The following is a 57,671-nucleotide window of genomic DNA, read 5'->3' as shown; positions in this document are numbered from 1 at the left end:
GCCAGATGCATCGATTTGACCAGCCAATCGGAAAGCAATACTCATATGGACACGGGCCTGAGTTTTCCACTAAAGACGAGCGACTAAATAATCAGCTAACCCATTTAAAAATGGAGAATGAAATTTTAAAAAAGTATTTGGCGATGAAAAAGGAGTGGATAAAAGAGTAGTAATTGAACTGGTTGAACTATTGGGTAAGAAATATACTGTTAAAGCAATTCTGGGCGTTTTAGGCGTTCCCCGTTCTACTTACTATCGCTGGCTTAAAGGTATAAGGGAACATAAAAATGAACATGAAGACCTCATCATTCAGATCTGCAAAGACACGAAATACAGAAATGGACACCGCAAAATAAAGGCCATCTTAAAACATGAACATAAGATTAATCTGAACCGGAATACAGTCCAAAGAATCATGCAGAAGCATCATCTATAATGCAAAGTGAAACCAAAGAGAAAGTGGAAGTCGCAGGGAGAAAGTGAAGTGATTGCCCCAAACCTTCTTAACAGGGATTTTTCCGCTTCGAAACCGAATGAAAAGTGGGTAACCGACATTACCTATATTCAGTATGGAAGCATCACTTTGTATCTCTCTACAATCTTGGATTTGTACAATAATGAGATTGTTACATATAAACTTTATAACCACCAACAGGCGCCCCTTGTGATCGATACATTAAAGGAAGCATTGAAGAAGCGCAACCAGCCAGAAGATGTCATTATTCACAGCGATCAAGGCAGTGTCTATACTTCCTATGCCTTTCAGAATCTCGTGAAAGAACGCAATCTGGTTAGCAGTATGTCTAGACGGGGAAACTGTTGGGATAATGCGGTGATTGAATCGTTTCATTCAAATTTAAAGAGTGAGGAATTTCAATACTGTAAATTTAATTCCTTGCCCAATATTGAAGTAGTAAAGAAAGTTGATAACTTTATAAAACATTATAACGAGGAAAGAATACAAGAAAAATTAGGCTACCTCACTCCCAAAGAGTATGGAAGAAAGGCAGCCTAAAGGGTGTTTTATGTGTGTCTCATTTAGCTAGGTAAGTTCAACCCTCTGGATTTATTTCAAGCTCCTCGTCAGATGATAGATCACTAAGACCGCTTTTAATCTTTTTATAATCTTTTATGTAATCAATATTGATCCACAAAAAAAATGAGGCCATAAACAATAATATAAATTTCTTCGTTCCCAAATAACAACTCACCCAATTACAAGCACCCCGTGTATTTTTTTCATTTCCACTTCATTGCCTTACTTTCTGACTGACAAGGTGCTATCTGCCGTTCTGCTTTATTTAGTTCCGGTGACCACCTTGTCTTTGCTCTCTTTGTATTCTTCCTTATCCCAACGAACGAAGGTTTCCAGTAATAAGGATAGTAAGACACCCATGATAAACCCATTCGAAAGAAGCGGCCGCACGATCACAGGAAAAACGTTAAAGAGCTCAGTGTCCAAATTCATGATGCTTAAACCCATCAATACAGGAGCTGCCAGTCGAAATATAGATCTGGAATCAAAGGTATATCCATTCAAGCTTTTTAGGGATGTTCCAAATAATTGAAGATAGGCAACAAAGAGCACAGCATTCCCTACTGTAATCGGTATAGTCGCCAGCAATGCCCCGAGAAACGGAACGATGCCAAGAATAACCATTAACCCCCCGCCAATCAGGAAAGGTTTCCGGTCAAAGATTCTGGTACTTTCCAAAAATCCCACCGACGAAGTGAACGGAGCATATGGGACAAGGCCAAAAAAAGCTGCTCCAATTGAATAGATCCCTGTCAAAAGATATGACCTATCCATTGGTGACTGGGAGACTTCTTGTCCGGTTAGTTTGGCAGCTGCCTGAACAGAAGCAATCGTGTTACTCAAATTGATAACACTTGCAATAAATGTGATGGCGATGATTCCATAATTCAGATTTGGTGCACCAAGTGGAAAGATAGAAAAATCAATTGAAGCTTGGCTTCCCATCACTTGTCCAGAAGAAAATAGAATCACATAAAAAATCCAACCAAACAGCATTCCGATTAAAATTGAAAAGTTGCCGATAGTGTCACTCCCTTTTATTTTCATCAAACTAACAAGGATGACCACCGCGAAAGAAAACAATGTAACCGGCAAATCAATTGTCCCATCCTCCGATACTTTTAACATCCCTTTAAAAAATATTAGGATCAGCTGAAATGTAAGGAGAAATAAATATACAGTCATAACCATTGGGGTAAATACTTTTTGAATATAAGAAACCAATCTGAAAACAGCAAGGACCACGGTGACAGTACCTGCAAGCAAAATCCCCGATGCAATTCCTCCCCCAACCTCTTGAAGACTCATGCCCATCGAAGAAGCTGCCAGACTCAAATTCAAAATTAACCCCCACATTAAACCCGAATGCCCTTCCATTAAAGGAAACCGATGCCCAACTATACCCTGGAGTACACCAGCCAGGCCTGTAAAAATCAGCGAGCTCCGCAACATGGCAGCAACTTCAGCACTGTCCAACCCAAAAGCAGTCCCAATCGAGACCGGCACAACTACTGTATTAGCAAAAATAAAAAACAACCATTGCAGAGAAGCAAAGATTGTTTTTAACGATGATGTATTCTTCATGCTCTCACCTTTCTGTCATCATGTTGAATGTCTATGAAACAATCGTTCCAATCATATCACTGATTTTAATAAGATATTCAGGATGTTAATAAGGTGATTGCCTCGGTGTTGGTACTTTCCTTATCCGTTATTCTGAATATTAGCCAAGAACTCACCCATATTTGCTCCCAGGTGATACGCCCCATACCAAATCCACAGTGTTAAGAATACGGTCGTAAGGACTGGATGCTTCTCCGTTATTCTTTTCAGCTCTTTAGTAATATAATCCACTCTATCACCCCTTTGCACTAAGTTAAAAATTTCCATTTTATTATCACATATAATATCTCTTTGCTCAATAATAATCTAAAAGCTAAATTAACTAGCCTGCTGAAAAAGGTGACAGACAGGAGATACCGCTTCGTCGCAAATTAAATAGAAGGACCCGTCTTAGTTCCCTGATGAAAAACCATTTTCCAATCACCTTCAACTTGTTTCCAGATGGAACTTCTTAAAGCATGCTGATTAGTCCGTTCATTAAAAGTTCGATAGGTGGCCAGCACTATATTATCAGATAAAGGATGGATATCAAAATCGCTTAGTTTAGCTTTAATGATCCCAATTCCACTCTCCATTTCATCATTCTTATAAAGTACTCTGCCCGAACTGCCAAACTCAAAAAACTCATCAGCTAATATTTTTTTTAGCTCAGTTCTGGAAGCTCGAACTTCAGCCGTTAGCAATTTCTCCTCTAATTGTCTTATATGTTCCTTTAATTCCATTGATAATGTCTCCTTTAAAATCTATAAAAAACTAATTCAACGAAAATGTTGAATATCCTTCTTGAATGATATTTTACAGTAGGTTGAAACCAATTCACAAAAGAATCGTATTAGGGAATATAGAGAAAGGGGATGAACTTAATGAAGAACATAGAATTAAAATGCTCTAGCTGTGGTGGAAACTCATTCGTCCAAGCGATGGAATATATTAATCTTCGACCAGTGGATAAAAAAATGACAATCGGGTCTGAAAAAGTCTATACAGTATGTTTGGATTGCGGAGAAGTAGTTTCGATTAAAGTTAAAAACCCAGAGAAGTTGGTGCAATAAATGAACTTAGATCACTTTGAGACCATGTTAGGAGGATTTCCTTTCTATTAAGATGGGCTAAGGGTTTTATTGACAGCTTTGGAGATTTTCTTTATTAATCTGTCATGATTACGGGATTTTCTTGACAGCTTCCGTGAGTCTCACCCTTAACCTGTCAAGATTACCGGAGTTTCTTGACAGGTTTGGTGAGTCTGAGCCTTCACCTCTCACGATCAAGAGCTCTTCTTGACAGCTTCCGTGAGTTCTAGCATTAACTTGTCACGATTACCAGTCTTTCTTGTCAGCTTTGGGAGTTTCGACCTTTAGCTGTCATTTATCATGACTCTTCTTGGAAGGTTAAAGCTAACTGTTGGACTCTAATCTTATGCCAGGTAGCTTTCCAGTTCTTTTTAATCAGCCGTTCCTCGTAAATGGCCGCACGTTCTTTATTTTCTGCAAAAAAATTCGTCGGTTTTACTATCATTTGTATGACATCCTCAATTCCACAAGGCGCGGTTAGGATGAACCTATTGTCCCTTCCCAGCTTTACGCCTAGTGCGGTGGCCGTTTCAGGGAATTTTGAGATTGCATCTTCACATGAGGTATAGGGTGGAATCTGATTGACTATATGCATTCTTGCCTGGTTTTTCACAGACCAGGGAATGTCAGGCATAAGAGTCTTCAACTCATTCTCTAGTGTTTTTTCGTGATCCTCATCAATATTTGTTGAATCAAAATAAATGACGTCAACATCCTGAGTCAATGTACGTTCCTCGAAGCAATGCAGGGTGTCCCATATTTTAGACCGGACAAAGCCAGCACAGATCCACCAGTCAGGCAAATCCAGAGTGTTGGCAGCATGTAAAATCTCCATCATTTTATCATCAGACTGGATTATTTTAATGACATCATCTTTGTTCTTTAACATATTTGCTTCCCCTTCCAACAAACGAACGTATATTCTAATGTTAACATAGTGGAAGGCGGAATAGTGAAGTTATAAAGGATGCTATTTTACAAAATTCCTGACGTTGCTTCCATCACTTAAAATTCAATCCAAATCATCCATTTCAATCATCCGATTCTTCAATGCCCCGGTATGATTGATTTCAACATCTACTTTCACTTGATTCAAAACCGAATGGGATAGTGAATGGTTTTTCTTCCAGAGCTTCGTGTTTTCGCGATATAGTACGTGTTCTATATTCAAGAAATCTGTATCTTCCTTTAATCCCAACTCAAATAGTTCATGGATTTCTTTTTTGATGACAGCCTCACACAACTGTTTCATTTTATTAAGTTCGAGATCCCTATTTTTATCGCGGTTAGCCAGATTCCCTTTAACTTGAATAATCATGTCAACAGTCGGTCCATTACTTATATACTTTACTTTTGGGTCCTCGAAAACGGTTAAAAAGGATGGTCCCTTGGCATCTGGAATTAGCACCTGAATTCTTTGCATATCAGAGATCGTCCACCTAAGGCCGTTTAATTCCTCACCAGGAAAAAAACCTTTATATTTATCATTTTCGATGAAAAAAGCTCCATTCATAAATAACTTAGGTTCGTTTTTTCCACTTTCCTTCCAATCGTTTTCATCGATAGATAGAGAAGGCAGATATGCTGTATAGGCCGGTTCGAATATCTGTCTTGATAGTTCAAAAAACTGTATCGGTTTTAGCTTGGAACTTTGCTGGAATATTGATTCGGGATGGTGGAGGATCGTGTTAAGTGATGTTTGTCCAAAAAAACCTTTTGCAGACAATATATCTTCTATTGGTTCTGTTGTACCATAAACCCAAGGAGTCAGTCGGAATTCGTGGTAACGGGTCAGTCCATCAAAGATTTCCTGAAACCCTTGCTTCAAAGCTGCTTCTGTCAGTACAATGGCAGTTACGTGTGCCCACACAAATCTTTCCTGTGCTGTTCTATATATATCAAAAAATGAGTCAATAAATATCTCTCCCTCAGATTCTGATACCCACATCTTGGCGGGAGAAGTATCTGCACCCTCTGTTTTTGCAACCTTCATAAGATCCACCAATTGGATATAGGTATGGTATTTCCCATCTCTATAATCCACACCTATGGCTGTTGCATAGTTTAAATCCTGAGTTTCTCTTATATCTGAACAGCCTGATTGCACTATAATTAGTAGACAACCCAATACTGCTATACTGAATCTCGACAGGTACCTCATCACTTTCTCCCTCTTTTAAGCATAGAAGCAGCAAAATTTCTTGTTTTATACGGGTTTATCAGCAATGCGGATAGAACTTCACTTGGTTTAAGAGAGACAAGCGGTTCCATATAATTTAATTTAAAAGATTCCAACTGACATAAGTAAATCAGGACAGCGAAAGAACTGATAAAGAGCCCGAAAATTCCTAAGAAAGAAGATATCATTAATATCGAGAACCTCAGAATCGTTACAGTGCCTGACAAGGATTGATTTACTAGAGTGTAGGTTGCTACAGCTGTTAAAGCAATGACCACAATGATGGTTGGGGATGCAAGGCCAGCTCTTATGGAAGCATCCCCTATGATCAAACCCCCAACAATTGTAATTGTTTGTCCCACAGCCGTAGGCATTCTCACTCCCGCCTCTCTTAATAATTCAAATAAAAGCAGGATAAAGGTGGCTTCCAATCCAATAGGCAGCGGCAATCCCTGTCTGGAGACAACTACTGTTGCCAAAAGGGGAAAAGGAAGTTGATCCACATTTACACCAGCAATGGCAATCCAAAAGCCAGGCAAAAAAATGGCAATAAGGATGCCAATCAAACGCAGAACTCTCTGGAATAACACAAAATAATAAGGAAATGAATATCTTCGGGTGATTTGGTTAATTCCGTTAAATTTGCCGGTCCAATCAATACCATTGGAGAACCATCAACAGCAATGATGAACCTCCCCCTTAACATGGATTCAATTGCATAATCAGGGCGGGTAATGTAATCCATCAATGGAAATATAGCGAATGTCCTGTCCGATAGCCATTGCTCCAGCTGCCCCGCACTTAGAACACTCTCAGTGTCAATCTTGTTCAAACGTTCTCTTACTTCAAGCAACACATCATGGTTTACTTTATGGGTCAAATACAAAAGCGACACCTTTGTTTTCGTCAATCCGCCTACCAAAAATATTTCATTATAAAGCATCGGACTCTTAATTCTTTTTCTCATAAGTGAAATATTCGTATTTATTTCTTCTGTAAAAGCATCTTTGGGTCCCTTGATTGATGTTTCCGTTTTGGATTCTTCGGGGGTTCTTTTTGGTATATTGGCAATATCAATAGCCCAAAAATGACTCCTATTTTTTTGAAAAAAAACAAGGAAACCTGAAAAAACTTTTTCAATCATTGTTAAAATACTGTCAATAGTCATCACCGGCGGCAAATCGTGTTGATATTCCACCGCTTTTCCCCTGGCTGATATAAAGGCATTCACACTATTAAAATAATCATTTAACTGGCTTCCGTCGACCATTCCCTCACTATAAATTACAGTGATTAATTCGCCTGATGGTTTATAGTTCTTTACCGAAACATCAGCATAAGTTTTAAAAAACTCCTGGAGTTTATTTTTATCCATTCGCCCAGATGATAAAGCTTCTTGCGCAAGACTGATTTTCTCAGAAAAATGCGGATCATGTTCCATTATTGTTCACCCCTTTACTCTTAGGCAAAATCCCAATGATGAGCAATATTGCAGAAGTCGCAAGTCCGCTGATGAACATCACAGGATAATAAAAACTTCCTACCATCTTTTGAAGTAATAAATCACTTAGCGGAACAATGGAAGCTAGTGAAAATATGCCACCAGCTGCTATTAATAAGTTCCTTTTTAACACTTCGGATTTTATTCCAAATAAATCAATCAGCAAAAACAAACTCAAGGATACTTTAATAAATGAACCGGACAAAAATTGAAATACAGCTAAAAAGTCCATGTGTGATACCTGTCTCCCCAATTGGACAAGCCTCCACTGCTCAAATGCAGGAAAACGGAAATTTGCTGCTACATGGGGTCCAAAGGAAGCTATTGACCCAGTCGTCGGACCTGCAACAAGCATGATGACGACAGAAAATAAAACGACCAAATGCCTGAATCTAAATTGCTTGCTAAGCTTATCCTGAATCAGGAATATAATAAGCAAGTCCATACTCCCTCCGAGAACAATGACAACCCCTTCCAGCACCGGATGCAATCCATTAACTAACACTGGAAAAAGATTGGAATAATCTTTCTTATTAAACGTAGAAAATGCAACAAAATAACCAAAAGCCCAGACAATGGGCAATAACAAAACCGATGCATAAAGAATAGTCCTAAACTCTTTATAAGCAGCCCATACGCAAAGAAATATAAAGGAAAAAGTGACAATCCAGGCAGGTGTATTGGGAAGAAAGTAAATCTTGATCATTAAAATGAAATCGTATGATGATAAAATGCCCGATACAAGAAAATACAGAGCAAAAATCAGGGTAAATCCCCTTACAGCAAAAGCACCTCCCCTGCTCTGTACCCAGCTAAAGAAATACTCTCCATTCATCCTTTTGAGCAGAAAGATGACGAAGATTCCCCAAAGTAAAAGAATTGAATACGATATGGCGATACTCACCCATGCATCACGTTTTGCAACACTTAAAAGATGCGGCAGGATCATGACATGGTTAGAAATCCCTGTAAATAATATAATCATGCTTGATATTTGCAGCCGTGAGAATTTCATGGCAAACCCCATTCTATAACTAATAGGAATAATTTTTGCCATTAATAAGAAATTATGCAATTGGGCGGCCCCTCTTTTATTCAGATTAATTGGCCTTTCCTAAAAATAAAAAGCTCGGAGAATTTAAAATTCTCCAAGCCTCTAAGTTTCTAAATATTCTTGCACCCTTAACAACTATTTAAATTACTTTACTGATCAGGACTTATCGATATTGATTGTGAATAGGAGTAAATAAATCTTCAGAAGAATTTCTCACAATAGAAAAATTGTCTACATTATAGTGACCGTGAAGAATGGCGTTATGATGAAGAATGATATCTTTTGCGGATAACACTTTAGAGTCTGAAGTCGAATGACCGTCCCCAACTAAGGTGACATCAAGCTGATTAATTGTAGCTGTTCTTACGGCTGTATCAATACAATATTCTGTCTTACAACCCATAATAACCAAATGACCGATCTTATTTTCATTTAGATAATCTTTTAAAGGAGTTCCATAAAAAGAATTTGTAGCCGCTTTATCAAATATCACTGAATCGGAAGGTACTATAATATCCTGGTGGACTTGAAAGCCAGGTCCCTCTCCATTTGCGACATCTATATCTCTAATGAAAATTACCGGAACACTTTCTTTAATAGCGTTATCTACAACAGTATTGATGTTGTTCAATAATCTATCCTTTTCAATAACTCCCTGTTCCACTTCATTTCCTTCTATTAAATCCTGTTGAGCATCGATGACCAATAAAGCTTGATTCATTAGATTCCTCCTTAAAATATTGACTCAGCATTCCTCCGTTTTAACATTCCATAAATATATTCGATAGTTAATACGCTTATACCTTCTCCTGGTATATAACTGACAGCCCTGCAACATCTTATTTTTCACAAATAAAAAACCGACTCATATTGGTTTCATTTGGGCTTATAGTATCTGCTTAAGAACTTCATTTGGATATCCACTCATACTCAATATCCGGCAGATCCTCTTCATTTTCATGACCTCTCCCCACTATCGTGAAACCATTCTTTTCATAAAAACGATGTGCTTTTTCATTAATTTCAAACGTAAATAAAGTTAATCGTCCACATGATTGTTTTTTCGCCCGATCCAGCAAGATTTGTCCAATACCACATCCCTGGTAATCAATATGGATGTAAAGTTGACTGATTTCATTATTGCTATAGGCAATCAAACCGACTACTTCGTCTTCACTTAACGCAATGTCTATTTGAAACTGTTCTGGTAAAAGATGATTTAAAAAATGTATATGATTTTCAAAGCTATGCTTTTCCTTCTGTCCAATAGCTTGTTCCTTACTATTTCGCCACATTTCCACTGTTTGACGTGCATAACACCGGTTATATTCAATTATTTTAAAATTATGTTGTGGCACAAAAATGCCTCCTTAGCGTTTCAGTTATTTATTCTATGTTCTTATTTAATTTAAAATAATTCAACCGATAATAAACATTGGGTGAAAAATGAAATAAGTAAATAGGAAGGTAAAAAAAATGATTAGCAAAGAAGAATTAGTAAAGAGGGCCAGCGCAGTATTAGGCCGGGATGTGAGCAATGAAACGATTATGAAAACCGTTGAATCACTAATCGAAAAGTTGGAAAAAGAAAAGACAAGTTAACAACAGAAAGACCATGCCCTTTAAAATATAATCTTTAAAGGGCTCTTCCCAACTGTGATGGATAAATAGCCGAGACTTAAATTATAGAATCCGCACTGATAATTTAAAGATAGACAGAAAATTCAATTAAACAGCATTATGATCCCCATGTTTGGACACCTTTTTGATATATCTCACTGAACCTGTCCAAGTTTACCTAGGTTTTGACAGCTTTCCTCTATAATCCATTAAACCTGACCGAAGTGGTTCCTGCTTTGGACTGCTTTTCCCTATATCCCATCAAACCTGTCCAAAGTTGTTCCTGCTTTGGACTGCTTTTCTCTATATTCCATCAAACCTGTCCAAAGTTCTTCCTGCTTTGGACAACTTTTCTCTATATTCCTCTGAACCTGTCCAAAGTTGCCCCTTGTTTTGACAGCTTTTCACTATAATCCCTTAAACCTGTCCGAAGTTCTTCCTGCTTGGGACTGCTTTTCTCTATATTCCATAAAACCTGTCCGAAGTTGTTCCTGCTTTGGACTGCTTTTCTCTATATTCCATCAAACCTGTCCAAAGTTCTTCCTGCTTTGGACTTCTTTTCTCTATATTCCATCAAACCTGTCCAAAGTTGTTCCTGCTTTGGACTGCTTTTCTCTATATTCCATCAAACCTGTCCGAAGTTGTTCCTGCTTTGGACAGCTTTTCTCTATATTCCATCAAACCTGTCCAAAGTTCTTCCTGCTTTGGACAACTTTTCTCTATATTCCTCTGAACCTGTCCAAAGTTGCCCCTTGTTTTGACAGCTTTTCACTATATTCCTCTGAACCTGTCCAAAGTTGCCCCTTGTTTTGACAGCTTTTCACTATATTCCTCTGAACCTGTCCAAAGTCGCCCCTTGTTTTGACAGCTTTCCCCTATATTCCTCTAAACCTGTCCAAAGCTGCCCCTTGTTTGGACTGCTTTTCACTATATTCCATCGAACCTGTCCAAAGTTCTTCCTGCTTTGGACAGCTTTTCTCTATGTTCCTCTGAACCTGTCCAAAGTTGCCCCTTGTTTGGACTGCTTTTCTCTATATTCCGTCAAACCTGTCCGAAGTTGTTCCTGCTTTGGACAGCTTTTCTCTATATTCCTCTGAACCTGTCCAAAGTTGATCCTGGTAGGCGCCTTCCTGCATGCATAAAAATTTTCCATTTTGCTAAGGATATTCTCTGTTGGGAATGAATCTGGTGGTGAATTTCGATTGAATTACAATCTTCTGAGGGCAAAAGAAGTTTTCTTTATATTAACATTGTCGACGGGTTTATTTAATCATGTTATTCTCATTCCTTTATTGCTGGAGGCTGCAGGAAGGGATGCATGGTTAAGTGTTATAACTGCGTTTTTCCCTTTTTTGCTTTTTATCTGGATCATTTATTACATTAATAAAAATACCAATCAGGAGAACATATCGGATTGGCTTAAAAAACGTTATGGAAAGTTAATGGCTGCTCTGATTGCGTTACCCTTAATATTGATTCTTTTTGTCCATGCTTCCATTACATTCATTAATACATCTTACTGGGCAGAGATCTATTTTCTGCCGACTACGCCGAGCTTTCTCATTTCATCAGTTCTGCTTATATCTTGTTACTTGCTTTCTAGCAGAAAATTAAAAATACTGGCCATCATGTCTACTATTGTTTTGCCTATGGTCGTTTTTCTTGGTTTTTTTATCATGAGTGTTAATACTACAGAGAAAGATCCTGAATACTTGTTTCCATTGTTTCTTAATGGATATGTTCCCTTTTTCAAAGGGATTTTCTTTTCATTATCAGGACTAACGGAGATTTTTGTCATAATTTTAATTCAACATAAACTTAATCAAAAAATACAATTCAAACAAATATTTTGGTTAGGTGTCGTTTTACTGGGGTTAACGTTTGGCCCGTTGTCTGCGGCTATTATGGAATTTGGCCCTGTTGAAGCAAGAAATTTTGCATTTCCGGCATATGAGGAATGGAAGTTATTAAAAATAGGTGAATTTATCTCCCGTTTAGATTTCCTGGCTATGTTTCAATGGATAAGCGGTGCTTTTTTTCGTATAGGTTTGTTTATGTATATTATCAATCATTACTTTAATAAAAGAAAAAGTAAGTTATTTCTGCCTTTTTTATATTTAATAATATATGGTTTTTCCTTTTTAAAACTGGACACCTATGACATTAATAAATTTCAGTACCTTTATTTCCTTCCCTTTAGTTTAATCATTGTTGTATCTATTACGACGGTATTATTTATTTTAGTTCTCTTATCAAAACGAAGGGAGAAGGCACCTCTTGAAAGGTCATAATCTATTTGAAAAGCTAAAAGCAGAATTTAATAATTGTGACGATGTCATCTTTTCCTCAAGAAGTTACAAGCATTTCTCCATCGAACTCTCTTATTTTGCAAGTCTGGTTGACGTTAATTTTATTGAACAAGTCGTTATATCAAGATTAAGAAAAGCTGAAGGCAGCTTACGTGACTTTACTTTGTTCGTAAGAGAGGAGTTTCTTGTCAAAGATGTTTCTGAGGAATCCATTGCTGAATTGCAGCTGGAACTTTTATCAGGAAGCCTTCTAATTTTTATAGACAAAACGATCTTTGCCTTGAATGTCTCAAAGGTCCCCGCCCGGACTCCGGAGGAATCTTCCATCGAACCATCAGTTCAAGGTCCAAGAGATGGTTTTATCGAAGACCTAAATTCAAACCTGGCCTTGATCCGAAAACGCTTTAAATCTAATCAATTAAAAGTGGAGAAATATATTATTGGCAAAAGAAGCAATGTGACCATGGCGCTTATATATATTGATGACATTGTAAACAAACAGTTATTGGATTCTTTAAAAAATAAGATAATGAATCTTGATTTGGATGTAGTAACAAGTCTTCAGCAAATTGAGAAATTATTAGCAGATCAGCCAAGATCTTTGATGTCAACTTCCGACAACAGCGGCAGGCCTGATTATGTTCTTGAAGCATTAAATCAAGGAAGGTATGCACTTTTGATCGATGGCCAGCCTTTGGCCTCCATCGCACCAGTTCATCTTGCAAACTTAATAAAATCACCAGAAGATTTAAATCAGAATTATTTATATGTCTCCTTTGAAAGAATGCTTCGTCTTAGTTCGTTATTTATTTCTATTCTTTTACCTGGATTTTGGGTTGCTTTGACTACTCATAATATTGATCAAATTCCTTTTCAATTGGTTGCCACCATTAGTGTTTCACGGTTAGGCATCCCACTGTCTACATCCATGGAAATGGTGATTATGCTGTTTCTTTTCGAGCTTTTTCATGAGGCAGGAATGAGACTGCCTCGTTCTGTTGGACAAACAGTATCCGTTCTTGGCGGTTTAATTGTTGGCGATGCCGCAATCCGTTCGGGATTGACTTCTCCATCGATGCTGGTAGTGGGGGGAATAGTTTTTGTGAGTGGTTATACTCTGGTGAATCCCACTCTTGGAGGCGCTGCAACGCTACTCCGCATTGTCCTCCTTTTATTAGGTACATTTTTCGGTATTTTTGGCATTGTAGTGGGAACACTTCTGGTAATTTTTTATTTTTCAACCTTAACATCACACGGTGTTCCTTATTTGTCCTTCTCCTACCCTTTTTCATTATCAAAGCTGGGTGTTTCTTTTTTTAAAATGCCATGGAATATGCTGACCAGAAGAGATGCTTCCTTGAGGCCAAATGATCCAAACCGGCAGGAGGATTAGAATGCGAATTTTAAAGAAAGTTTCACTTGTACTGTTTATCCCTTTTTTAACCAGCTGTGGAGCAAGTCAAAATATTCAAGATTTCACCTATGTAGTAGCCATAGGAATCGACTTTAATAAAGAGAAAAATGAATACGTCATTTATACAATGGCACTCGATTTTTCTGGAGTAGCAAAACCAGAAAGTGCAAAGCCGGCAGAGCCCTCTCCAATTTGGATTGGCCAAAGCTCGGGCAAAACATTAAGCGAGGTAGTCGCTAGCTTACAGAGAAATTCACAGCCTCAACTATACTTACGCCATTTTAAGACGATATTGTTATCGGAAGAAGTTCTTGAATCCAAGTTTTTAGACGTAACTCAGGAAATTGGAAGACTGGATTTTTTTCGTCAAACAAATTTCATCCTGGGTACGAGGGAGCCTATAAAGGATATATTCACGACTCATGGGTTATTCTTTTACCCTCCCCTATACACCATTCTGTTGAAACCACGAAAAGAAGAAAATGAAATCTATCTAAAACATTTCACGTACCGGGAATTTATCGCTCAATACTATGAACCTGTTGCTGCGACCTATGTACCCGCAATAGGAATAGAGGATAAATGGAGTCAAGATCAAACATCCTATAAGAACTTAACCTTTATAGGCGGTTATTTTTATGAAAATCAAACTTACCAAGGGTATAAATCCGTTGATGAAATAAAAGGCATTAGATGGCGTGAAAATGCACCGATGAGGAATACCTATATTCTTGGAGAAAAAGAAGACCCCCATACTGTCGTAAAAGTGAAAACTTCCAAAATGGACATTCGATTTATCCAGGGTAACGGAAGTCCTGCCTTCGAGGTTTCTTTAAAGGGTACCGTAGATATCCTTGAAAGTATTAAGAATGTATCGGAAGTGAAAATAAAAGAAGATATAGAAAAAGTCATTCGGGAAGAAATAAGTCAGAGTTTTAAGGAAGGACTAACAATAAACTCTGATGTGCTGCGCCTTGGTACAGAGTGGTTCAGAAATCACAAAAGCTCATATTTGGACTTTATTAAAAGAAACGGTCCTAATACGTTTTATCTGGATGAAAGCTCACTCAGTAATATAAAAGTCACAATCAACTTGCATTCCACCTATAATTATAAGTTAAAAACCCGCACAAATATTTGGGAGAAAAAATCGATTTACTCAAATTAACGGGTTGAATCTACCTATTCTTTATCGTAATAAGGGCAGTGTCCGCCATCATTTTTTTCTGTTTTTCCACTGTTCTTTTGAAGTAAGTATAACAAAATATTTAAGACCTGCTTTGGACTGTTTTTCTGTTGGACACTGCCTGCCTATTCATTGTTCAACACTTGTGTTTTAAGTATTTTAGCGAATGAAAACCAGAATCAAAATCTTCATCTCAGTGAACTCTATAAATAAAAAACTTCATGGAGGATTGCACATGCCCGATAAAGCTTCCATAACCTCTGCCGAACTAGGGGTTTTATGGCTTACCTATCAAGAAAAAACGATGATAATGCGAATGCTGGAATACTTAATAGAGAAGGCTGATGATGATCAAGCCAAGGATATTATGACTAGTTTACATAAGGAGCTTGAGCTGTATGTCAGTAAAATCATTGAAATTTTCAAACAGGAAGGGGCCGTTATTCCAGTCGGCTTTACAGAGGAAGACGTAATCAAGGATGTGCCGAAGTTATATGATAACGGTTTTGATATTATGTTCGTCAGATTATTTAAGGAAATAAGCATGGGGCTGCATGCCCTAAATATGACTATGACATTTCGTGAAGATATAAATTTGCTGATTGAAGGTCTAACTTCTCTGTCACAGAAGTACTTTAGGATTTGTTCACAGTATCTGCTTGAAAAGGGGCTTCTTGTAAGGGCTCCTTATGTGTCTATGCCAAATTCAGTTGAGTTTGTAAAAAATAAAGATTATTTAAGCTCTAGCGCCCTCAATCCATTGACACAGAAAAGGACGTTAAACACGGTGGAGGTGGCACATCTTCATAAAGCCATTGAATCAAATCTTACAGGTCTTCACATGATTTTAGGATTTGCCCAGTGTGCAAATAATAAAGAGGTTAAGCAATATTTATACGAAGGAGCCGAGCTGGCTAAGGGGATTATTAAGGAATTAAGTGAATTAATGCTCCAGGATAACCTGCCGGTACCCCAGACACCCGGAGGAAATACAACTCAGTCTACTGCCGCCCCATTTTCTGATAAGTTAATGATGTACTGTATCAGTCTTTTTTGCAGTTTTTCTCTGGGAAGCAACTCGCTTGGAACAGCTTTTAGTTTACGTAACGACCTCCCTGCAAAAATGAGCATCTTTACTAAAGATGTATTTGAATATGGCCATAAGGGAGCAAAAATAATGATAAAAAACGGATGGACAGAAGAGCCTCCTCAAATGTCAAGACGTCAACAATAATAGGAAAAACTATGACTGGCTGTTAGGAATTCCTAACAGCCAGTTTGATTTGGGACTAACCCTTTTATTCACGAATCTTCTTAGCGACATTCTCAACCAATGAAGTTATATTTGAATCCCCATGATAACTGACATACATGACTGTTCCTCCCTTAGCAGCAAAAACCTCATTCTTGTCTTTTTCCACATGTACTATTAAACGATCTAAATCCGGATGTTTTTTTTCTATATATTCGTCCTGGCTGGTTTCATAGCTGTATCTTTTAATCAAGTCCGAAACCAGTTCATCCGCCATCGCAGGAATCAAAAGTTCATAGTAATGCGTGCGAATAGCTGGAGAATATTCTCCGCTGCCATCTCCCCATAATTTACCTGGCACCATCCCAGTTTCATCTGATACATATTGTACAGGTGCAAGCGGACTCCAATTAAAAGTGTATCGATTGCCCCAGTCAACATCATCACTCATATAGGAAGGTTCTGGTCGAACTAAATCTGGATTTTTCTCAACATCGTTTAATCTGACAATTGGGACGTTTAACCTACCCTCAGGCAAAGTTTTTGTATCCATTTTTACAAGTTGTGTTAAGGGAATGATCGCACTCATTCCCACCACCACTGTAAAAAGATAAGCAACGGCTGTATGTATGCGGTGATGCTTTTTCCAAGGAGCATGATGGTCAATCGAATTTCCTTCAACCAGGTTTTTTCGCAGTTGACGAATAGATAAAGCTGCTTGCAATGAGTGATAGGCAGTATATCCCAAGAAAACGGCTGTGATTGTCTGCTGAATGGCTGAGCCTTCTATCATCATCAGAGTTGGCGTACCATCAAGAAACCATATGGAACTCAACATTCCAATTATCATAATCATCGATATAATAACGAGAACTGCATTCCGTGCCAATTTTCCATCCAACTCTTTTAATGTATAGGACTGCTCAGCTGGATCGGTATGCAGTTCCGGAGCATTCATCTCGACAGGCGAAGAAAAAACGTGAAAATAGGTATAGCTGGTTACGTAATCCCACCCATTTTCCGCATATATCTCAACTTGTTCAGCAGGAATCTTCTTTTTATTGGAAACATCAATTCTATATCTCATGCTTTGTGGTTCACCTTTTACAAACTTGGCAAAATGAATCCCGACCTTTTTCAGATGGAGCCCCTGAGCCGCCATGTCTGCAAACCAGCTTTCATGCTCACCGATTCTCCAAAAATCACGAGGACGAAGCTTATAGACGGTTTTACTCATTCACTTCTCCTCCTCAAGTACCTTGCTGTCTTCAATCAAAGCTTTCAACCGGCCGTACTCAGTGCGCAACGCTCTTTCGCCATCCCGGGTAATTTGGTAGGTCTTTCTTCTGCCATCATTCTCAGCTATTGAAATCAGTCCGTCCTTTTGCATTCGTGTCAGTACACCATAAAGTGTGCCGGGACCCATATTGACTCTGCCATTCGAAACCTCAGCAATGGCCTGCATTAGCTGGTATCCATGATTAGGCCTCAATAATGCCAGCAACACATAGTACATGGCTTCAGTCATCGGACCTCCGGAAAATGCCATGGTTACACCCCTTCCACGTTATTATGTATAACGATATATCGCCTAACATAATTTTACTATAAATACCAAAAACTATATATAAAGAATCACATGATTCTTCCCGTGCTATGGCTGGAGACAAGGAAATAGAGCTCATAGCCCCTACCAAACTTCAAAAAGTATCCTTATCATGGATTCTTATGGAACATGGAATTGCATATAAGTGTAAATAGTGGCTAAATGGAGCCTTATAGAACTTGAATTACTTACATAAGGGTGTGATTAGAGCTTAAATGGAGTCTTATGTAACTTGAACTCCTTACATAAGGGTGTGATTAGAGCCTAATTGAAGTCTTATGGAACGAAGAATCACTACATAAGGGTGTGATTAAAGCTTAAATGGAGTCTTATGTAACTTGAATTACTCACATAAGGGCGTAATTAGAGCTTAAATGGAGTCTTATGGAACTTGAATTCCTCACATAAGGGTGTGATTAGAGACTAAAGGGAGTCTTATGGAACTTGAATTACTCACATAAGGGCGTAATTAGAGCTTAAATGGAGTCTTATGGAACTTGAATTCCTCACATAAGGGTGTGATTAGAGCCTAATAGGAGTCTTATGGAACTTGAACTCCTTACATAAGGGTGCGATTAGAACCTAATTGGAGTCTTATGGAACTTGAATTACTCACATAAGGGTGTGATTAGAGCCTAAAAGGAGTCTTATGGAACTTGAACTCCTTACATAAGGGTGCGATTAGAACCTAATTGGAGTCTTATGGAACGAAGAATCACTACATAAGGGTGCGATTAGAACCTAAAGGGAGTCTTATGGAACTTGAACTCCTTACATAAGGATGTGATTAGAGCTTAAAGGGAGTCTTATGGAACGAAGAATCACTACATAAGGGTGTGACGACTCGCCCCAAAATAATCCTAAAGCAATGGGAAACCACCACGAAAGGATGTGATTACTCCCTTAATGGCATCTATGGAAGGATCATTATCATCATCATGAGAAACGGAAAAACACCATAGGGAAATCGATACTACGTCTTCAATCGAATGGGGCAAAAATCGTCTAACCACATGAAATCTTCCCGTGCTTAAAGGAATCAGTTTTGTTGAAGTATGACCCCTGAGAAACTGCCTTTCAATACTTCTTTTTCATTCTGGTTCCTACATGAAAATGTGGCCAAAATAGCTGTCCGATTTTTCTCCTGGCTTTCATATTGTTCAATTATCACTTCACAGCTGATTGTATCTCCTGTAAAAACAGGTCTTAGAAACTCAAAGACCATGTTCCGCGCTAGAACGTTGTTATCTCCACCCACTTTCGTTGGCAGGGTTGCTGTTAATAATCCCTGGACAACAACTCTTCCCTGTTTATCAGGTGTAATGTGGTGAATTCCTTCATCGCCTGATAGTTCTGTAAAAAGTTCTACATCCCTTTCTGTAAAAGTCCGTTGAAATGTTATCATATCCCCAACTTTTAATGTCATATAACTTCCTCCAGTAATTAGCTGTATGTTTTTTTAAAGAATTTTATAATAATAAATCGGGGTATTCAACTATCTTTTCAATATAAATAAAGGCTGTTTTCGTAAAGATTGTTGTTAAAATCCAAAGCCGATTTTAACGTGATAAAAGGCATTTTGCAGGTCGGTATTAAGTTGGCAAGCTCTTTTCTCTTAATAAGCGAAAATTTTGTGAAGAAAATTTGGTAATTCCATCCTATTTTGTATGCAATAGCAACAAATTTTGAGAAGAGAGCCTAAATAAAAAAGAGCATGTTCTGATATTTTATCAAAACATGCTCTTTTCTTATTCAAATAATTAGGAGATTACATATCTAAGTCAGTGAATGCATAAGGCAGCAATTCTTTTAAAGCCAATTCTCGGATTTCTTGCTTGTCATTGGTTAAGTAGACCGGCATATCTGGTGAACAGAATTCTACCATTACCTGTCTGCAGATACTGCATGGCGGAAGAAAATCGACCGTATCTCCAGACACAGCGATTGCCTTGAAATCACCTTTCTTGTAACCTTGGGCAACGGCCGTAAAAATAGCTGTTCTCTCAGCGCAGTTCGTGGCACCGAAGGAAACGTTTTCAACATTGACTCCATTAATCACACTGCCGTCTTTCAGAAGCAATGCTGCTCCAACAGGAAATTTAGAATAAGGCACATAAGCATTCTTTTTTGTCTCACGTGCACTTTCCACTAATTGCTCTTTGTTCATTTTCATCATTCCCTTTCCCACAAGAATGAACTTTTAACAGTTCCCTATACGCCAACAAATAGTTGGCAGGACTTTTAATATAATACTTTTGCTAATTTTTTGTCAATATTAAATTTCTTAATAAATATTCTATTTGCTTTCAAAAGTATCAAAACAATCTTCTAACACAGTGGACGAACCAATTAGACTCATTTATGACAAAAAGAGCACAAGTTAACCTTGTGCTTCTCATGACCGATTGTATACTTTCAGTTTTCCCCGCAATATGCTTAACTGTTTCATTAACTGTTCATACTCTTCGTACTCAATATTGCAAAGTTTCAGCTCTGCGGCTATTTTTTGCACGATATCTTCCTTTTGTTTTATGGCTTTTTGGAGCAAGATGATTGATACTTTCCTTTCATCCTCAGCCGAACGCTCCCTCTTTAGCCACCCATTGGCTTCCATCCTTTGAATCATAGGTGTCAATGTGCCCGTTCCGAGGTTTAATCTTTCACCCAGCTCTTTAGCACTAAGCCCATCCTTCTCCCAGAGTGCTAATAAAGCGAGATATTGAGGATAGGTGAGCCCGAAGGAATCCAGAGCTTTTGTATAAAGTTTTGTAAACTGGCTTCCTGCCTCGTAAACTGCAAAACATAGCTGATTCTCCAATGTTAGTAAATCCTTCAAGTAACTCACCTTTCCTATAATTAAAGTAATTCTTTAATATCGTTCTTTATCTTTTCAGGCTCAGTAGTTGGAGCATAACGTTTAACCACTTGCCCGTTACGGTCAATAAGGAATTTAGTGAAGTTCCATTTTATATCCTTCGTCAATACCCCGCCTTTTTGTTCTTTTAAAAAAGCAAAAAGTGGATCTGTATTCGGACCATTAACATCAATCTTTGCAAACATTGGGAATGTTACACCGTAGTTCAATTGGCAAAACTGAGTGGTCTCCTCAATATTGTCATACTCCTGGTCGTTGAACTGTCCACAAGGGAAACCCAGAATTTCCAACCCTTGTTCCCGGTACAGGTCATAAAGTTCCTGAAGGCCTTTAAATTGGGGAGTCAAACCGCATTTACTAGCAGTATTGACAATCAGCACTGGTTTTCCTCGATATTCACTTAAAGATTGTGAATCTCCATTTGTCTTTTTAACAGTAAGATCATATAAAGTTTCCATTATTGAACCTCCTCAAAAGAGTTTAAATCGTGTACGATTAAATCGTACCAGATATTAAAAAATAAATCAAAGTTAAGGTCATAACTAAAAAGCACAGGTTATATGCCCTGCGCTTCGTTGAATAATCGTTACAATAAATTCTTTCAAGGTCTACTGGTCACTCGGTATGGTAGATTCCTTTGAAACCTCCATGCTCCAGGAAATGATTGTTGTACTGTCTCTTACATTATTGTTTTTAATCTTTTCCAACATCGAACCAACAATCCATTCATGATCACTGACTTCATTAAAGGAATCATAAATGCTGGATGGCTTTGTATATGGTTCATTGGGACATTCAATTAAACCATCGGTGGTCATGAATATTCGATTCTCTCCCTTTCTTAACTCCTTTATGCCAGTACTATAACAGGGCACTTGCTGTTCAAAAGTATTGACCTGTCCGACCCATTCGTAAAATTGTCTTTGATTGGCCTGATACTGGCCTAATGCAGCGAGCTCCTGGTGAAATAAATAGAGCACACAATCTCCAACTGAAAACCACCAAACATACTTATCCTTCCTGACAACAATTAAACAAGCAGTCTCCCCGGAAACATTTCGGCAAGAAGATAAGAATTCTTCAGATTGGAACATGGTTAATATCTTCTCTTCAATCCTTTTAAAAGTTAGCTGATTTGTCGCCAAAGATAATAGATGTTTTAAATCATGTTGCTCCTTTTCAAACTGTGCAACGATCAGTTCTGCACTTTCCGCTGTTTTATGGGCATCAAGGATAATCGCAAACTCCCAATCTTGCTGCTCATTAAACCATACCAAACATCCATCTTCATTCTTATATTGTCCAGCGCTGGAATTGCCGCCAAAACGCCCAATCACAATTTTTCCAAGCTTAAGGGTATGGGGCTGATCAATGAAAGTCTCGTGGTTCCCTACCCAGCTGAAGTCATATTTTCCATTACTCATAGGTTTTGCTCTCCAGATAAGACTTGATTCGTTTGCAAAGCGCTATAACATCGTCATTGTCCCCCATTGGCGCATTTTCCCATTCGTATACTGCATTCGGACCCCAGAATTCCTTAGGAGTGTTCGGGTATCGAGGAACCAGATGCATATGCAAGTGTGGAACCGCATCCCCCAACACATAAGAATAGATATGTTCTGCATTCTCGCTTTGCATGAGAGCTTCACTTACTCTAGCCATCATCATGCCAAACGCTTTTGCCTCCTCCATGGTCATTTCCCCGAGAGTTGGAACATGCCTCTTCAAATCAATCATAATATGGCCTAAATAATTCGGGTTCCCATTTCGGTCAATATGACCAACATAAACAAAATCGTCCTCATAAATCTTTATCCCTGAAGTTTCTATATTGCCAGTGTGTTTACTGCAAATAAAACAATCGTTCACGAAAAAACACCCCGCTTATTTATATTTCTAAAAGTATAATATAATCGCTGGAAGATTGGTATATTTTTCAAGATTTCGAATTGCTTTTTTATCACCGCCACTCTTTTATTATTACTGTGGTCCTGGTTATCATTAAAGTTCAGGTCACTGTGCTTCTCTGAAAATCCATTCAATTTGCTTCAAAGTCTAGCACGGTGTAAAGAGGAAAATAACGACAGTATCGCTAAAAAGAGGAAAATAAGTGACTTTGTTGAATACTTTTAGGAAAGTACGAAAAGACAGGTAAACTGCTCATGCAAAATTACTATGAATCAACTATTCCGCTATCAAATAAACGAAAACTATCATATACAGGCTATGGGGATACAAATCAAAACACAGTGATCTTCTTTCACGGATTTGGTTCCTCTGTTCATGCCATTCATCCTGATACAAACATATTGGATAAATACAATATACGTTTTTTCGCAGTTAACCGACCTGGTTACGGTGACTCGGATATAGAGTTGAATTACTCAATGGAGGATTACGCTGATTGGTTAAATGAATTCCTTATCGCAAAAGGTATTCAAAAGGCCACTTTTATTGGTTGGTCGGCTGGCGGATTGTACAGCCAAGTTTTCACAGACAAATATCCAGAGAAAGTCGCATCCTTGAACTTGGTCAGCAGCGCTATTCCTCTAAATAGTGATGAAACAAAAAGTCTTCTACCCGGTACTTGGAAAATGATCAGGAATATGAATAGGTACATCCCTTTTATGACAAAGTTTTATTTTAAAAGTCTTAGTAAGAAAGTATCTAAAAACCTGGATTCTGTTATTCAAGAGTCCATCCAACAGATGGTGGATGAGGATAAAAGAGTCGTAAATGATCCCGTCATACAGCCGCTATTATTAAAGGTACTGTAGAAGGTTACCGTAATAGCGGGAATGGTGTATATTATGATGCTCTTGCATTGTGTAAAAAAAGCGCAAGATCGGAGAATCCAAGCTTTAAAGGCCATGTACATATATGGCAGGGTGGCGCAGATACAATCTGGACTCCAGAAACTTCAGATTACCTTCGAAAAAAGTATGCTAATTCCACCTATAACTTTATTGAGGACGCAGGTCACTTATTATATTTATCTTATTGGGATGAAATTCTTAAAAAGTCTGTAAGCTAAACTCAATCCACAATTTTCAATTAGAAAAGGTGTCAAATATGAATTTCACTCTAACAGTAGACGAACCCAATTTAAAAAGCTCTGAGAAAATCATCAAGAGAGTCGCGGTCAGGGCAGTAATTACCGAAAACAATCTTATTCTTCTGGTTCAATCCAATAAAGGAGATTATAAATTCCCTGGTGGTGGACTGGATGTTAACGAAAGCCTAGAGGAATGCCTGAAGCGTGAAGTGAGTGAAGAAACCGGATATACCCATTGCATTGTCAAAGATAAGCTCGGCAAAGTCATTGAACGGAAAACGGATGAATATGAAGAACTTGCATTATTTGAGATGACATCACATTATTATGTGTAAGCTGGCAACAAAAGAAAAAGATTTGCAGCAATTGGATGAGTATGAAGCGATACTGGATTTCACACCCAAGTGGGTCACAATAGAGGAAGCAATCAGACAAAATGAAATCCTCATTGAAAAACTTGAGCAAAATACCTGGTTAAAGCGTGAGACCCATGTATTAAAACAGTTAAAAGACATCTGCGCTTTATGATAAAAAAATAATAGGAAACCTGCATTAGATTCCGCAGGTTTCCAAGGAAAAAGATAAGGCTATTTATTGCTCATTTTTTAGAAGGCTATAAACAATCAAGTCCTCATAATGATCGTAAAGATATTGCCCTTCCCTCTTAATTCCTTCATTTTTAAAACCTAACCTCTCAGGAACACCCTGACTTTTGGTATTATTAGCGGCGCATTGGATTTCAATTCTATTAATAGCATACGTTTCGAATAGCTCTTTAATAAGTCTCTTCAAACTGGTTGTGATGACTCCTTTTCCTTCACAATTCTTTGAAAGAAAATAGCCAATGCTTGCGGCTCTATTTGCCCATTCAAACTGGACGCCAATCATGCCAACAAGATCGCCATTATACCTGATTGCCACATCAAATCCTTGATTATTAGCCAGGTTTTCTAACCAATACTCGATCACTGGCACCATATCTGCCGATGTATTTCTTTTATCAACCCATAATAACCATTTTCTTAGATGTTCCCGATTGAGATCAATCAAATTGAAGATTTCTTCTGATTGATGTTGCTGCAATATTTCCAGACTTATTGATTCATTCACTTTGTAACTAAACATTCTATTTTTATCCCTCACAATTTAAAAACTATTTCTTGTCCCCTTGAATCCCAAGTTTTAAGTCTCCATCATTCCACATATGGCTCTTCACTTAAATTCAACACATTAACTGTTTTTCCTTCTTCACGAAAAACGTAAGTCTGGCTAATTGAGGGGTACGCCTAAAAAGGCAGTCCTTTTTTACATAAAAAAGAGCCTGCCACACTGGCAAGCTCACGATTTTATGATAATTCTTTTTCCGTCTTTAATCTTAGAGGTGCTACTTTGCCGTAAAAAACTATTCCGCTCGCCAGAAGGATGACTCCAAAGGTGAAGGTCTTGATATCCGCAGTCCCAGCAATGATAACCCAGATGGAATATACAGTTGAAAGCAATGCAATGATTCCGTCAGTAATCCTAGATGCCATCTTCGAATAAGTCTCTCCAGTAATCACAAGCTTTAGCTGGAAAACAGAAGAAATAAAATACGGAACAAGATAGGCTAATGTGGCAATGAAAATGATAAAATCAAAAGCATTAGAAATGGAATTAGAGATTGTAGAGAAAACAAACAGCTGTCCCAATAGATTCGTTATAACTAATGAGTATACTGGCAGTCCCTTCTTATTCTCTTTTAGGAATGAAGGGAGGAAGAGACCTTGTCTAGCTGCCTGGTACGGCACCTCTGCGCTTAACCATACCCATCCAATGGTTGAACCGAAAAGGCTGATCAGTCCCAAAATCGCGAGGATTTGGCCTCCGACTGGCCCCATTACCGTTTCAATTGCATCAATCAGCGGTTTTTCAGAAGCAATCAGCGTCTTTTGATCTAGCATCCCCATTACCAGCATACTGATCCCGATGTAAATCGCCAGAGCGATCAATAATCCCAGAACTGTAGCACGTTTTACATCTGCTGGGCGTTTTGCCCTTGAAGCAAAAACGATAGCAGACTCAACCCCGATAAATGCCCAGAGGGTAGTGATGGCTGCGCTGTTAATCTGCCCGTACAGTCCAATTGTATTTCCAGCTTCATCGAAGCGCGGTGCTGAAAACGGAAGAATATTCGCTTTTTGAAAAGCAAATAATCCAATAATGATAAATAAGAAGAATCCGATAACCTTTGCAGCTGTTGCAGCAAAATTCAGCTTACCTGCATGTTCCATTCCAGATAAAATGATGAAATGGGTTCCCCATAATAAAATGGTACAAACAATGAAGGTCATTAAATTCCCTGTTGTAACTACATTATTTCCAAAAGTAAATAGTTCAGCCTGGCTAGTTAAAATAGGGAAAAATGTTGAAAGATAACTCGCAAATGTAGTGATGATTGCTATATTACCTGCAAAGTTTCCAATCCAGTAGCCCCATGACGCCATGAATCCTGAAAGAGTTCCAGCATGAGAACCACGGGGGAACAATTCCTTTGCATAAATTTGCGGTCCGCCCGTAAGATGGGGCTTTCTTAATGCGAGATTGCCAAAGACCAAGGCTGTCATCAAAACACCAAATCCAGTCAGAAGCCATCCAAGCAAAACACCGAGCGGGCTTGCTGCTTCAGAAAGTGAACGAGGAATCATGAAAATTCCCGAACCTACCATATTCCCAACTACCAGGGCTGTCAGAATCCAAACCCCTAATTTATTTGATTGACCCAAGATGATCTACTCCTTATAGTTCTAAAATTTAATTCAAAATTTCATTTATCAGCATTCCCTGATAAATAAAAAACACACCAATGCAATAGCGAATTAGTTGTTGGTAAGACAAAAAGAGACAAACAATTTATATATCCGAATTCAAAACAGTTTATTTCATTTAGATGAATCTCTAAACGTGATGTTTTGTTTTCCTGTTTTAGAAAATCCCCCAGTCTCAACTTAGTTGAAATTAAGTATAAATATCCATAAGCCTAGGTAATCATACATAAGAATCTACCATGTTGTCAAAGAGAAAATTTTACCTTGTTAAAGCACTAAAAACTATGATTCTCAACATTAGAAAAAATAATGTTATTTACATGAATTTCATAGAACATCTATAATTAAAAAGTTGGATATATAGATAGGAGTGGAGATTTTCGTGCAAGATTTTATTATGAATGTGTTGGACTGGCTGTCAGGACTTGGCTATCTCGGTATCGCCATCGGATTGATGCTTGAAGTAATTCCGAGTGAAATCGTCCTTGGGTATGGCGGATATATGATTTCTGAGGGTACAATCGGCTTTGCCGGTGCGGTAATTGCGGGTACCATCGGAGGAACAGTCGCCCAACTGTTTTTATATTGGCTAGGCTATTACGGCGGCAGGCCAGTTTTGGAGAAGTACGGTAAATATCTCCTGATTAACAAGCATCATATTGACTTATCCGAACAATGGTTTAAAAAATATGGGCCAGGGGTTATTTTTTCCGCCAGATTCATTCCGGTTGTCAGACATGCCATCTCCATTCCAGCAGGAATTGCGAGAATGTCCTTTGTGAAATTTACGCTTTACACCATCGCTGCAGTCATTCCATGGACAATGTTCTTTCTATACTTAGGTATGGTTCTTGGTGAAAACTGGGCTGGAATCAAGGATGCAGCCAAACCTTACATCATTCCAGTTGCCATCATTGCATTAATTGCCGGAATCATTTATTTCCTTTTAAAGAAAAAAAATAAGCGTTAAGTTTTAAAAAACTGCGAGAGGCTGTCAAATAGCAATCATTTTGACAGTCTTTTTTCTATTTCTTGCATCGTAGAATAATTGGTCAATGAAAGCATGGAAAGTATCCCGATAAGCTGTCCTTTTATAATTTACTGTCAAATTGCCTTTGTAGTATGATTAAATTATCTTTAGAGTACCTAAACATTTGACCATCTTTCTTTCCATGCATATTCATGTTTTGCAGGTTGAGAGGAATTTCTGGATTTTGTCGTAAATTTGTTGCTTGGTCACTTTAACTAAAGGAATTAGTGCTAATTTAATATTATTTGAACTAGAGAAATGGTTTTTCTAAACTTCTAAGGAGATAATTCCAACAATGACTTACATAAAACGTGGAACACGCGAATTTAAAATGGTGAATTTTGCTTTGTTTGCAGGCGGCTTCTGTACCTTTGCTCTGCTTTGGGGCACTCAGCCACTGCTCCCTGATATCGCAAATGAATTTCATGTTTCCCCTGCCGTATCAAGTTTAACTCAAACATCTGCGACAATAGCATTGGCTTTCAGCCTGTTATTTGCTGGTTCTTTATCGGAAATATATGGACGCAAAAAAATAATGACCATGTCTCTGGTTGCATCATCTCTACTTTCCGTGTTAATAGGGTTTGTCCCTAATTTCAATCTGCTGATTGTCACGAGGATATTACAAGGAATCACACTTGCCGGGCTTCCAGCAGTAGCAATGGCTTATTTAGGAGAAGAGATTGAACCAAAAAGTTTAGGGATGGCAATGGGATTATACATTAGCGGTAATTCTATAGGGGGAATGGCTGGACGTATTTTAAATGGAATATTAACGGATTACTTTAGCTGGCATGTAGCATTAATGGGAATTGGATTGATCAGTTTACTTGGAACGGTTATTTTTTGGTTACTCCTCCCTAATTCATCTCATTTTGAACCGCAATCCTTTAAAATAAAACAATTTACGACCAATTTACTCAGTCATTTAAAATCACCCGGTCTTGTTTATATCTTTTTAATAGGATTCTTATTATCTGGAGGCTTTGTTTCCCTATATAACTATATCGGATTTGATCTCATTAAACCTCCTTATTCACTTAGTCAAACATTGGTTGGATTCATTTTTATCGTATATATTGTTGGAACTTTAAGTTCTACGTGGATGGGAATGTTATCTGATCAATACGGCAGAGGGAAAATTCTGCAGCTCTCGTTAATTATTTTTTTCTCAGGAGTTTGCATCACTTTAATTCATGATATTTGGCTCAAGATAATAGGCATTGCGGTCTTTACTTTTGGATATTTTGCCGGTCATTCTATTGCAAGCAGTTGGGTGGGTAAATTGGCTTCCAACAATAAGGCTCAAGCAGCCTCTCTATATTTATTTTGCTATTATTCAGGGGGAAGTATCGGAGGAACAGCCAGCGGAACATTGTACAGTCATTTTGGCTGGTTGGGTGTCGTTGTGATGATTTCATCCCTTGCTATCATTGCCTTCATCATTTCGATTCGCTTAGGGGCAATTTCAAATGAGAGAATTGAAGTTTTCCCTCATAAAGTTTCATAAAAATAACAAAACCCTCGAAGGTTCTTCGCGTACAAAACTAAATTAGCACACTTCTTAGCCTTCCAATTGCAATAGTGGATGGCTTTTTATGTTGAGATAGTAAGGAAATTAACAGCGTCCCTCTCCCTTTTTGACTGAATGGTAATTTGGTTGCAAGCCTGGTAACTTTTAAGGTGAACTGTAGTTTCCATCAAAAAGCAATTTAAATTAACATATTTCCATTTATAACATTTTAAGATAAGAATTTATTAATTTATGTGGAGGCAAATTCCCTTTACCACCTAATTAACGTTTAACTTGTATTACATTGAAATATTAATAAACTGGGTATAAAGCACTTCCTTAAATAAGGATTCCCATGTTTCGTATCTGTAATGCTTTTCTTTCGCCTCTCTCAATAAATAGCACTATAATAAGGTAGAGACTGAAAATTCAGAAAGGGTGACTTATAGTGAGAGAAGCGCGGCAAACAGTGTATGTTAATGAATTTACGAATGGAATCCTTGATCCCGAGCAGGAAATGCTGGGACCAGTCAAAAATGGCGGCCATATTATTGCCAATACGACGCCAGGGTGTTGGGGGCCAATGATTACACCGTGTATTCGCGGCGGACATGAAGTTACTAAACCGGTATTTGTAGAAGGGGCTGAAGTCGGCGACGCGATTGCTATTCGAATAAAGTCTGTACAGGTCACCTCCATGGGCACCTCCTCTGGGAACGATTCACCTGTTGAGGGCAGGTTTGTGGGCGATCCGTTTGTCGCTGTTAAATGCCCGGGCTGCGGGGAGCTTTATCCAGAGACAAAGGTAGTAGGTACTGGACCGGAGTCAGTTCGATGCGCTAAATGCGATACTGATGTGACCCCTTTTGTTTTTACAAATGGCTATACAATCGCGTTCGATTCCAACAGACAGGTGGGTGTCACATTACATAAAGAAGCGGCCGAAGAAGCCGCTAACCAAGGACGCGCATTTATGAACACTCCGGAAAATTCTGTGCAGAACCCGATTGTCGCATTTGCCCCTCATGATCTGGTCGGAACAGTTGCAAGGCTTCGTCCTTTCCTTGGCCAGCTGGGGACAACACCTGGAAGAGCCTTGCCCGATTCTCATAATGCGGGTGACTTTGGCCAGTTCCTTGTTAATGCCCCTCACGAATACGGCATAACATTGGAGCAGCTTGCAGACCGTACTGATGGCCATATGGATATTAACAGGGTTCGTGAAGGTGCAATCCTGATCTGCCCGGTAAAAGTAAAAGGCGGCGGTGTATATATCGGGGATATGCATGCCATGCAGGGGGATGGTGAAATAGCTGGCCATACAACAGATGTATCCGGCATTGTCACCCTTCAAACAATCGTCATTAAAGGATTGAACATCAATGGTCCTATCCTGCTCCCCGTTGGCGAAGACCTCCCTTACCTGGCTAAACCAATTACAAAAAAAGAAAAAGAATCTGCACAGAATATAGCTAAGCAATGGGGAGTCCGCAAGCTGGAGGAATCAATGCCCATTTCCTTCATTGGAACAGGAGCCAACCTGAACGAAGCAACTGAAAATGGCTTACAGCGTGCAGCTGAGGCTTTTGGAATCTCAGTGCCTGAGGTGATGAACAGAGCCACCATTACAGGTTCTATTGAAATCGGCCGTCACCCAGGAGTCGTTACCGTCACCTTCCTTGCTCCCACGAGCTATCTTGACCAATTAGGATTAACGCATTTGGTTAAAGACCATTATCGTGAATTATTAGAAATCTAGTCTTATAAAAGCTGTTATACAGTACCCTGTGAATTAGACAAGTTAAAGTCTGATTCACAGGGTCTTTTTAATACGTTACCTGCACCCACTGCACTCACTCGATACGCAAGCAAAAAGATGACCCCCCGTTTCAGGAATCATCTTTTTAAAGTAAACAAGTTTTTTAAATGTTCTTCTTAATCTAAGAAGCTTAAACAATTTTGCAATATTTTATACCTAACTTTATCTTAACCCTGTTCCAACCTTCTGAAGTACCTTCAATCCCTGGCCCATATCCGAAGCAAGGATATAATTCCGATCAACAAATACTCCCCACACATTTGCTTTATCGGATACATAGGAACCGACTTCAACCGGGTTGCTTGGATCTGTCAGGTCGACCATTCGAATACCATCTGAATAATGTGACAGATATAGAGTGTTTCCTCTAACTTTCGGGTCGTGAACAGTATAGGTTCCTGGCTGTCTTTCCCCTGCTTTAATTTGGACAGCGGAATTCAGAGTTCGGAAGGTGCTCAGCAAAACTGGATTGCTCTTATCCTTAATATCATAGACTCGTACATATCCCCATCCTCTTTCGAATTCTGGATCATGTGGATCAGGATTGAACACTTCTCTTGTTTCGATGAGGATATTTCCCCCATGAGCTAGTGCGGCTGAATGCGCGGCTCCCTGAACGTCACGTTCGAATTTAGTGCGGCCTACGAATTTTGGATTTTCCGGATCTTCAATATTTAAAATGATCGTACCGAGATCCCAGTAGGACAGATATGCATATTTACCTGTCTCGTCGGCAATTACACTGTGAAGGAATGCAGTCCTTGACGCTCCTGTCTCATCCTTATATGTATAATTACCGTCAAAAGCACCGCCTACTTCTGTTGGATCCCAATTGGACAAATCTTTTGGCTGCGTTGGATCTGTCACATCGACAATGGAGAAATCATTCACTGTTACTCCCTGGTCTTTGTATCTTTTTGCCTGGTAGTTAGTTGCAAGCAGCAGCAAACGATTGTTTTGCTCAGTCAGCCAGAATTCATGCGTGCCAGTTGGCAGGTTTGAAGGGGTTTTCCAAAAGCCTAATTTCTTTGGTGAAGCAGGATTTGTGACATCATAAAGCACAACTCCGCCATTCGGAGACGTTTCTCCTTCATAGCCATATCGTTCCTTATCAACCCTTTGTACACTAATCGCTGCGATATCGCCCTGGAAAGCCGGGGTACTCACGGATTGAACAATAACTTTTTCCTGCCAAGTTCCCGGAATATCATTCCCAATGACAGCTACTTCCTTAGGATTCGCAGGATCTTTCATGTCAAAAATCCGGACTCCCTCGTTTGTCATTTTTCCTCTATGTGTTCCCAGATAGGCATATCCTTTATGGGCAAACACATCAGCAGTAGTTACAGACGAACCTTTTAGTTCCTTCAATGGCACTGCGGCAGTCTCCTGGAGATTCATAAAGTTTTTAGAACCCTTAACTTGTGGAATTCCGCCAAATGTCGAAACTCCAGCTTCAATATAACTTTTTTGCCCATCCTCACAGGCCCAGGCGAGACTTGTGCCTGCCAGAGTAATAGCCAGAGTTCCGGCAAGTACTTTTGACGATAGTTTTAACATTGAAAAACCTCCTTTTCCTAGTTAATTACTAAGAATACAGCAGAAGGAGATTCTGAAAAAGTTCACAAAGAACCAATTCTATTTTTTGTAAAAATAGGAAGGTGCTCCTAAAAACATTTTCTTAAAACCCTATTTGTCTTATTTTTATTGGGAAAATGTTTTCAGACAGATGCCTCAATGCCTTTTACATAAGGCCAACTCTGTACCTTCCGGATACAAAGCGAGGTATTCCTCGTCTTCAGGGTTTAAATAAGCTATTTTTACTCCTTCAAGCAGGTTGTTATTCTTTAATTCTTCTATGATTGTTCGTGTTGCTTTCTTAACATCGACAACATAGTTGAAAATATTAGCTGTACCACTGCCGATATCTCCGCCATCACAAGAACCGTTGCCTGTCCAGCCTAAACATTCATTCATTAAATCCTCAACATGATGTCGTTTTTCCAGAGTTGCTTCCATCCGGTCTTCTTCATAGCTGTACTGAACTACAAGTTCGAATAGTTCATCTTCATCTAGATAATCGTATCCCTCACTAGCTTTTTCTTCTGCTAATTCATTCATTAACTTTCCTGCCTTTTGGAATAGTGAAAGTTTCTTTTCATCAGTCTCACCAATATCTCCAATAGTACCGTAATGAATGACCAGTGTTTTACCATCTTGCCAGATTTCCCAATACAAAACTTCAACATCAGTCTTTTTAATCATCTTAATCAAGATTAGCACCCCATATCGTTTTTTTTAGCATTGCAATAAAAGGTTCAACTCAAACTTTATTTTAACAATCAAAAAGACCGTCCAAAAGTGCTGATAAGTCTGTCTTTTGGTATTGATTTTTTGGGTTCTCTCCTCTCCTTAAAGAGAACCACTCTTTGAACATGGTTCTTCTCTGAATGTCTATTAAATACACTTTCTTAGACATTTTGAAAAGAGTTCCTCGCTGAAATGTCTATTAAATCTACTTTCTTAGGCATTGTTAAGGATGAAAACCACTTCGGATTCTTGCTTCCAAAATCATAAAATCATGTAAAATATAATTTTCCCAAGCGATAATGCTGGCATTGATCATTTTACCTATATTGCTTATGGTTGAAGGTTACTATTTATCTATTTCCATACCTGAATCTGTCGAATGTGAAACACATGCTTCAAGCAGGAGCTCTTTTTTTCCGGCATCAAGCGATAAAATCGTTAAGCTTGTACCATGGATGAATGGCGGCTCCCATAAGTGTTTCAAAGAAGAATTCCGGCATAGCAAGTATAAGGTTTTAATGACAACGCCATGAGTAACAATCAGGACATTACCATCTGTCGCGGTTTTCTCCAAATCCTGCAAAAACTCCATTAGTCTTTGCTGAACCTGTAAAAATGTTTCACCACCAACGCTTTTATAGATTTCAGGCTCGTTCCAGTACGCCTCGAACTCTTCGGGGTATAGATATTTGACTTCATCCTCTGTTTTTCCCTGCCACGCTCCCAGATCGATTTCCATCAACCTTTCTTCGGTGATCAACGGAATCATCCGCTCTCCTTTTACCAGCCTGGCTGTTTCTAAAGTTCTCCCGCTAGGAGATGAAAGGATCTGCCGGAATTCTGTGTCCCGAAGCCTTGCTCCCAGAGAGAGGGCATCTTTTTTTCCTTTATCAGTAAGTGAAGAGTCCAGTCTGCCCTGGCTTCTTTTTTCTTTATTCCATTCTGTTTCACCATGTCTGATTACATATAAATGAAGCATGTTTCACCCCGAGTAGTTAATTTCATGAAAATAGCCGCCAGATATCGAAATAAGTTCATTCTTGATTTGTTCCGGAAAGACCGCCACAAAGCATGTCGATGGGCCGGAAGATTTTAATACTTGGATGGTTGTATCCACATTTTCTTCATTGAATGTGACATTCCCAAAAAGAGTATTAAGTTCATGAAGAATTCCCTTGGAGCCCACAGGAATCGTGACCACACCATCCAAATTGCAAACCTGCGCAAAAACAGACAAAGGAACAACCTGTTCTTCCCTTTCCACTACCTCCTGCCCGACCAGCGGAGAGCCAATCACAGTTAGGCAGGTCTGAGCGTTATATGTCAGCTTATCGGTATTTTCGGTTGATTTTCTTTTTCCCAAAACCGACATCCCAACAGCAGATTGATTCAATGAAAAATTGCTTTCCGTGCTCCCGTTAATCCTGATGTCTACCTTTCCAAGCTCACGAACTCCCTGTTCAATGCCTTGTAAAAGTTCATCCCAGGCTCTCTCACCGCAGAAGTTCTGAACAATAGCCGCAAAAGGTTCGGCACCCGCACTTATGCATTCCATGACGGCCACTCTGAATGAATAGTAGGCGACGGTTTTATAAGAAACATGAACCGCGTCACCCTCCTTCATCCCAATACAGCCGCTGTTATCACTGGCTATCACCAGGTTTTCTTCTTCATTGAAAGGAATCACTAATATATCTCTCATTTGCTTTCTCCCTCTATGCTATAAATCCGTTTATGCTTGTCTAGAAAATGGAAGGAGGTGTCCAAGCACTCTAGCGACCTTCGGCAAAACGACATAAGCAAGGACAGTATTTAAAATCGAACCGATAAACAATGATGGCACAATAGCTAAGTAAAAGGACTTACCCATTAACATGATAAACGGCAGCGGGGCGGCAAAGCTGTTGCCCAGGATAAATAAAGCGGCGGCAGACCAGGGTTTGCCATTTCTATATAACAAGCCGTAAACATAAACAAGAAGAACCATTTCACCGCCAACCAGGAAATGAAAAGGTCCGAGCGGCATTCCAGCAATAATTGCAGATAGCAGGTGACCGATTCCCCCAACTGCTGCTCCTGCTGGTCCTCCTAAAAGTCCGGCTGCCATCAGGGCAGGCAAGGAATCTAATGCCACACTCCCAATCACTGCCGGGATCTTAATGAAAGCGCCCGCCGCCGAAAGGGCGATGAACATAGCCAACCAGGATAACTTTCTATTCTTCACCCTGCTTTTCCTCCTTGCGCTTTCCCTCCCTGAATACCTTGGCACTTCGTACGTATTCAACATCCTGCAGATTGAGTCTGAAGTTAATCACCCTGGCAAGAGCAAAGAAGTAATCAGACAATCTATTTAAAAATTGCAGAGCGGTTTCCGAAACTTCCGGGTCAGACTTCAACAATGAAACTACTAGCCTTTCAGCCCTTCTTGTGACGGTCCGGGCAAGATGAATCGAAGCGGCAGCAGGAGCTCCTCCCGGTAATATGAATCTCTCAAGCTTCGGAGCTTCCACAATCAGTTCGTCAATTTTCTTTTCAAGGTATTCAACGGATTCCTTTGTCAGTTTTAGCTCCCGGTTCTTCGTTACATTTGCTAAGTCACCGCCGCAGTCAAATAGCTCATGCTGGATTTTTTCCAGATCTTCAAGGACATCTGAAAAAATTGCAGGATCCAGCTGGGTAACAGCCTGGCCTACAAAGCAGTTCACTTCATCTACGGTTCCGTATGCTTCTACACGAATATCATCTTTTTCAACACGGCCTCCGATAATGCTTGTTTTTCCTTTATCGCCTGTTCTTGTATATAATCTCATGTCCATTCCCCTTTATTTTAGTTTTTGACTGATTCCATACCAAATCACGTCAACCCGTTCAGCAGCTGATACAAGGTCTTGATAAACCCATCCTGTCGTATCACGCCATGATCGATCTTCGGTAGCAATGGGAACAATGCCTTTAGAAATGTCACTCCCTATTAGCACCAGTTTCCGCTGCTGGTCCTTACTTTCCCATTGCAGCCACTGCCGAATGATCGACTGCCATGTTTCCCGGCTTTCATCAGCAGCAATACTTCGAGTCTCTTGTCGAATCCACACTTCAATGCCTTCCAAAACGATGATTTGCTTACCATTCAGTACAGGGATTTCGTCCCCTTTGTAAGCTGAGGTCCACGTAAACTCTTGACCATCTAGCTGATATTGCTCCCTGACCCATTTTGATTTTCCATTAAAGGCACCTCCCGTAACGAAATGCATCGTTCACCCCTCCTTAAACCCTCTCTGCTCCAGGTTAATTGATAGCCGCGGCCATACGGAATGCTCCATTCCCAAAAATCTCTCTTTTCAGGAGAATATGCAGTCAATAAATAACGAATCACTCCACCATGTGTGACTAATGCAGATGTTTTTACTCGATGTTCAATCATTTTCCCGGTAATTTCGCCCCAACCTTTATTTACGCGCTGAGTAAAGGCAAAAAAGGATTCCCCATTTGGTGGAGAAATTCTGAAAGGTTCATCCAGCCACTTTTGATAGATGACATCGTTCTTCAGCTGTTCGTATGTTTTCCCTTCCCATTCTCCAAAACTCATTTCCCTAAGTTCAGGTACCACCTCTGCAGTTTTGTTAGGAAAAAGGACTTTCGCAGTTTCCCTGCACCTTCCAAGATCGCTTGTATAAATCCTATCGAAATCCTCAAGAATCTCAGGAAAAACCTGTCCAGGCACCAAAGGTGAATCCGTCCATCCCAGGTATGCCTGACGTTTATTTTCCATCGTCATCCCATGGCGAAATAATGCAATAGCCACAATGTCATCCACAGTAATACCTCCGTTAGTTCGACACTTGCGCCTAGCGTATCCCCGGTCAACCCTCCAAACCATTCCACTATCTTCTGCTTAAGGAATAAGGTAACGAGAATGACAGCAATGAGATAGCTGGCCAGGCTTATATATACACCATTAAAAAGCAGAATCCCTGCAAAACCAAGAAGATAAACCGGGTAAATCCATAACGTTCTCTTTGATGAAGCATTTTTAAACAATGCCCCTAGCCCTTCATTTTTTGCTGGCCTGACTGTAACGAGCAGGACTCCCATGACTGTTCTGCTAAGAAAAGGAATAGCAAGTGCTAGCAAGTAGGTAGCACTATCCATCATGCCTACAATTTCGTATAGAAAGAAAAACTTTGAACCCAACAGTGTAATAACGGACAAGACACCAAACGCCCCGGTCCTTGGATCCTTCATGATTTCTAATCGCTTTTCCTGATCCCGGTAGGAGAAAAAAGCATCACTAGAATCGATCCAGCCATCAAGATGGATCCCACCGGTTATAAGAATACTTGCAAGCCACAGCACAAATGCAGCTGCAAGAGTAGAAAATGGTGTCCACTCCATAATGCTATATAGAAGACCTGCGTAAATTGCACCTTGCACGATCCCCAGTAAAGGGAATGTTTGAATCGCTCTTTCCAGATGCTTTTTGTCCATTGGCAAGCTAAAAGGAATCGGTATAGTCGAGAAGAACTGGAGATTGATCAGAAATCCCTTAAACCAACTCATGGCTTTTTCTCCAATTATAAGAAATTCCCTTCAGCCTGTCCCAGTCGAGATGTTCTTTCAGATGGTCCGCCAGTTCATCATACTTCTGGTCCTTGAGCCTGCCTATATAAACCGGTTTTTGTACTGGCAGCCCCTTGGCCTGTCTAATGGAATTCAGCCAGAGATTTCTCCATTCATCATTGTGAAAAATATGATGCAGATATGTACCAATAATGCGGCCATTCTTTCCATAAAAACCTTCTTCCCTGCCATTATTCAACAACAAAAATGGCTGACGGCATCCGATTTCAGTTTGCCCAAGATGAATCTCATAACCCTTGACAGTAAGAGTGGTTCCAATGTCTTGATGAAGCTTCCCTTCTATTCTAACGGTGATTTTATCCTTTGAAAAAGTGGTGACAGCCGGAATGATCCCCATTCCTTCTTCCTCTGAGCCTGCAGTGCCGGTATCACTCCCGATCGGATCAATCAGCTTATCGCCAAGCATTTGATAGCCCCCGCAAATCCCAGCTATAAATCCCCCGTTTGCAGCATAATCACGGAGCCAGCTTCCAATCCCGGCCTTTTTAAAATATTGAAGGTCCTTGATGGTGCTTTTTGTGCCTGGCAGGATGATAGCATCAGGTTCACCGATCTCCCCAGGTGAACTGACCCAGCGGACCGAGACATCATGTTCAAGATAGAAAGGCTCTACATCACTGAAATTCGAAATGTATGGAGGCTTGATCACCGCAATATCCAGCCCGGCCTTGTAAGTGGATGCCGGGATTGATAAGGAATCTTCTCCATCAATCATATGGTTTTCGAGAAACGGGAGTACGCCAAGGACTGGAATCCCTGTTCTAGATTCCAGCCATTTAATGCCTTCTTCGAACAAGGATAGGTCACCGCGGAATTTATTGATAATCAAACCTTTTACCCGCAATTTCTCTTCGGGAGTCATAAGTTCCAAAGTGCCAATAATGCTGGCAAATACCCCGCCTCTGTCAATATCCGCGACCAGTACAGCCGGTACATCGGCGATTTCTGCCACCTTCATGTTGACAAGCTCACGGTCCTTTAAATTGATTTCAACCGGGCTGCCCGCACCCTCCATCACAATCATTTCATATTCATCTTCAAGATTTTCAAAAGCGGAAGAGATTGCTTTAAGTCCCTTTTCGTAAAAAATATCCCTGTATGCTTTTCCCGATAAGGTATTGACTGCCTTCCCAAATAAGACCACTTCCGCGTTCTGGTCGGACCTCGGTTTAAGCAGAATGGGATTCATCCACACCGTCGCCTCTGTCCTTGCTGCCTCTGCCTGTATACCCTGGGCTCTGCCGATTTCTTTTCCATCAGAGGTGACATACGAGTTGTTTGACATATTTTGCGACTTGAAAGGCGCCACACGAACACCCTCATTAGCATAGGCCCGGCAGATTGCAGTGGCAATCAGGCTTTTTCCAACATCAGATGCTGTACCTAGAACCATGATTCCCTTCATGAAGAACACTCTCCCTTCATCATAATCGGCACACCAGCTTCCACTAAATAAGCATAATCTGCTTCTTTCACAATAGCTTGATGAAGCTGGCCCAGCACCTTAGCATAGGTAAATACAAGCCGATCATCGGTTACCGCTTCTCCAAGGACTTCGTTGCTCACAATGATAAACGCTCTAGCTTGTTCAGCCACTTGCTTCAGCTCATTGATGATTTTTATTGCGATCATTTTCGGGAAGTTATCATTTTTCCACTGCCCATCTTTATAAAAAAATTCATTATTCAGTAACGTTGTCAGGCAATCAAGCAGGACGATGTCGTTTTTTGTGAGAACCATTGATAACGAAGAAAGATTTCTCGGTATTTCCCAGGTTCTCCAATGCAGACCGCTGAATTCCCGGTCCTGTTGATGACGAAGAATTCTCTCTTTCATTTCCTGGTCGCTAGGCTGCCCTGCAGCAACATAATGCAGCTGCCCGGAATATTTAGCTTCCCACTTACCCGCAAGAATCTCCGCAAAACGACTTTTGCCGCTACGAACACCGCCGCTGATAAAAATTAAAGACGACTCTCCAGCCATTCATCCACCGCCTCCATCAATTTGTCATTATCTTCAGGTCCCTTGATCGCAAATCTCAGCCATCCACCTTCAAGTCCAGGAAAGTTCAATGTATGCCTGGGGATGATTCCTCTATTAAGCAGGAATTGCAGAAATGGATACTGGTCTTCAAAAACTGGATCCTTTAGAAGGTAAAAATTAATGCGGGATGGAGAGACTAACAGGTTCCTGTTTTGATAAAAACCGAAAAGACGCCTTCTTTCCTGCTCGATTAAGGTAATTGTTTCTTTTATGTAAGATTCACTATCGAGGCACCATTCACCTGCCTTCAAGGCAATCGCATTCGTGCTCCAGTGTGGCTGGAAGGCTGCGATTTTCTTGATGACTTCAGGATTCGCGAGCAAATAGCCAAGCCTCAAGCCAGGTATAGCAAACATTTTTGTCATCGATCTGATGATGAGCAAATTATTAAATTCATGTATGTATTGAGTGATAGATTCGTATTCTGCGAGGAAGTCGTAAAATGCCTCATCCACGATCAGCAAGCAATGATGCCTTCTGCACTCCTCCAGCAAATGAATAATAATGGGTCTAGGATAGTAGGTACCGGTTGGATTATTAGGATTGCATAGAAATAGAGCATCAGCTTCCTTGAGCTTGTCACTTAAACCCCGATCCTCCCAGCCCCAGTTCGGCGGCAGCTGGTGATACTGCACCTTGCAGCCATTCACCCTGCAAGCTTCTTCATATTCCGAAAAAGCAGGCTGGACAATCACCGCCTGTTTTCCAGCAAGCATCCGGCCAATCAGTGAAATGATTTCCGCCCCTCCATTCCCAAGCAGGACTTGATTTTCATCTAATCCTTCCTGTTCGGCAATCTTTCTTTTTAAAATTGTTCCGTGTGGATCCGGATATTCCGAGACACCCTCAAGGAGCCGAGACCAATTCTCTTTTAACACAGGAGGGAGACCCAGTGGATTAATATTGGCACTGAAATCCAGCTTTTCTTTTGGAACTGGCAGATTCATCGCTTCATATAAATAGTGTGGATTGGCACCATGAGATGGCCATTTCAAAGAGAATCCCCCCAAGCCACAGCACTGTTAAAAACAGAGGGACAGTCGCTGTAACGATTTTGTTTGCTGCTAGAATATGATTTTTCTCAAGAGTGACAAGGGCTTCACCCATCGTGGCACGTTCAGAAATGACGCCTTTATAATAATTGATGCCTCCGAGCTGGACACCCAGTATCGCTGCTACCGCTGCCTCTCCCCAGCCGCTGTTTGGGCTTGGGTGTTTTTTTGCATCACGCCTGACCACTTTCCAGGCGGCAATTCTTGTGTTGTAAAGCGGGCGGTTCATCATGACCATGCAAAGGGAAGTGATCCTGCTTGGCACCCAGTTCGCCAAATCATCAAGCTTTGCCGATGCCCAGCCAAAATCAAAATACTTTTCATTTTTATAACCGACCATCGAATCACAGGTATTGATTGCCCGATAAACAAGTGCAAGCGGAGCTCCGCCAATCACAGCCCAGAAAAGCGGAGCAGTTATGCCATCGCTGGTGTTTTCAGCAACCGTCTCAACAGTTGCCCGGACAATTTCTGGTTCCTCAAGCTGGTCTGTATCTCGGCCAACAATCCAGGAGAGCTTATGCCTGGCCTCTTCCATATCTTGATCGACAAGTGGATGGTAAACCGAAAGTCCAGCCTCCTTGAGGCTTTTTTGAGCAATCGCGGTTGAAATCAGAACAGCTTCCATGAGGATTCCCACCGCTGGATGCAGGTAATAAAAAAAGGATGTGACCAGGATGGCAGCGCTTCCTATGATCAGCAGGACGACAGCGACCATTGCCGTTCCTTTAGCTTTTCTGCCGTTTCCTCTATTCATTGTCCTATCTAACTTATAAATAAGTGTTCCCATCCATTTTACAGGATGCGGCCAATCCGGCGGATCACCAACAAACCAATCAAGGACCACAGCCAGTGTCACGGCGATAAGATGATTCAGAATCATATCTTCACCCTTTTCCGGCTGTTCCTGATTGCTTCTACTGTACATTCATAGACTCCCTTGCCAATGATACGTCCAAGAGGAGTAATCGTGCCGGCGTATTCAAGCTTTTCCCCACGCTGCGTGGAGGCAATTAGAATGCTGTCCGTAGAAGTTCCTGTTGCCACCGTCCCTGACATGGGGTCCCTGATCTCCAGTTCGTGCAGCACCTTTGTCTTCACTTCTGTTGCGGTCATGATACTTTGGATGAAAGCTTCCTCAGTCAGTTCCCCGCTGACGAATATCCATATGTTTATGGTTCCGGGTGATGTGTCATAGGAATAATACTCGCTGCTTTTCGAGGCATCCACCGCATTTCCAATACCTGCAGTAACAACGATAAAGACTGAAAAACCTGCTTCCTGATATTGCTTATAACATACATCCTCTGTCATCACGGCAGTCATCATCCCGACCGTTGCCCCGGGCTTGAATCCCTGCTCCTTCAAATAGTGGATCATTTCTTCCCGATGGTCACTGCAATTATAATCCTTGTTCACATGCCGGTTCACGAACTTGCTGTACCAGCCGGTTCCGGCCCCTACAACTCCTGAAGACATCGTTCTTAAAGGAACAGGAGATTTCAAGACAATGAAATCTCCAGTCACTTCCAGATAGCTTTCTCCTATTTCCACTGGTGGTGTATCGTCTAAAGCATTTGCAGAAGGCAATGCCATTTCTGGCAAGGCATCCTCTGAATGAGAATCAGTGCTAGACTTATTATTTAAAAACATCCGGGTAAACAGCTTTTGCAAGCTCCTCTACTCCTTCTGTCAGCCTCGGCCCAGTTCTTGTCACCTTATCGGAATGAACATCCACTACACGGTTTTCCTTTACGGCAGTAATCTTGTCCCAGCCTTTGCGGCTTGTTACATTTTTCACCGGTTCCGGAGTATAGTAACCATGGGTCGTGATAATCACGTCTGGATTGCTTTTAATAATCGCCTCTGAATCAAGCTTAGGCCATCCTTCTTCTGTTACAGTATTTTCCGCATTAATAATTTGCAGCATTTCGTCAATGAAGGTTTTCTTCCCAGCTGCATAAACTTCAGGCGCCGGGGACACTTCGACAAATACCGACTTTCTGTCTTCCTCTTTTACTTCCTTTGCTTTTGATTTGATCCCTTCAATCTTTTTCTTCATGTCTGCGATCAAAGCATCGGCTTTTTCCTTTTCCCCTGACGCTGTACCAATCATGCTGATAGATTCATAAACTTGATCGAATGTAGTCGCATCATTAACAACAAGTACTGTAATTCCCGCATCTTTAAGCTGTTGAAGACCTGCTGCAGATGTATGTGCACTTGACGCATGGGCAAGGACCAACTCTGGCTTTAAAGAAATGATTTTCTCAACATTGAACTCCATGCCGCCAATTTTTTCTTTCTTCGCTACTTCTTCAGGATAATTATCAAAATCAGAAACTCCGACAATTTGATCACCCAGGTCCAAGCCGTAGGCAATCTCCGTATTGCTTGGTATCAGTGAAACGATTTTTTCTGGTTTCGATTCAATCTTCACTTCTTGTCCTGTTCCATCCGTGATGCTGACAGGGAATTTCACTTCTGCCTTCTGCGCTGTTTCATTTTTCTTTGCAGGCTGTGCGTTTGACTGTTCAGTACTGCTTCCACACCCAGCCAGAGCCGCAATCGTCAATAATAGAGCAAATAATAATGCATTCAACTTCTTCATCTGTCATTCCTCCGAAAATTCTTTTAAAAGGTTTGTACTAAACTTCTTGCAAAACAAAACAAAACCAGTCTATGAAACTAAAAAAACACCTCCATTTTACTCATGGAGATGTTTGTGTCGGTTCCTCTAATGAAAAGCCAGAATCGTTCCAAACACCTCCTATCCTCGTAGGTTGTGGCGCTAAGAATCAGGCAGGTCTCCTGGCTTCTGGTCATTGCTTTCAAGCGCCTTCCCATACAAAATGTACAGTGGCATCAGGCTTGAAGCTCCCAGTTACAGTGGCGGGACCGCGTTGGAATTTCACCAACTTCCCTATTAAGTCTCTAAACTACTATTTCGTTTAGCAGACACCAGATTCTTTATGTATAAAATTTTCCGCTGGTTTCAATTATACACAATTCATGTCGATAGAAGTAATAATTTGTATAAATTATCTAAAATTTAATCTATTAAGTACATTTTTTCTTGGCTTAAAAAGCAGGTAAATGATTAAAAGGCTACTAATAAATAGCTGCTATAATTCCTAACTTTATTCTGCATTCTTTCAAAATAGGTAAGAGTGGATAAACATAAAAAATCAAAAGACTTTAATAAAGCCTTTTGATTTTAACATTAGGAATATCTATATTGTTTAATCACTCTAGTGACGTCTTTCAGCATAGAACCTATATACCCGACTTTCATTTTAACCTGGAGGAACAGGAGCGGTTCCCTTACGTACACAAACTTTCACGATATCTTTTTCACTAAATGACCAGGCAGCCTCTAACTCATTTTCAGGGTCTCTTGGGTCCTGAATTGTTCCAATATTTCCTGTACGTACAAATACATTGCAAAGGACTGCAGCTCCTGTAATGTAAAAAGCATCGCCAGCATTTGCATCTTCACGATCAATCATGCATTGGAACGGGACTTCATCGAGAACCTGGTAGCCTGCAGTGATCTCATCCATTCCTGTTTCCTGGTTGTATAAAATTGTATCATAGGTAATCGTTTTACGAAGGACCCCGCAGATCATGACCTCCTCTGGACAAACAGCTTCTACTGCTGCTTCAATCACATTTGTATAGGTAACAGGATTAAATTCATCCCCTATTAAAGCTGGAGGAACAAGCTGAGTCTTATGTTCAACCATTTGCTTGCAGCATGTCTGCGGATTGGCAACAGGGCAGACAATCCTGCACACCTGTAAATTATCCAAACCAAATGAATTAGAGGCAGCGGTGATTCTCAGTCTGGCAATCGCATTCGCCCCTACATCAACTGTGACTAAATCCCATTCATCATAGACGGGTTCCCGGTAGTTTGCCGGTTCAACTAATCTTGCAATCAAGTTGCCAGTAGCATCAAAAGCCTCTATTGTAACTTCCACTGAAGAGGAATAATAAAAACTGATGGAAGACACTTCAGGGCTAAAAGTCATATCCCTCTCGTTGCCATCAAGCCAATAAATCACAGTGCGGGGAGATGGCCAATTGCCCACATTGCCGCCCGTAATCGTCCGCCAATTATTAAACGTAACAGTGGATACACACAAATCAAGGGGCGGAACGAGGGTATAAGTTGGAGGGCCTTCAAACGTTGTCATGCCGCAGTTTTCCTCACATATAATTTCAAAGTCACTAGCCTGCGCCGGTGCTGCCACACTGGGTGGTTTTTCGTTACTAATAAAATGAGCCATACACAAACCTCCCTTCAAAATATTTTATTCATCCCTAATTTAAGGGTATGGACTTACGTAAAAAATCCGCTTTGCACCATGTTTAATTTAAGATTCAGCTGGTATGAGGAATAAAGCCAAGAAAAAGCACAGGGTATGTGCCCTGCGCTTTTTAATAACAAAAATCACGAAAGTAAAATTGCTAGAATAGCAAAGCAGGTAAATGAAAGAAATATGGGCTAGTTCAACCCGGGAAAGGAGATTTTCGATTTCCTGTAATGGAACTTAAATATTACTTCGATATTTTATTGGAAAATAACCCATTAACCCTGCATTATTCAAAAGTGTGTGTCAGGAACACCGCTCTTCATTGATTATTCTTCTTCTCGCAGAAGTATGGCTTCCTTCGCCATAACAGCAAGTTCGATTGTTTCTATGGTTTTGCAATAATTATTTAAAATATCGCCATCCAAACTGACTTCTTTATGAATATAATCAAGGATATGCCAGTCCTTAAACCAATCTCCACCTTCAGCATCCTCATGAGGAATATTTGGCCAGGCATATTTTAAAGGCGGACTGTACAGCCGCTCGGCACCCTTTCTCAACACGCAATTCTTGACCCGGCGCTTATAAAGGGATCGGGGTAATGATTCATTGATATCATTAAACAAATGTGGCCAATAATCTTTCCGTGAGCCCGTGTGAGGATGCTCATGCGCCCATTTCAACACGCCCTTTAGAATCTCTTCATGCTGAAAAAGAAGCGAATACAATTTTTTACCGAATAAAATTCTTTCGTGGAGAGAAGTGAAATACCGTAAGGCTGAGCCGGTAAGCAAAGCTTTCTCCCTTTTTTCCCCTGAACCATAAGGGAAAATAATGTTATTAAGCTGCAAAAAATCATACATTTTAAAGCTGACCGTACCTGTTACATTTTTTTTGAAATGATGATTTTGAATCAATCTATTTTCCAAATAGCTTTGTTCATTTATTACCATCGCAATCGCCAATGTATAGCTATCCCGTCTTCGCCAAAAATAACTCCACATCGTATCCATGAAGGTGGAAGTGCCGAAAAAAGGCAACAGGTGGAACATTTCTCGGCTGCCTCTCACACTCAGATCATAAATCAAAAATTGAGGGAATATATCCCCAAAAATCAGCCAACTGCCCCGTTCCAGAAAAGAAAAAAAGGCTTTCTGATCACTTTCAGGCAGCAGTTTTGTCAGCAATTCCCCTTTTAGATCCGTCATGTTCCACCCGACGTTTCGGGATACCATATGCGCGAGAAGCGCCCAATGTATCTCTGGGTGCTGAAGATAAAAATGAAAATAAGCCTGGCTGCGTGTAACATTGTTTTGATTATGCTGTTTCGTCTGTTCTTTAATGAATTTAATACATTGTTTATCATGTTCTGATAAACTCGACGGATGGCAGGGAGATTTCTTTTTTATCTTTTTTTTCAACTCTCTTTTTACATCTGAGAAGGAGTTCAGCAAAAACGGCATCATCCTTTGCCATAGATTGTCTTGAGTGTTTCGGTCATTCCCATCAAAGAAATGCATATTCATCTTTCTCCCGGAATATGAATTCAAAGATGAATATTTTTTGAGAGAGGAAGGGTAATATGAGGCAGCGAGTATACAACGAAATGAACAGAATCGCTAATCAGTTAATACAGGACCAATCTGAAGATGGGTCCTGGCGTTATCCTTTCGAAACCGGGATCGCATCGGACTGCAGTATGATTATCTTATTGCGGACATTGGAAATAAATGATGAGGAGTTCATAAAAGAATTGGTGGAACGCATCGCAGGAAAACAGCAGGGAGATGGATCATGGAAACTGTTTCATGATGAGGAAAAAGGGAATCTGACATCCACTGTGGAAGCTTATTACTCCCTCCTTTATTCTGGTTACCGAAATAAAAAAGATCCGGAAATCCAGGCGGCAAGACGCTTTATTCTGGCCAACGGAGGCGCCGCGGAAGTCCATATGTTTTTGAAAATCTTGATGGCCGTAACAGGACAATGTGCATGGCCGCACTTCCCCATTAATATAGAAGTGATGCTTTTACCTGACTCCTTTCCAATCAATCTTTTTGACCTCTCTGTATATGGCAGAGCCAATATTATCCCTTTTTTGATACTCGCCAATACGAATTTTCGTAAGCGAACACCTCGGTCGCCCAATCTTTCCGATTTATTTCAAAATAACCATGTCCGTTTTTTTACACAGGATGAAGAAAATGAGGCGCGCTCGTTGATCAATTGGATAAAACAAGGGATCAAGGGCTTGAAATACCATGGAAACCTTCGCGAATTGTCCTTATATCGCGCCGAAAAATATATGCTGGATCGGCTTGAACCCGACGGCACCTTTTGCAATTATTTCAGCTCGACTTTTCTGATGATTTTCGCCTTACTGGCGAGAGGCTATCCAAGCACACATCCGGTGATTACTCGCGCCGTGCAAGGTTTAAAAGCAATGGCCACCCGAATAGACGGAGAACTTCATTGCCAGTACACGACGGCTACGGTCTGGAATACGACTTTAATTAATTATGCACTGCAAGAATCCGGACTCCCCTATTCATCCGGCACTATTCAAAACGCAAATCATTACATTCTCTCCCGCCAGCATCTCAAATACGGAGATTGGGCCATTCATGAACCGAATCTGTTGCCCGGAGGCTGGGGGTTTGCGGATTTGAATACATTTCACCCGGATATTGACGACACAACAGCAGCACTTCGGTCGATACGTACATTGGCCACAGAGCAAGTAGATAGCCGGCAGGCATGGGATCGTGGCATAAACTGGCTCATTTCCATGCAAAACAATGACGGAGGCTGGCCGGCATTCGAAAAAAATGTAGATAAGAAAGTGTTGAATTTGTTACCGATAGAGGGTGGAAAAGATTTATTGATTGATCCGTCTACCGCTGATTTAACGGGAAGGACTTTAGAGTTCTTCGGTAACTACTCCCATTTGGATTTCCACCACCCAATGATAAAAGACGGGATTCGCTGGCTGCTGCGGCATCAAAATTCAGATGGATCCTGGGTCGGGCGCTGGGGCGTGTATATTTATGGAACATGGGCCGCTGTTACAGGAATGGTTGCAGTTGGGGTTTCTCCGAATCATCCCGCAATCCAAAAGGCTCTAACCTGGCTGCGGAAAATCCAGAATCCCGACGGTGGCTGGGGAGAATCTTGTAAAAGTGATATCAAAAAACGGTATGTGCCCCTCGGCGAAAGCACCCGCACACATACCGCCTGGGCTCTTGACACACTCATCTCAGCAGCAAATGAAGTTACCCCTGAAATTGAAAACGGTGCAGCTTTTTTAGTGGATAGGAAGAAAAAAGAGTGGACGACGACCTACCCAAAAGGAAGGGGAATGGCCGGAGCCTTTTATATCAATTACCATTGTTATGAGTATGTTTTTCCATTGCTAGCTCTGGCTCATTTTCAAAAATTAGCTGGCGGGCAGCTCTTAACCAGTGAATAATACATTTATGAATTGTGCTCTCTTGTTTGGATTTCGCATAATATTCATTCCTGTCCCATAAAATGAACAAACCACAATAAACGACAATATCGGAAACAAGGAGGCAGACTAAGATGTTAGCGGAGTTCCACCAATTTTTAGATCTGAAAACATTAATCTGGTTGTTTCCCATCATTTTTATTTTTCATGACCTCGAAGAAATCATAACCATTGAATCTTCCATGGCTGCAGACAAATATCCGAAGACTAACTTCGTTAAAAGGACATTAAGAATGAGGCAAAAGCTTGGGTCAACCGCTGCCGAACTTGCTGTTTCAGCAACATGGATTTTACTGATTATCTCCTTCACTGCAGTGATGACCGCTAAGTTTTCATCTAACGGAGAAGGCTTTCTTATGTTTATAGCCATTCTTAATTTATTTGTTTTGCAGGCAACCATGCATATCGTTCAAAGCATCAAGTTCAGGGCCTATACACCTGGCATCATAACGTCCCTGTTCCTCCTGATCCCTTACTGCCTCGTTACCTATTATTTTTTAGCCGAATCTGGACAGATGGACTGGCATTTATTTTTCATCAGTCTTCCGGTTAGTTTAATCATGATACTGGTTTTTCTGGTTGGCAATCTTTTAGGCCGTTATTTTATTCGATGAATCTCCCTATATTTTTTAAATAAATCGATTGACGGTTTCAGTAGTATTTTGCTGTCCTTCCTAAAATAAAACTCTACGATCTTTTGGAACTTTGAATGAAATTCTTAAGGGAACATTAACTTGCATCACTTGGTCTTAACATACCTGGCAAGTGAACATATTTGTAAGGAAAAATAGTTTTAAAAAAACAGACAGGAAGATCTCCTGTCTGTTTTGTAGTTTAATATATTCACAGATTTTCCTTCATGAGTGCCGCTAGTTCTAAATTATCTTGATCCACATCTCTCTCTAGACTCTGAATAATCAACTCTTGCCTTTCCACTGGATGGTTTTGACTTAGTTTCGCTTTTGCCTCAATCTTTGTAATGGTGATCTTAAAAGCTACAATGCCTTTACTCATTCCTTCAACATATCTGCTGTCAACGTTCTTCAAATTGTATGTACTACCTGGCTTTTCATATTTATTTACCATGTCATTCAAAGAATCCAGTATTACTTTTTCATCTTCAATAATCTCCACCCTTCCGTATAAATGGATGGCAACGTAATTCCAGGTAGGTACTGCGTCTTTTATTTCATACCAGGAAGGTGAAATATAACAGTGAGGACCCTGGAATACTACAAGAACAGATTGATTCTCGATATCCTTCCACTGTCCATTCGGGCGAGCAAAATGGCCATATAATGCATTTTCATCTTTCCTAAGGATTAATGGCAGATGAGTAGCATATGGTTCTCCCTTATGTGTCGAGTACAAAGTGGCAAAACTATACTTTTCAATAAACTCATAAATCTTCTCTTCCTCTTCGAGCTTAAAATGTTTGGGTATATACATACGATTTACTCCCCCTTAAATAATCGTCACTCTGTTCCGCCCTTCATGCTTTGACTGATACAAGCCTCTGTCCGCCCGACTGATTAATGAATCGATTGATTCACCCACGATAAACTCTGTCACTCCAAAACTTACTGTCTGTCTCCCGGCTGTCTCAAAGCTGTGTTCCTGAATTTTTAAGCGCAGTTCTTCAGCCAGCTTCTGTACGTTTTCTCGAGATTGAGCGGAAATGATTATAAACTCTTCCCCTCCCCAGCGGCCAAACTGTTCGTACGATGACAGGTTTTCTTTAATAAGGACAGCCAATTCCCTAAGGACGGAATCCCCAACTTTATGTCCGTATTTGTCATTAACACATTTAAAATGATCTATATCGAAAAATAATAGAGATACTGGCACTTCTGTTTCTGACGACACTTTTTCTTCCAGCCAAATATCGATTTGATGACGATTGGCGATTCCTGTCAATGCATCAGTAAAAGCATTCTCTTTCATATCTTCAAAGTCGGAAAAAAGTTTAATTAAAAACTGTGAGAAATAAATAATCAGGATGTAAAATAGATAGGCAACATAAAACTGTGTAACCGAAATTAAGTAATCTTCGGACATTTCACGGAAATTCACTAAACCCATCACAAAGATGACCATAAAAACAGTTAGTGAAAAGACCAGCCCGCGCCTTCCTCCAAGAATAAGGAAAAAGCTCAGAATCACAGCAGGCACCCACATCACTGTAACCCCAAATGCTCCAGCTTTATCAATGGCAATATAATTAAAAAAGCCATCGTATACTGTTCCGATATGCATAGCAGAAATAATGATTAATGTTCCATACTCCACAAAACGCATGAGCCTTTTCTGATACAACATGAACAAACTGATAGTGAACCAGCAGGTCAGTACTACTGTAATTGCTATATATTTACCATGTCCTGGACGGTTGAATACGAAAAAAATATAAGAGATCATAGCCAGCAGACTGGGTATGATCATACTTAGATAGACAGTCCTTTTAAAGTCCTGCAAAGAACCTAATTTTCTCAATTATGTTTTCTCCTTTATGTAAAAGGGACCAATTAATCATGCAATTTCGTCCATCATAGCGGAACGGTAACTGTCTGAGTAGCCTTGGTCAGACCTTGTCCGTTTAGAAATACGAATCCATCTCAGTGGATTCGTATACTAAATATAGTATTTTAATTATACTCGAATTTTAGTTCATAGCTAAAGATAAAAAAAATTTTGCTATGTCTTTTTGTGTTTGCATCACCAAAAGACAGAATGACATATAAAATGGAGATCTCCATTTGTCATCAAGGATTTCAAGCAGAAGAATGAAATTAAGAAAAAGCATCTTACAGATATTAAAAATGCCCTTCTACAAAAAAAGTCAAGGTGACAGAAAATATATGTCTACGCTGCGGAAGTCCGCTTGTATCCAGAACAGTGAATAAAGGTATATTCATAGGCTGCAGCAGCTATCCAATTTGCCGATTTACTGCTTAGTTTTTCAAGAATAAACAAAAAAAAACATAACCCTTGAGTATCAGGCAGTCTATTTCACTCCAAATGGGTTTGCTAAAAGACCATAATCGAAGCTATAAAACATAAGCCTGTTTCCTGCACAGTCAGCAAGGAATCAGGCTAAAAATGTCACATATTAGTATTCTTAAATTTCTTATTTACCCAAAAATCCACCCTCGGATTTTATCGTTTGTCCAGTAATCCATCCAGAATCATCACTGGCTAAGAACGTAATTAACCTCGCCGCATCTTCAGGTACTCCTATACGTCCTGTTGGAAACAGTGGCAATAGCTGTTCTCTCAATTCATCATTTATCCAACCGGAATCAGTGGGACCAGGATCGACAGAATTCACTGTGATACCGATGGGGACTAACGCCACTGATAATGGTTCGGTTATGGCGATAATCATTCCTTTAGTTGCTATATAGGCGAGATTGTTAGGGTCAGGACCTTTAGATACCATATTAATGATTCGGCCATCTTTCCCCTCAGGAAATGACTTTTCATACCGTTTGGCAAATTCCAGTGACAGCATAAGTGTCCCACTGTTGTTCACTTTGTAATGCATGTCCAGAATCTCTCTATTCAAAGTTCGAAAACTTGCAGGAGATTCAAAGGTAGCGTTGTTCACTAATATGCCAGGGGTTCCCAACGTTTCTACAACCCTGTCCATAATAAGACTGGATGATTCATTACTACTCAAATCAACTTCCATGTGAGCAGCATTCACTCCAATATTTCTTAACTCTTCACATAACATATTGGGGAAATCCTCATCATTACCGCTCATCTCATCAAACGGAGACCAATGTGTAAAAAACACATCTGCCCCAGCATTCGCAAGTGAGCGACAAATCGCAGCCCCTATTCCCTTTGAACGACTTGCACCAGTAACAATTGCAAGTTTTCCTTTTAGATTAGCCATTTTAATCCTCACTCTTCCATTATTCTATAAAGGCCTATCCGAAGTTTGATTATCTATCGCTTACTACTAAAAACAGCTGCACGTCTTGCAGAAAAAAGCGATGCTTACTTCCAGATTAAAAGTTGGTGAATATTTCCGCCGACATTACATGCCACACGGTAGGTTATCAGTAAGATTTACCAAGTTAATTCTCTAAGTTTAAAAGATTATAGCATCCAAAGCAAAGAGCCCTGCTTCCTAACTAATTCTTTTGTTTTTACGTTTCTTTTTGTTTTTGGCATTGGGTGGAGGAGCAACAGGTTCTAATGTTTCCTTCTTTGCCAGTAAGATCTCTTTCTTTCTAAAATACCACTTGATAAATCTTTGATAGAAAGGACTTACAACAAAGAAAAAGACGAGGATTAGAACAGCTCCAATAATTATTTCATGAATCCATCCATTATTCTCAAATTTAAACAGTAAAAGAAGAGTCGGGATCATAGCTAGCATAGCATGCAATAAAGGATATCCCATAAAGCCACAAGTCAAACAAAAGCCAATTACATCAAGGACAATTTTTCGGCAGATCAAAAATGAAACAAGCACTATCAGAATGCTCACCAGCGACCATATTAAGTTATTTACATTTTCAGGCACCCCTGGTTGAATGATGAATCCTGATAAAGCTGAAACGAAATTGAATAAGAATCCCATTAGCCAACCAAATACAAATATGTAGACTAAACCTTTAAGTATATTTCTAAAAAAAGCCATCCCACTTCTCCCCAAGACCTTTTTTGATAACAACAGCCACTTTTCTTCCACCTTCTCCTAGTCTCGAATCCATTTCTTCATAAACTGATCTTTTGTTCATTTGTTAGGCCATCCACTGAAGTTTCCAGCAATCTATTAAAGGGTATGTAAATGTCTTTTTAACCATCATCTTTTCTCCTATTTGCCTTTATCTACCCCTCAACATCAATCAAAAATATCCTTTCCCTAAACCCGCCTCTAACCTCTGCTTTCCGTTTACGAATTTCCTCAATCTGATTAAATTTATAACCATGAACTTCTGCTAGCGAATACATTACTTCTAATAAATCTGCCAATTCTTCAGCTGCTTCTTGTGTGCTAGCACTATTTGTGTATTCGTTCAGTTCCTCAAATGCTTTCTTTTTCAACTCTTTGATATATTCATCATGTACCAGTTTTTTTGTATTAAATCCCTTTCCTGACTGATGAATGATTTCAGGTATTCGGTCCCTGACTAACTTGTTATAAACCTTTGACTTACCCATACTTAGACCACTAACCCACACATAACATTTATATGAATACTTCTGCCTCGTAAATTTCCCGGAAAATCAAATTTTTCCACAGTAAAATATGCAGCCATATCATTTTCCCTCTATTCAGAATATACTTTAGTTAAATTATACCATTTCCCTGTTCTGAGTGATATATTCATAGAAAAAGGGAGTGTTATTAGTGGCTATAAAGATGTTTGCTGAAATCCTGAAATATCCTTATGTTGTCGTTTTATGACAGCGCTACTGGAAACAAGCTTCATAAAACAAATTGCTCCTATATCATAAAAAAGAATTTTGATTTAAAAGTGATCATTAATAAGGAGAAGAACGGTTACTATCGCCCTCTACAACATCTTGAAGAGCTAAACGATCCTTCCGTTAAAACTTGCAAAGTGTGCAAGCCAATCCATGAATAATTAACACCAAAAGTTTAAAGTTACACAAAAAGGCAGACTCATTGTCTGCCTTTAATCGCACTATTCTTGAAGCATTTCTATCAATTTCTTAAAAACCCCTGAAGGATTTTTCTCTAATTGTTCAATCGAAACCGCTTCTTCTGTGTAATTTTTAATAAATCGGATTTCTCTATCCTGCTTATCCATGATCACTTTGATATCTTTAATCTTATATTCCGAAATTCTAGAAGCCCTATCAAGATTCTCGTGGTCCAGGTCAATCCTAATGTGATCCGAGACCCTCCTAAGCATTCGCCATATGGACCTCTCTTCATTGGATTTCATAAATAATTCAGGAAGTTCCTGAGCTTCTTTTAGGTTATTTAAAGTCGTCATCACATAGTTGGAAATGCCATAATATACAGGTCTAATATTCTGCTTCAATCTGGACCAGGCAGCTATGCGAAAACGCATGTATTCTTCAGTACCATCATAATAAGGCATGACATCTTTAATCTTTGCGTAAAGCCGCACTCCATTATCACTATTCAAGCTGTTTTTAACATACAAAGCTATAAACTCAGCTTCCTGCCAGCCTTTTCTTAATTGTTTCACAGGAATTTGATAATAGGCTTCCTTGATGAATTGATCATAACTCTCTTGATCGGAAACAAGTCCAACCATTACCATTTGATCCATGCTCGACTTCCATTCTTCATGTGCCCCTCTTGGCAGGATCCCTTCTTTTTGTATCTCCTCCGGGCTCTTATCGATCAATCTTTCTACGAACCGTTCAACCATATTCGTGGCATTCGGAAGAAAAGGCAGCCCGCCTATATTCACTTTATCAATACTCTTGTAAAAATGGTGCTCTTCATAGAGAGTTTCGTCAAACCATGGGAATAACACATAAGCTCCAAAAGCGGTTCTTTCAAATGGTCCCCCACTTGTTGCAACAATTGAATCCCGATATCGATGCATTGTATTAATGTCATCCTCCATTGGACCGGGTATCTTATATCGTTTCTGGTAATAGCTGTCTTCCTGGGCATAATCGATCCGATACTTGGCATCAAAAATATAATGGTATTTGTATCCCTTACCTTTTTTCTCAATGCTCAGCATTGTATCAGGTATTTGCGAAACAGTCGGCAAGCTGCTTTCCCGTTTTTGATACGCTAAAATGATTTCTTCATTCGTAACAGGATGCCTGAATATCCTTCTGGCCGTTTTATTTGCTTCCAGATTTACAAACAAACCTTCCCTGTTAACCTGTACAATATCCTGGCTAATAAGCTTATACTTACAGCCAAGAATTTGCCCTAGCTTCAAGAAAGTCCAATATTCATAGAGAGTCGCAACATCCTTCACCGACATTTGGTAAAGCTTCCCCTGCAGCATCAATCCTTTGGATACGGTTAAATAGATTTGAAAAGCATCCCGATAACCAGGCGCCATTTGCAGAACCAGACTCATAACTGATCGGTCCAGCTTGCCAATAGGCTTCCAAAAAGGACTGCTCAGCTTTGTCTTTAACTGTTTCGACATCGATTCAATTTTCTCAACTAAGTCATAATCTGGCTTCTCTCTGGTCCATCTGTTTTTGCTCACAATAGAGTCCAATAAATCATCCAGCTTTTGTCTAATCCGCACGATCATCCACTTAACATAGCGGTTCTCCAAAGTATCATATGTAAGCTCTTTTTTGATTTTTAACCCTTCTGTTGGCATCACTTTCCTGCCATGAATGTCAATCCCTTTTGATACATCCACAAAGACGTTTGCACGCTTCCTTAAAAAATTCCTGCTTACAGAGTCTTGCTTCCTCAGCTGGTCCCCGCGTGCTTTTTCATAAGTCTTCTCCAATTTATGATGAGGTTGAAATTCAATTCTCGCAACTGCCTGAAGAAATTGATGAAAATGCTCACTGATCAGCCGGTAAAATTCCGCTTTCGACGGATTTCCCTCTAGCTTTAGCCTGGCACCCAAATATGTTTTTCGGATAAAGTGAAAAGCCAGGTTATAAATTTCATCGTTTACTTCTTCTAATAACTTTTGATAATCGTTTTTATAATCAAGTTTAACAGGGAAAATTTCCAGTGTGACTTCAAGGAGTGTTTTACCATCGGCTCTTATCTCAAACGTTGTAAAACCAACCTCGTTTTGAAACTGCAGATTCCCCATTAAAATAGATTGACTGCCAATAGGAACAGGAGAAACAGCTTGTCTGATAAGAGGATATTCGTGATAAAAAGTGAACTCCCGATCATCTTTCGGAACGACAATAAGCTGATAGATCCCATTTTCAAAGAAGATCGGCCTTTGGATTGTTGGGTTTACCAACTCTTGAACGGAGATATCATAAATCTTTTCATTCTGGATGGAATCACTAACAGCATTAAAGTACATTACATCATGACGGTCCATAGCCTTATATTGCCGTAATCCTTCATACCGTTCATGATAAGGTTTTCCCTTTATCACTAATGAAAGATCCTCGGTCTCAATTTTTACTAATTCAACATCATCACGAGATCCAGAAGGAAGTAAAGCCATCGTTTCTTAACCTCCCAAGCATTTCAGCAACCTTTGCTGCGCTTCGCGGATACTTGGCATTTTGAATGTCATTTTGACCATCTTCTTCATAGTCTTTATTCGCAAACAGACTATAAAGTTCCCTCAGCAATTGCTCCACTCTGGTGTCGCTGCCGGCAATTCGCGGAAGTATCTTCTGCATGATGCAGTGGTCAAATGCATTTTCAAACTTCATTAAATTTGATTCTTCATTGTAAGCCAGATAAAAACAGATCTCATCCCGAACACGGTAACCAACATGCGCATTAATCAACTGGAGTGATTCATTGATTTTAACCAGCTCATCCGTAGCCCTGGTCACTAATTCTTTATTTTCTTTATATACGTCCTTTAAATGAAGATACTTAGAAGCAAAACGATCATGACCGATGACTTTCGGCTCCACTTCTTCAAGCTCAGTTAAAAAAGCCAGGTTACCAAGATTAACACGATTAAACTCAATCGTATTTGCCCGATCCAATACCTTTTTGCTGAATGGGTGCGTCGTTTCATCCATATTAACCGTTCCGATTATATAAAGATTGTTTGGAAGAGTAAGGTCCTCCCCATACACATCACTAGAGAGAAGAGTTGAAGAAACAACCTCACCATTCTCCCACTTACGGCTCTCCATCACACTTAAAATATCACTAAAATAATACTCAACACGCGCCAGATTCATCTCATCCAGAAGCA

The 57,671-nt window shown here is 39.9% G+C and carries 57 protein-coding genes, 2 pseudogenes and 1 riboswitch (2 of these 60 only partly in view); of the genes and pseudogenes, 16 read left to right on the top strand and 43 right to left on the bottom strand.

Annotated features, from left to right (window positions below; translation table 11 throughout):
• Positions 1-1,015 (top strand): annotated as a pseudogene (locus B5X77_RS15535) (IS3 family transposase); it begins 148 nt to the left of the window's first position.
• Positions 1,016-1,297: 282 nt separating this feature from the next.
• Here the strand turns inward: B5X77_RS15535 and B5X77_RS15530 are convergent.
• From B5X77_RS15530 to B5X77_RS15525, 3 genes are all read right to left on the bottom strand, one after another.
• Positions 1,298-2,620, bottom strand: a complete 1,323-nt coding sequence (locus B5X77_RS15530; RefSeq protein WP_079508873.1) for a uracil/xanthine transporter — start codon at positions 2,618-2,620, stop codon at positions 1,298-1,300.
• Between the two features lie 120 nt (positions 2,621-2,740).
• The gene (locus B5X77_RS23370; protein ID WP_176167338.1) at positions 2,741-2,890 is read right to left on the bottom strand and encodes a hypothetical protein; all 150 of its coding nucleotides are present in this window, start codon (positions 2,888-2,890) and stop codon (positions 2,741-2,743) included.
• Positions 2,891-3,030: 140 nt separating this feature from the next.
• Complete coding sequence (locus tag B5X77_RS15525) at positions 3,031-3,381, bottom strand: nuclear transport factor 2 family protein (RefSeq protein ID WP_079508872.1); 351 nt, start codon at positions 3,379-3,381, stop codon at positions 3,031-3,033.
• Between the two features lie 141 nt (positions 3,382-3,522).
• Between B5X77_RS15525 and B5X77_RS15520 the strand changes: the two genes are divergently transcribed.
• Positions 3,523-3,711 (top strand): hypothetical protein, encoded by a 189-nt coding sequence (locus tag B5X77_RS15520; RefSeq protein WP_079508871.1) that lies wholly within the window; start codon positions 3,523-3,525, stop codon positions 3,709-3,711.
• 316 nt (positions 3,712-4,027) lie between these two features.
• Here the strand turns inward: B5X77_RS15520 and B5X77_RS15515 are convergent, their stop codons facing one another.
• From B5X77_RS15515 to B5X77_RS15490, 6 genes and pseudogenes are all read right to left on the bottom strand, one after another.
• Positions 4,028-4,618, bottom strand: a complete 591-nt coding sequence (locus B5X77_RS15515; RefSeq protein WP_079508870.1) for a nucleotidyltransferase family protein — start codon at positions 4,616-4,618, stop codon at positions 4,028-4,030.
• A gap of 123 nt (positions 4,619-4,741) precedes the next feature.
• Positions 4,742-5,890 carry a Ger(x)C family spore germination protein gene (locus B5X77_RS15510; RefSeq protein ID WP_079508869.1) on the bottom strand — a complete coding sequence of 383 codons (1,149 nt, stop codon included), beginning with the start codon at positions 5,888-5,890 and terminating at the stop codon, positions 4,742-4,744.
• Positions 5,890-7,283 (bottom strand): annotated as a pseudogene (locus B5X77_RS15505) (spore germination protein). The gene B5X77_RS15510 and the pseudogene B5X77_RS15505 overlap by 1 nt, the downstream one beginning before the upstream one ends.
• Before the next feature lie 55 nt (positions 7,284-7,338).
• A complete protein-coding gene (locus B5X77_RS15500) occupies positions 7,339-8,424 on the bottom strand; it encodes a GerAB/ArcD/ProY family transporter (protein ID WP_176167336.1) in 1,086 nt (361 codons plus the stop codon).
• Between the two features lie 202 nt (positions 8,425-8,626).
• The gene (locus B5X77_RS15495) at positions 8,627-9,184 is read right to left on the bottom strand and encodes an isochorismatase family protein (protein WP_079508867.1); all 558 of its coding nucleotides are present in this window, start codon (positions 9,182-9,184) and stop codon (positions 8,627-8,629) included.
• A gap of 187 nt (positions 9,185-9,371) precedes the next feature.
• Positions 9,372-9,821, bottom strand: a complete 450-nt coding sequence (locus B5X77_RS15490) for a GNAT family N-acetyltransferase (protein ID WP_079508866.1) — start codon at positions 9,819-9,821, stop codon at positions 9,372-9,374.
• A gap of 118 nt (positions 9,822-9,939) precedes the next feature.
• On the opposite strand from B5X77_RS15490, the gene B5X77_RS23790 reads away from it, so the two are divergent.
• The 5 genes from B5X77_RS23790 to B5X77_RS15470 all read left to right on the top strand — a co-directional run bounded on the left by B5X77_RS23790 (position 9,940) and on the right by B5X77_RS15470 (position 16,226).
• On the top strand, positions 9,940-10,065 hold the full coding sequence (locus tag B5X77_RS23790; RefSeq protein WP_257391823.1) for a hypothetical protein: 126 nt from the start codon (positions 9,940-9,942) through the stop codon (positions 10,063-10,065).
• Between the two features lie 1,220 nt (positions 10,066-11,285).
• On the top strand, positions 11,286-12,374 hold the full coding sequence (locus tag B5X77_RS15485; protein ID WP_176167335.1) for a GerAB/ArcD/ProY family transporter: 1,089 nt from the start codon (positions 11,286-11,288) through the stop codon (positions 12,372-12,374).
• The gene (locus B5X77_RS15480; RefSeq protein WP_079508864.1) at positions 12,361-13,785 is read left to right on the top strand and encodes a spore germination protein; all 1,425 of its coding nucleotides are present in this window, start codon (positions 12,361-12,363) and stop codon (positions 13,783-13,785) included. The genes B5X77_RS15485 and B5X77_RS15480 overlap by 14 nt, the downstream gene beginning before the upstream one ends.
• 1 nt (position 13,786) lies before the next feature.
• Complete coding sequence (locus B5X77_RS15475; RefSeq protein ID WP_176167334.1) at positions 13,787-14,974, top strand: Ger(x)C family spore germination protein; 1,188 nt, start codon at positions 13,787-13,789, stop codon at positions 14,972-14,974.
• Between the two features lie 253 nt (positions 14,975-15,227).
• The gene (locus tag B5X77_RS15470; protein WP_079508862.1) at positions 15,228-16,226 is read left to right on the top strand and encodes a DUF3231 family protein; all 999 of its coding nucleotides are present in this window, start codon (positions 15,228-15,230) and stop codon (positions 16,224-16,226) included.
• A 64-nt stretch (positions 16,227-16,290) separates the two neighbouring features.
• Here the strand turns inward: B5X77_RS15470 and B5X77_RS15465 are convergent, their stop codons facing one another.
• The 8 genes from B5X77_RS15465 to B5X77_RS15430 form a co-directional block, all read right to left on the bottom strand.
• Positions 16,291-17,481 carry a DUF2812 domain-containing protein gene (locus tag B5X77_RS15465; protein ID WP_079508861.1) on the bottom strand — a complete coding sequence of 397 codons (1,191 nt, stop codon included), beginning with the start codon at positions 17,479-17,481 and terminating at the stop codon, positions 16,291-16,293.
• Complete coding sequence (locus B5X77_RS15460) at positions 17,482-17,793, bottom strand: PadR family transcriptional regulator (RefSeq protein ID WP_079508860.1); 312 nt, start codon at positions 17,791-17,793, stop codon at positions 17,482-17,484.
• Positions 17,794-18,889: 1,096 nt separating this feature from the next.
• Positions 18,890-19,276: a hotdog family protein gene (locus tag B5X77_RS15455; protein ID WP_079508859.1), complete on the bottom strand. Its 387-nt coding sequence runs from the start codon at positions 19,274-19,276 to the stop codon at positions 18,890-18,892.
• A gap of 342 nt (positions 19,277-19,618) precedes the next feature.
• Positions 19,619-20,017 carry a cytidine deaminase gene (locus B5X77_RS15450; RefSeq protein ID WP_079510256.1) on the bottom strand — a complete coding sequence of 133 codons (399 nt, stop codon included), beginning with the start codon at positions 20,015-20,017 and terminating at the stop codon, positions 19,619-19,621.
• A 228-nt stretch (positions 20,018-20,245) separates the two neighbouring features.
• On the bottom strand, positions 20,246-20,686 hold the full coding sequence (locus B5X77_RS15445) for a MarR family winged helix-turn-helix transcriptional regulator (protein WP_079508858.1): 441 nt from the start codon (positions 20,684-20,686) through the stop codon (positions 20,246-20,248).
• Between the two features lie 20 nt (positions 20,687-20,706).
• Positions 20,707-21,183: a glutathione peroxidase gene (locus B5X77_RS15440; RefSeq protein WP_079508857.1), complete on the bottom strand. Its 477-nt coding sequence runs from the start codon at positions 21,181-21,183 to the stop codon at positions 20,707-20,709.
• 150 nt (positions 21,184-21,333) lie between these two features.
• Positions 21,334-22,149, bottom strand: coding sequence for a protein phosphatase 2C domain-containing protein (locus tag B5X77_RS15435; RefSeq protein WP_079508856.1), 816 nt, complete (start codon positions 22,147-22,149; stop codon positions 21,334-21,336).
• The gene (locus B5X77_RS15430) at positions 22,142-22,594 is read right to left on the bottom strand and encodes an HIT family protein (RefSeq protein ID WP_079508855.1); all 453 of its coding nucleotides are present in this window, start codon (positions 22,592-22,594) and stop codon (positions 22,142-22,144) included. Before B5X77_RS15430 ends, B5X77_RS15435 begins: the two co-directional genes overlap by 8 nt.
• A gap of 293 nt (positions 22,595-22,887) precedes the next feature.
• Between B5X77_RS15430 and B5X77_RS15425 the strand changes: the two genes are divergently transcribed.
• The 3 genes from B5X77_RS15425 to B5X77_RS23780 all read left to right on the top strand — a co-directional run bounded on the left by B5X77_RS15425 (position 22,888) and on the right by B5X77_RS23780 (position 24,308).
• The gene (locus B5X77_RS15425; protein ID WP_079508854.1) at positions 22,888-23,502 is read left to right on the top strand and encodes an alpha/beta fold hydrolase; all 615 of its coding nucleotides are present in this window, start codon (positions 22,888-22,890) and stop codon (positions 23,500-23,502) included.
• A gap of 295 nt (positions 23,503-23,797) precedes the next feature.
• Entirely contained in the window at positions 23,798-24,115 is a 318-nt protein-coding gene (locus B5X77_RS23785) for an NUDIX hydrolase (RefSeq protein WP_257391822.1), read from the top strand.
• The gene (locus tag B5X77_RS23780; protein ID WP_257391821.1) at positions 24,108-24,308 is read left to right on the top strand and encodes a hypothetical protein; all 201 of its coding nucleotides are present in this window, start codon (positions 24,108-24,110) and stop codon (positions 24,306-24,308) included. Before B5X77_RS23785 ends, B5X77_RS23780 begins: the two co-directional genes overlap by 8 nt.
• A 63-nt stretch (positions 24,309-24,371) precedes the next feature.
• Here B5X77_RS23780 and B5X77_RS15410 read toward each other — a convergent pair whose 3' ends face one another.
• Both B5X77_RS15410 and B5X77_RS15405 read right to left on the bottom strand, forming a co-directional pair.
• Entirely contained in the window at positions 24,372-24,905 is a 534-nt protein-coding gene (locus tag B5X77_RS15410; RefSeq protein WP_079508852.1) for a GNAT family N-acetyltransferase, read from the bottom strand.
• Positions 24,906-25,126: 221 nt separating this feature from the next.
• A complete protein-coding gene (locus tag B5X77_RS15405) occupies positions 25,127-26,542 on the bottom strand; it encodes an amino acid permease (RefSeq protein WP_079508851.1) in 1,416 nt (471 codons plus the stop codon).
• Positions 26,543-26,981: 439 nt separating this feature from the next.
• Between B5X77_RS15405 and B5X77_RS15400 the strand changes: the two genes are divergently transcribed.
• The 3 genes from B5X77_RS15400 to B5X77_RS15390 all read left to right on the top strand — a co-directional run bounded on the left by B5X77_RS15400 (position 26,982) and on the right by B5X77_RS15390 (position 30,886).
• Entirely contained in the window at positions 26,982-27,554 is a 573-nt protein-coding gene (locus B5X77_RS15400) for an undecaprenyl phosphate transporter UptA (RefSeq protein WP_079510255.1), read from the top strand.
• A gap of 355 nt (positions 27,555-27,909) precedes the next feature.
• Positions 27,910-29,124, top strand: a complete 1,215-nt coding sequence (locus tag B5X77_RS15395; RefSeq protein WP_079508850.1) for an MFS transporter — start codon at positions 27,910-27,912, stop codon at positions 29,122-29,124.
• Positions 29,125-29,575: 451 nt separating this feature from the next.
• A complete protein-coding gene (locus tag B5X77_RS15390; RefSeq protein ID WP_079508849.1) occupies positions 29,576-30,886 on the top strand; it encodes an acetamidase/formamidase family protein in 1,311 nt (436 codons plus the stop codon).
• A 222-nt stretch (positions 30,887-31,108) separates the two neighbouring features.
• Here B5X77_RS15390 and B5X77_RS15385 read toward each other — a convergent pair whose 3' ends face one another.
• From B5X77_RS15385 to B5X77_RS15305, 17 genes are all read right to left on the bottom strand, one after another.
• A complete protein-coding gene (locus B5X77_RS15385) occupies positions 31,109-32,506 on the bottom strand; it encodes an LVIVD repeat-containing protein (RefSeq protein ID WP_079508848.1) in 1,398 nt (465 codons plus the stop codon).
• Between the two features lie 174 nt (positions 32,507-32,680).
• Entirely contained in the window at positions 32,681-33,220 is a 540-nt protein-coding gene (locus B5X77_RS15380) for a WGR domain-containing protein (protein ID WP_079508847.1), read from the bottom strand.
• Positions 33,221-33,602: 382 nt separating this feature from the next.
• The gene (locus B5X77_RS15375) at positions 33,603-34,235 is read right to left on the bottom strand and encodes a histidine phosphatase family protein (RefSeq protein WP_079508846.1); all 633 of its coding nucleotides are present in this window, start codon (positions 34,233-34,235) and stop codon (positions 33,603-33,605) included.
• A 3-nt stretch (positions 34,236-34,238) separates the two neighbouring features.
• On the bottom strand, positions 34,239-34,958 hold the full coding sequence (locus B5X77_RS15370; RefSeq protein WP_079508845.1) for an ATP-binding protein: 720 nt from the start codon (positions 34,956-34,958) through the stop codon (positions 34,239-34,241).
• A gap of 30 nt (positions 34,959-34,988) precedes the next feature.
• Positions 34,989-35,480, bottom strand: a complete 492-nt coding sequence (locus tag B5X77_RS15365) for an ECF transporter S component (RefSeq protein WP_079508844.1) — start codon at positions 35,478-35,480, stop codon at positions 34,989-34,991.
• Positions 35,470-36,066 carry a cob(I)yrinic acid a,c-diamide adenosyltransferase gene (locus B5X77_RS15360; protein ID WP_079508843.1) on the bottom strand — a complete coding sequence of 199 codons (597 nt, stop codon included), beginning with the start codon at positions 36,064-36,066 and terminating at the stop codon, positions 35,470-35,472. The genes B5X77_RS15365 and B5X77_RS15360 overlap by 11 nt, the downstream gene beginning before the upstream one ends.
• A 12-nt stretch (positions 36,067-36,078) precedes the next feature.
• Positions 36,079-36,507 (bottom strand): bifunctional adenosylcobinamide kinase/adenosylcobinamide-phosphate guanylyltransferase, encoded by a 429-nt coding sequence (locus tag B5X77_RS15355; RefSeq protein WP_079508842.1) that lies wholly within the window; start codon positions 36,505-36,507, stop codon positions 36,079-36,081.
• Positions 36,441-37,070, bottom strand: coding sequence for a histidine phosphatase family protein (locus B5X77_RS15350; RefSeq protein WP_079508841.1), 630 nt, complete (start codon positions 37,068-37,070; stop codon positions 36,441-36,443). The genes B5X77_RS15355 and B5X77_RS15350 overlap by 67 nt, the downstream gene beginning before the upstream one ends.
• The gene (cobS, locus tag B5X77_RS15345) at positions 37,028-37,813 is read right to left on the bottom strand and encodes an adenosylcobinamide-GDP ribazoletransferase (protein ID WP_079508840.1); all 786 of its coding nucleotides are present in this window, start codon (positions 37,811-37,813) and stop codon (positions 37,028-37,030) included. Before cobS ends, B5X77_RS15350 begins: the two co-directional genes overlap by 43 nt.
• On the bottom strand, positions 37,800-39,299 hold the full coding sequence (locus B5X77_RS15340; RefSeq protein ID WP_079508839.1) for a cobyric acid synthase: 1,500 nt from the start codon (positions 39,297-39,299) through the stop codon (positions 37,800-37,802). Before B5X77_RS15340 ends, cobS begins: the two co-directional genes overlap by 14 nt.
• Complete coding sequence (locus tag B5X77_RS15335) at positions 39,296-39,877, bottom strand: bifunctional adenosylcobinamide kinase/adenosylcobinamide-phosphate guanylyltransferase (protein WP_079508838.1); 582 nt, start codon at positions 39,875-39,877, stop codon at positions 39,296-39,298. Before B5X77_RS15335 ends, B5X77_RS15340 begins: the two co-directional genes overlap by 4 nt.
• The gene (gene cobD / locus B5X77_RS15330; protein WP_079508837.1) at positions 39,856-40,932 is read right to left on the bottom strand and encodes a threonine-phosphate decarboxylase CobD; all 1,077 of its coding nucleotides are present in this window, start codon (positions 40,930-40,932) and stop codon (positions 39,856-39,858) included. The genes B5X77_RS15335 and cobD overlap by 22 nt, the downstream gene beginning before the upstream one ends.
• Entirely contained in the window at positions 40,889-41,872 is a 984-nt protein-coding gene (gene cbiB / locus B5X77_RS15325; protein ID WP_079508836.1) for an adenosylcobinamide-phosphate synthase CbiB, read from the bottom strand. The genes cobD and cbiB overlap by 44 nt, the downstream gene beginning before the upstream one ends.
• Complete coding sequence (locus B5X77_RS15320) at positions 41,869-42,663, bottom strand: adenosylcobinamide amidohydrolase (RefSeq protein WP_257391820.1); 795 nt, start codon at positions 42,661-42,663, stop codon at positions 41,869-41,871. The genes cbiB and B5X77_RS15320 overlap by 4 nt, the downstream gene beginning before the upstream one ends.
• Positions 42,629-43,600 (bottom strand): ABC transporter substrate-binding protein, encoded by a 972-nt coding sequence (locus B5X77_RS15315; protein WP_079508835.1) that lies wholly within the window; start codon positions 43,598-43,600, stop codon positions 42,629-42,631. Before B5X77_RS15315 ends, B5X77_RS15320 begins: the two co-directional genes overlap by 35 nt.
• A 173-nt stretch (positions 43,601-43,773) precedes the next feature.
• Positions 43,774-43,970, bottom strand: a riboswitch (cobalamin riboswitch).
• A gap of 315 nt (positions 43,971-44,285) precedes the next feature.
• On the bottom strand, positions 44,286-45,281 hold the full coding sequence (locus B5X77_RS15310) for a hypothetical protein (RefSeq protein ID WP_079508834.1): 996 nt from the start codon (positions 45,279-45,281) through the stop codon (positions 44,286-44,288).
• A gap of 353 nt (positions 45,282-45,634) precedes the next feature.
• Positions 45,635-46,828, bottom strand: a complete 1,194-nt coding sequence (locus B5X77_RS15305) for a DUF2515 domain-containing protein (RefSeq protein ID WP_257391819.1) — start codon at positions 46,826-46,828, stop codon at positions 45,635-45,637.
• A gap of 62 nt (positions 46,829-46,890) precedes the next feature.
• On the opposite strand from B5X77_RS15305, the gene shc reads away from it, so the two are divergent.
• Positions 46,891-48,777, top strand: coding sequence for a squalene--hopene cyclase (gene shc, locus B5X77_RS15300; RefSeq protein ID WP_079508833.1), 1,887 nt, complete (start codon positions 46,891-46,893; stop codon positions 48,775-48,777).
• Positions 48,778-48,890: 113 nt separating this feature from the next.
• A complete protein-coding gene (locus B5X77_RS15295; RefSeq protein ID WP_079508832.1) occupies positions 48,891-49,430 on the top strand; it encodes an HXXEE domain-containing protein in 540 nt (179 codons plus the stop codon).
• 229 nt (positions 49,431-49,659) lie between these two features.
• On the opposite strand, the gene B5X77_RS15290 is transcribed toward B5X77_RS15295, so the two are convergent.
• Together B5X77_RS15290 and B5X77_RS15285 are read right to left on the bottom strand one after the other, a co-directional pair.
• Positions 49,660-50,265: an FMN-binding negative transcriptional regulator gene (locus B5X77_RS15290; RefSeq protein ID WP_079508831.1), complete on the bottom strand. Its 606-nt coding sequence runs from the start codon at positions 50,263-50,265 to the stop codon at positions 49,660-49,662.
• Positions 50,266-50,280: 15 nt separating this feature from the next.
• The gene (locus B5X77_RS15285) at positions 50,281-51,309 is read right to left on the bottom strand and encodes a GGDEF domain-containing protein (RefSeq protein WP_079508830.1); all 1,029 of its coding nucleotides are present in this window, start codon (positions 51,307-51,309) and stop codon (positions 50,281-50,283) included.
• Between the two features lie 351 nt (positions 51,310-51,660).
• Here B5X77_RS15285 and B5X77_RS24025 point away from each other — a divergent pair, with 351 nt between their 5' ends.
• The gene (locus tag B5X77_RS24025) at positions 51,661-51,771 is read left to right on the top strand and encodes a topoisomerase DNA-binding C4 zinc finger domain-containing protein (protein WP_079508829.1); all 111 of its coding nucleotides are present in this window, start codon (positions 51,661-51,663) and stop codon (positions 51,769-51,771) included.
• Positions 51,772-51,943: 172 nt separating this feature from the next.
• Here B5X77_RS24025 and B5X77_RS15275 read toward each other — a convergent pair whose 3' ends face one another.
• The 5 genes from B5X77_RS15275 to B5X77_RS15255 form a co-directional block, all read right to left on the bottom strand.
• Positions 51,944-52,717, bottom strand: coding sequence for an SDR family oxidoreductase (locus B5X77_RS15275; protein ID WP_079508828.1), 774 nt, complete (start codon positions 52,715-52,717; stop codon positions 51,944-51,946).
• Between the two features lie 237 nt (positions 52,718-52,954).
• On the bottom strand, positions 52,955-53,521 hold the full coding sequence (locus B5X77_RS15270) for a hypothetical protein (RefSeq protein WP_139378370.1): 567 nt from the start codon (positions 53,519-53,521) through the stop codon (positions 52,955-52,957).
• A 140-nt stretch (positions 53,522-53,661) separates the two neighbouring features.
• Positions 53,662-53,994 (bottom strand): nucleoside triphosphate pyrophosphohydrolase, encoded by a 333-nt coding sequence (locus B5X77_RS15265; RefSeq protein WP_079508826.1) that lies wholly within the window; start codon positions 53,992-53,994, stop codon positions 53,662-53,664.
• Positions 53,995-54,482: 488 nt separating this feature from the next.
• Entirely contained in the window at positions 54,483-56,957 is a 2,475-nt protein-coding gene (locus B5X77_RS15260) for a restriction endonuclease-like protein (RefSeq protein ID WP_079508825.1), read from the bottom strand.
• Positions 56,929-57,671 carry the end of an MrcB family domain-containing protein gene (locus B5X77_RS15255; protein WP_079508824.1) on the bottom strand. The gene runs 1,846 nt beyond the window's last position, so only the last 743 of its 2,589 coding nucleotides appear in the window; its start codon lies off the right edge, out of view — the gene reads right to left on this strand; the stop codon is at positions 56,929-56,931. The genes B5X77_RS15260 and B5X77_RS15255 overlap by 29 nt, the downstream gene beginning before the upstream one ends.

Source organism: Mesobacillus jeotgali (assembly GCF_900166585.1).
GTDB lineage: Bacteria > Bacillota > Bacilli > Bacillales > Cytobacillaceae > Mesobacillus > Mesobacillus jeotgali_A.
This window is presented reverse-complemented; position numbering and strand designations above follow the sequence as displayed.

Coding starts and splice junctions, on each gene's coding strand:
- B5X77_RS15530 (WP_079508873.1), bottom strand. CDS start 2,620: ATGAAGAATACATCATCGTTAAAAACAATCTTTGCTTCTCTGCAATGG.
- B5X77_RS15525 (WP_079508872.1), bottom strand. CDS start 3,381: ATGGAATTAAAGGAACATATAAGACAATTAGAGGAGAAATTGCTAACG.
- B5X77_RS15520 (WP_079508871.1), top strand. CDS start 3,523: ATGAAGAACATAGAATTAAAATGCTCTAGCTGTGGTGGAAACTCATTC.
- B5X77_RS15515 (WP_079508870.1), bottom strand. CDS start 4,618: ATGTTAAAGAACAAAGATGATGTCATTAAAATAATCCAGTCTGATGAT.
- B5X77_RS15510 (WP_079508869.1), bottom strand. CDS start 5,890: ATGAGGTACCTGTCGAGATTCAGTATAGCAGTATTGGGTTGTCTACTA.
- B5X77_RS15500 (WP_176167336.1), bottom strand. CDS start 8,424: ATGAAATTCTCACGGCTGCAAATATCAAGCATGATTATATTATTTACA.
- B5X77_RS15495 (WP_079508867.1), bottom strand. CDS start 9,184: ATGAATCAAGCTTTATTGGTCATCGATGCTCAACAGGATTTAATAGAA.
- B5X77_RS23790 (WP_257391823.1), top strand. CDS start 9,940: ATGATTAGCAAAGAAGAATTAGTAAAGAGGGCCAGCGCAGTATTAGGC.
- B5X77_RS15475 (WP_176167334.1), top strand. CDS start 13,787: ATGCGAATTTTAAAGAAAGTTTCACTTGTACTGTTTATCCCTTTTTTA.
- B5X77_RS15470 (WP_079508862.1), top strand. CDS start 15,228: ATGCCCGATAAAGCTTCCATAACCTCTGCCGAACTAGGGGTTTTATGG.
- B5X77_RS15465 (WP_079508861.1), bottom strand. CDS start 17,481: ATGAGTAAAACCGTCTATAAGCTTCGTCCTCGTGATTTTTGGAGAATC.
- B5X77_RS15460 (WP_079508860.1), bottom strand. CDS start 17,793: ATGGCATTTTCCGGAGGTCCGATGACTGAAGCCATGTACTATGTGTTG.
- B5X77_RS15455 (WP_079508859.1), bottom strand. CDS start 19,276: ATGACATTAAAAGTTGGGGATATGATAACATTTCAACGGACTTTTACA.
- B5X77_RS15450 (WP_079510256.1), bottom strand. CDS start 20,017: ATGAACAAAGAGCAATTAGTGGAAAGTGCACGTGAGACAAAAAAGAAT.
- B5X77_RS15440 (WP_079508857.1), bottom strand. CDS start 21,183: ATGGAAACTTTATATGATCTTACTGTTAAAAAGACAAATGGAGATTCA.
- B5X77_RS15435 (WP_079508856.1), bottom strand. CDS start 22,149: ATGAGTAATGGAAAATATGACTTCAGCTGGGTAGGGAACCACGAGACT.
- B5X77_RS15425 (WP_079508854.1), top strand. CDS start 22,888: ATGCAAAATTACTATGAATCAACTATTCCGCTATCAAATAAACGAAAA.
- B5X77_RS23785 (WP_257391822.1), top strand. CDS start 23,798: ATGAATTTCACTCTAACAGTAGACGAACCCAATTTAAAAAGCTCTGAG.
- B5X77_RS23780 (WP_257391821.1), top strand. CDS start 24,108: ATGTGTAAGCTGGCAACAAAAGAAAAAGATTTGCAGCAATTGGATGAG.
- B5X77_RS15410 (WP_079508852.1), bottom strand. CDS start 24,905: ATGTTTAGTTACAAAGTGAATGAATCAATAAGTCTGGAAATATTGCAG.
- B5X77_RS15400 (WP_079510255.1), top strand. CDS start 26,982: ATGAATGTGTTGGACTGGCTGTCAGGACTTGGCTATCTCGGTATCGCC.
- B5X77_RS15395 (WP_079508850.1), top strand. CDS start 27,910: ATGACTTACATAAAACGTGGAACACGCGAATTTAAAATGGTGAATTTT.
- B5X77_RS15385 (WP_079508848.1), bottom strand. CDS start 32,506: ATGTTAAAACTATCGTCAAAAGTACTTGCCGGAACTCTGGCTATTACT.
- B5X77_RS15375 (WP_079508846.1), bottom strand. CDS start 34,235: ATGCTTCATTTATATGTAATCAGACATGGTGAAACAGAATGGAATAAA.
- B5X77_RS15370 (WP_079508845.1), bottom strand. CDS start 34,958: ATGAGAGATATATTAGTGATTCCTTTCAATGAAGAAGAAAACCTGGTG.
- B5X77_RS15360 (WP_079508843.1), bottom strand. CDS start 36,066: ATGAGATTATATACAAGAACAGGCGATAAAGGAAAAACAAGCATTATC.
- B5X77_RS15355 (WP_079508842.1), bottom strand. CDS start 36,507: ATGCATTTCGTTACGGGAGGTGCCTTTAATGGAAAATCAAAATGGGTC.
- cobS (WP_079508840.1), bottom strand. CDS start 37,813: ATGAGTTGGTTTAAGGGATTTCTGATCAATCTCCAGTTCTTCTCGACT.
- B5X77_RS15340 (WP_079508839.1), bottom strand. CDS start 39,299: ATGAAGGGAATCATGGTTCTAGGTACAGCATCTGATGTTGGAAAAAGC.
- B5X77_RS15335 (WP_079508838.1), bottom strand. CDS start 39,877: ATGGCTGGAGAGTCGTCTTTAATTTTTATCAGCGGCGGTGTTCGTAGC.
- cbiB (WP_079508836.1), bottom strand. CDS start 41,872: ATGATTCTGAATCATCTTATCGCCGTGACACTGGCTGTGGTCCTTGAT.
- B5X77_RS15315 (WP_079508835.1), bottom strand. CDS start 43,600: ATGAAGAAGTTGAATGCATTATTATTTGCTCTATTATTGACGATTGCG.
- B5X77_RS15310 (WP_079508834.1), bottom strand. CDS start 45,281: ATGGCTCATTTTATTAGTAACGAAAAACCACCCAGTGTGGCAGCACCG.
- B5X77_RS15305 (WP_257391819.1), bottom strand. CDS start 46,828: ATGCATTTCTTTGATGGGAATGACCGAAACACTCAAGACAATCTATGG.
- shc (WP_079508833.1), top strand. CDS start 46,891: ATGAGGCAGCGAGTATACAACGAAATGAACAGAATCGCTAATCAGTTA.
- B5X77_RS15295 (WP_079508832.1), top strand. CDS start 48,891: ATGTTAGCGGAGTTCCACCAATTTTTAGATCTGAAAACATTAATCTGG.
- B5X77_RS15290 (WP_079508831.1), bottom strand. CDS start 50,265: ATGTATATACCCAAACATTTTAAGCTCGAAGAGGAAGAGAAGATTTAT.
- B5X77_RS15275 (WP_079508828.1), bottom strand. CDS start 52,717: ATGGCTAATCTAAAAGGAAAACTTGCAATTGTTACTGGTGCAAGTCGT.
- B5X77_RS15265 (WP_079508826.1), bottom strand. CDS start 53,994: ATGGGTAAGTCAAAGGTTTATAACAAGTTAGTCAGGGACCGAATACCT.
- B5X77_RS15260 (WP_079508825.1), bottom strand. CDS start 56,957: ATGGCTTTACTTCCTTCTGGATCTCGTGATGATGTTGAATTAGTAAAA.